At 64.1% G+C, this 46,402-nt stretch carries 45 protein-coding genes, 1 tRNA gene and 1 other RNA gene; 27 read left to right on the top strand and 20 right to left on the bottom strand.

Annotated features, from left to right (window positions below; translation table 11 throughout):
* Nucleotides 1-706 (top strand): glycosyltransferase family 4 protein (locus tag AC3AYF_RS00235; RefSeq protein ID WP_487779264.1); only part of this gene is annotated, 706 nt, incomplete at its 5' end.
* 3 nt (nucleotides 707-709) lie between these two features.
* Here AC3AYF_RS00235 and AC3AYF_RS00230 read toward each other — a convergent pair.
* Complete coding sequence (locus tag AC3AYF_RS00230) at nucleotides 710-1,918, bottom strand: glycosyltransferase family 4 protein (protein ID WP_295035477.1); 1,209 nt, start codon at nucleotides 1,916-1,918, stop codon at nucleotides 710-712.
* Nucleotides 1,919-2,055: 137 nt separating this feature from the next.
* Between AC3AYF_RS00230 and AC3AYF_RS00225 the strand changes: the two genes are divergently transcribed.
* The 4 genes from AC3AYF_RS00225 (at nucleotide 2,056) to AC3AYF_RS00210 (ending at nucleotide 7,006) form a co-directional block, all read left to right on the top strand.
* Nucleotides 2,056-3,165 (top strand): glycosyltransferase family 9 protein, encoded by a 1,110-nt coding sequence (locus tag AC3AYF_RS00225; protein ID WP_487779263.1) that lies wholly within the window; start codon nucleotides 2,056-2,058, stop codon nucleotides 3,163-3,165.
* Nucleotides 3,155-4,585, top strand: coding sequence for a bifunctional D-glycero-beta-D-manno-heptose-7-phosphate kinase/D-glycero-beta-D-manno-heptose 1-phosphate adenylyltransferase HldE (gene hldE / locus AC3AYF_RS00220; protein WP_487779262.1), 1,431 nt, complete (start codon nucleotides 3,155-3,157; stop codon nucleotides 4,583-4,585). The genes AC3AYF_RS00225 and hldE overlap by 11 nt, the downstream gene beginning before the upstream one ends.
* 6 nt (nucleotides 4,586-4,591) lie before the next feature.
* The gene (gene waaA / locus AC3AYF_RS00215; RefSeq protein WP_295035473.1) at nucleotides 4,592-5,878 is read left to right on the top strand and encodes a lipid IV(A) 3-deoxy-D-manno-octulosonic acid transferase; all 1,287 of its coding nucleotides are present in this window, start codon (nucleotides 4,592-4,594) and stop codon (nucleotides 5,876-5,878) included.
* 132 nt (nucleotides 5,879-6,010) lie between these two features.
* Nucleotides 6,011-7,006 (top strand): glycosyl transferase family 90, encoded by a 996-nt coding sequence (locus AC3AYF_RS00210; RefSeq protein WP_295035472.1) that lies wholly within the window; start codon nucleotides 6,011-6,013, stop codon nucleotides 7,004-7,006.
* Here AC3AYF_RS00210 and AC3AYF_RS00205 read toward each other — a convergent pair.
* Nucleotides 6,961-7,872 (bottom strand): histone deacetylase family protein, encoded by a 912-nt coding sequence (locus tag AC3AYF_RS00205; RefSeq protein ID WP_295035471.1) that lies wholly within the window; start codon nucleotides 7,870-7,872, stop codon nucleotides 6,961-6,963. The two genes, AC3AYF_RS00210 and AC3AYF_RS00205, sit on opposite strands and share 46 nt — an antisense overlap.
* Before the next feature lie 127 nt (nucleotides 7,873-7,999).
* Here AC3AYF_RS00205 and AC3AYF_RS00200 point away from each other — a divergent pair, with 127 nt between their 5' ends.
* On the top strand, nucleotides 8,000-8,995 hold the full coding sequence (locus AC3AYF_RS00200; RefSeq protein ID WP_487779261.1) for a 2-hydroxyacid dehydrogenase: 996 nt from the start codon (nucleotides 8,000-8,002) through the stop codon (nucleotides 8,993-8,995).
* A gap of 9 nt (nucleotides 8,996-9,004) precedes the next feature.
* On the opposite strand, the gene rpiA is transcribed toward AC3AYF_RS00200, so the two are convergent.
* A complete protein-coding gene (gene rpiA, locus AC3AYF_RS00195) occupies nucleotides 9,005-9,676 on the bottom strand; it encodes a ribose-5-phosphate isomerase RpiA (RefSeq protein ID WP_295035470.1) in 672 nt (223 codons plus the stop codon).
* A gap of 215 nt (nucleotides 9,677-9,891) precedes the next feature.
* Between rpiA and ilvA the strand changes: the two genes are divergently transcribed.
* Nucleotides 9,892-11,409: a threonine ammonia-lyase, biosynthetic gene (gene ilvA / locus AC3AYF_RS00190; RefSeq protein ID WP_295035469.1), complete on the top strand. Its 1,518-nt coding sequence runs from the start codon at nucleotides 9,892-9,894 to the stop codon at nucleotides 11,407-11,409.
* A 459-nt stretch (nucleotides 11,410-11,868) separates the two neighbouring features.
* Here ilvA and AC3AYF_RS00185 read toward each other — a convergent pair whose 3' ends face one another.
* From AC3AYF_RS00185 to AC3AYF_RS00175, 3 genes are all read right to left on the bottom strand, one after another.
* Nucleotides 11,869-12,513 carry a 5-formyltetrahydrofolate cyclo-ligase gene (locus tag AC3AYF_RS00185; protein ID WP_295035494.1) on the bottom strand — a complete coding sequence of 215 codons (645 nt, stop codon included), beginning with the start codon at nucleotides 12,511-12,513 and terminating at the stop codon, nucleotides 11,869-11,871.
* Between the two features lie 29 nt (nucleotides 12,514-12,542).
* Nucleotides 12,543-12,727, bottom strand: a non-coding RNA gene (ssrS, locus tag AC3AYF_RS00180) — 6S RNA.
* 66 nt (nucleotides 12,728-12,793) lie between these two features.
* The gene (locus tag AC3AYF_RS00175; protein ID WP_295035468.1) at nucleotides 12,794-13,108 is read right to left on the bottom strand and encodes a cell division protein ZapA; all 315 of its coding nucleotides are present in this window, start codon (nucleotides 13,106-13,108) and stop codon (nucleotides 12,794-12,796) included.
* Nucleotides 13,109-13,357: 249 nt separating this feature from the next.
* On the opposite strand from AC3AYF_RS00175, the gene AC3AYF_RS00170 reads away from it, so the two are divergent.
* The 5 genes from AC3AYF_RS00170 to AC3AYF_RS00150 all read left to right on the top strand — a co-directional run bounded on the left by AC3AYF_RS00170 (nucleotide 13,358) and on the right by AC3AYF_RS00150 (nucleotide 18,490).
* A complete protein-coding gene (locus tag AC3AYF_RS00170; protein WP_295035467.1) occupies nucleotides 13,358-13,975 on the top strand; it encodes a UPF0149 family protein in 618 nt (205 codons plus the stop codon).
* Nucleotides 13,976-14,059: 84 nt separating this feature from the next.
* Nucleotides 14,060-15,397, top strand: a complete 1,338-nt coding sequence (gene pepP, locus AC3AYF_RS00165; protein ID WP_295035466.1) for a Xaa-Pro aminopeptidase — start codon at nucleotides 14,060-14,062, stop codon at nucleotides 15,395-15,397.
* 117 nt (nucleotides 15,398-15,514) lie between these two features.
* On the top strand, nucleotides 15,515-16,756 hold the full coding sequence (gene ubiH / locus AC3AYF_RS00160) for a 2-octaprenyl-6-methoxyphenyl hydroxylase (protein WP_487779272.1): 1,242 nt from the start codon (nucleotides 15,515-15,517) through the stop codon (nucleotides 16,754-16,756).
* Between the two features lie 76 nt (nucleotides 16,757-16,832).
* Nucleotides 16,833-18,107 (top strand): UbiH/UbiF/VisC/COQ6 family ubiquinone biosynthesis hydroxylase, encoded by a 1,275-nt coding sequence (locus AC3AYF_RS00155; RefSeq protein ID WP_295035465.1) that lies wholly within the window; start codon nucleotides 16,833-16,835, stop codon nucleotides 18,105-18,107.
* Nucleotides 18,104-18,490, top strand: coding sequence for a nuclear transport factor 2 family protein (locus AC3AYF_RS00150; RefSeq protein WP_365676810.1), 387 nt, complete (start codon nucleotides 18,104-18,106; stop codon nucleotides 18,488-18,490). The genes AC3AYF_RS00155 and AC3AYF_RS00150 overlap by 4 nt, the downstream gene beginning before the upstream one ends.
* A 74-nt stretch (nucleotides 18,491-18,564) precedes the next feature.
* Here AC3AYF_RS00150 and AC3AYF_RS00145 read toward each other — a convergent pair whose 3' ends face one another.
* The 3 genes from AC3AYF_RS00145 to gpmI form a co-directional block, all read right to left on the bottom strand.
* Nucleotides 18,565-19,980, bottom strand: coding sequence for a S41 family peptidase (locus tag AC3AYF_RS00145; protein ID WP_295035464.1), 1,416 nt, complete (start codon nucleotides 19,978-19,980; stop codon nucleotides 18,565-18,567).
* Between the two features lie 163 nt (nucleotides 19,981-20,143).
* Entirely contained in the window at nucleotides 20,144-21,322 is a 1,179-nt protein-coding gene (locus tag AC3AYF_RS00140; protein WP_295035463.1) for a murein hydrolase activator EnvC family protein, read from the bottom strand.
* Nucleotides 21,323-21,367: 45 nt separating this feature from the next.
* Entirely contained in the window at nucleotides 21,368-22,942 is a 1,575-nt protein-coding gene (gpmI, locus tag AC3AYF_RS00135) for a 2,3-bisphosphoglycerate-independent phosphoglycerate mutase (protein WP_295035462.1), read from the bottom strand.
* Between the two features lie 530 nt (nucleotides 22,943-23,472).
* Between gpmI and AC3AYF_RS00130 the strand changes: the two genes are divergently transcribed.
* The 3 genes from AC3AYF_RS00130 (at nucleotide 23,473) to AC3AYF_RS00120 (ending at nucleotide 25,211) form a co-directional block, all read left to right on the top strand.
* Nucleotides 23,473-23,895 carry a rhodanese-like domain-containing protein gene (locus tag AC3AYF_RS00130; RefSeq protein WP_295035461.1) on the top strand — a complete coding sequence of 141 codons (423 nt, stop codon included), beginning with the start codon at nucleotides 23,473-23,475 and terminating at the stop codon, nucleotides 23,893-23,895.
* 95 nt (nucleotides 23,896-23,990) lie between these two features.
* Nucleotides 23,991-24,476, top strand: coding sequence for a protein-export chaperone SecB (secB, locus tag AC3AYF_RS00125; protein ID WP_295035460.1), 486 nt, complete (start codon nucleotides 23,991-23,993; stop codon nucleotides 24,474-24,476).
* A 9-nt stretch (nucleotides 24,477-24,485) separates the two neighbouring features.
* Nucleotides 24,486-25,211, top strand: coding sequence for a 16S rRNA (uracil(1498)-N(3))-methyltransferase (locus tag AC3AYF_RS00120; protein WP_295035459.1), 726 nt, complete (start codon nucleotides 24,486-24,488; stop codon nucleotides 25,209-25,211).
* 139 nt (nucleotides 25,212-25,350) lie between these two features.
* Here the strand turns inward: AC3AYF_RS00120 and AC3AYF_RS00115 are convergent, their stop codons facing one another.
* Entirely contained in the window at nucleotides 25,351-26,121 is a 771-nt protein-coding gene (locus AC3AYF_RS00115) for an exodeoxyribonuclease III (RefSeq protein WP_110601541.1), read from the bottom strand.
* Nucleotides 26,122-26,258: 137 nt separating this feature from the next.
* Here AC3AYF_RS00115 and pyrE point away from each other — a divergent pair, with 137 nt between their 5' ends.
* The 3 genes from pyrE to trmL all read left to right on the top strand — a co-directional run bounded on the left by pyrE (nucleotide 26,259) and on the right by trmL (nucleotide 28,328).
* Nucleotides 26,259-26,960 (top strand): orotate phosphoribosyltransferase, encoded by a 702-nt coding sequence (gene pyrE, locus AC3AYF_RS00110; protein WP_295035457.1) that lies wholly within the window; start codon nucleotides 26,259-26,261, stop codon nucleotides 26,958-26,960.
* A 170-nt stretch (nucleotides 26,961-27,130) separates the two neighbouring features.
* Nucleotides 27,131-27,700, top strand: a complete 570-nt coding sequence (locus AC3AYF_RS00105; RefSeq protein WP_295035455.1) for a YfaZ family outer membrane protein — start codon at nucleotides 27,131-27,133, stop codon at nucleotides 27,698-27,700.
* 157 nt (nucleotides 27,701-27,857) lie between these two features.
* Nucleotides 27,858-28,328 (top strand): tRNA (uridine(34)/cytosine(34)/5-carboxymethylaminomethyluridine(34)-2'-O)-methyltransferase TrmL, encoded by a 471-nt coding sequence (gene trmL, locus AC3AYF_RS00100; RefSeq protein WP_295035490.1) that lies wholly within the window; start codon nucleotides 27,858-27,860, stop codon nucleotides 28,326-28,328.
* On the opposite strand, the gene AC3AYF_RS00095 is transcribed toward trmL, so the two are convergent.
* A complete protein-coding gene (locus AC3AYF_RS00095) occupies nucleotides 28,329-29,153 on the bottom strand; it encodes an IclR family transcriptional regulator (RefSeq protein WP_487779260.1) in 825 nt (274 codons plus the stop codon).
* 253 nt (nucleotides 29,154-29,406) lie between these two features.
* Between AC3AYF_RS00095 and AC3AYF_RS00090 the strand changes: the two genes are divergently transcribed.
* From AC3AYF_RS00090 to uxuA, 4 genes are all read left to right on the top strand, one after another.
* On the top strand, nucleotides 29,407-30,381 hold the full coding sequence (locus AC3AYF_RS00090; RefSeq protein WP_487779259.1) for a TRAP transporter substrate-binding protein: 975 nt from the start codon (nucleotides 29,407-29,409) through the stop codon (nucleotides 30,379-30,381).
* Between the two features lie 38 nt (nucleotides 30,382-30,419).
* Entirely contained in the window at nucleotides 30,420-30,938 is a 519-nt protein-coding gene (locus tag AC3AYF_RS00085) for a TRAP transporter small permease (protein ID WP_295035451.1), read from the top strand.
* On the top strand, nucleotides 30,938-32,218 hold the full coding sequence (locus AC3AYF_RS00080; protein WP_295035449.1) for a TRAP transporter large permease: 1,281 nt from the start codon (nucleotides 30,938-30,940) through the stop codon (nucleotides 32,216-32,218). The genes AC3AYF_RS00085 and AC3AYF_RS00080 overlap by 1 nt, the downstream gene beginning before the upstream one ends.
* A gap of 85 nt (nucleotides 32,219-32,303) precedes the next feature.
* The gene (gene uxuA, locus AC3AYF_RS00075) at nucleotides 32,304-33,503 is read left to right on the top strand and encodes a mannonate dehydratase (protein WP_295035447.1); all 1,200 of its coding nucleotides are present in this window, start codon (nucleotides 32,304-32,306) and stop codon (nucleotides 33,501-33,503) included.
* 122 nt (nucleotides 33,504-33,625) lie between these two features.
* Here uxuA and AC3AYF_RS00070 read toward each other — a convergent pair whose 3' ends face one another.
* Nucleotides 33,626-34,081: a GNAT family N-acetyltransferase gene (locus AC3AYF_RS00070; RefSeq protein WP_295035445.1), complete on the bottom strand. Its 456-nt coding sequence runs from the start codon at nucleotides 34,079-34,081 to the stop codon at nucleotides 33,626-33,628.
* Nucleotides 34,082-34,146: 65 nt separating this feature from the next.
* Here AC3AYF_RS00070 and rep point away from each other — a divergent pair, with 65 nt between their 5' ends.
* Together rep and cysE are read left to right on the top strand one after the other, a co-directional pair.
* Nucleotides 34,147-36,195 (top strand): DNA helicase Rep, encoded by a 2,049-nt coding sequence (rep, locus tag AC3AYF_RS00065; protein WP_487779258.1) that lies wholly within the window; start codon nucleotides 34,147-34,149, stop codon nucleotides 36,193-36,195.
* Between the two features lie 56 nt (nucleotides 36,196-36,251).
* Nucleotides 36,252-37,094 (top strand): serine O-acetyltransferase, encoded by an 843-nt coding sequence (cysE, locus tag AC3AYF_RS00060; protein WP_295035441.1) that lies wholly within the window; start codon nucleotides 36,252-36,254, stop codon nucleotides 37,092-37,094.
* A gap of 7 nt (nucleotides 37,095-37,101) precedes the next feature.
* On the opposite strand, the gene thiM is transcribed toward cysE, so the two are convergent.
* A complete protein-coding gene (thiM, locus tag AC3AYF_RS00055; protein ID WP_295035439.1) occupies nucleotides 37,102-37,938 on the bottom strand; it encodes a hydroxyethylthiazole kinase in 837 nt (278 codons plus the stop codon).
* A gap of 292 nt (nucleotides 37,939-38,230) precedes the next feature.
* Between thiM and AC3AYF_RS00050 the strand changes: the two genes are divergently transcribed.
* Nucleotides 38,231-38,307 (top strand) — tRNA-Arg (locus tag AC3AYF_RS00050).
* 966 nt (nucleotides 38,308-39,273) lie between these two features.
* Here the strand turns inward: AC3AYF_RS00050 and AC3AYF_RS00045 are convergent.
* The 4 genes from AC3AYF_RS00045 to AC3AYF_RS00030 all read right to left on the bottom strand — a co-directional run bounded on the left by AC3AYF_RS00045 (nucleotide 39,274) and on the right by AC3AYF_RS00030 (nucleotide 43,077).
* Nucleotides 39,274-39,873, bottom strand: coding sequence for a YajG family lipoprotein (locus AC3AYF_RS00045; RefSeq protein WP_295035437.1), 600 nt, complete (start codon nucleotides 39,871-39,873; stop codon nucleotides 39,274-39,276).
* Nucleotides 39,874-41,034: 1,161 nt separating this feature from the next.
* Entirely contained in the window at nucleotides 41,035-41,781 is a 747-nt protein-coding gene (locus AC3AYF_RS00040) for a hypothetical protein (RefSeq protein ID WP_295035435.1), read from the bottom strand.
* Nucleotides 41,778-42,293, bottom strand: coding sequence for a hypothetical protein (locus AC3AYF_RS00035; protein WP_487779257.1), 516 nt, complete (start codon nucleotides 42,291-42,293; stop codon nucleotides 41,778-41,780). Before AC3AYF_RS00035 ends, AC3AYF_RS00040 begins: the two co-directional genes overlap by 4 nt.
* Before the next feature lie 184 nt (nucleotides 42,294-42,477).
* Nucleotides 42,478-43,077 (bottom strand): LysR substrate-binding domain-containing protein, encoded by a 600-nt coding sequence (locus AC3AYF_RS00030; RefSeq protein WP_295035431.1) that lies wholly within the window; start codon nucleotides 43,075-43,077, stop codon nucleotides 42,478-42,480.
* Between AC3AYF_RS00030 and AC3AYF_RS00025 the strand changes: the two genes are divergently transcribed.
* The gene (locus tag AC3AYF_RS00025; RefSeq protein WP_295035429.1) at nucleotides 42,979-43,602 is read left to right on the top strand and encodes a LysE family translocator; all 624 of its coding nucleotides are present in this window, start codon (nucleotides 42,979-42,981) and stop codon (nucleotides 43,600-43,602) included. The two genes, AC3AYF_RS00030 and AC3AYF_RS00025, sit on opposite strands and share 99 nt — an antisense overlap.
* 100 nt (nucleotides 43,603-43,702) lie before the next feature.
* On the opposite strand, the gene AC3AYF_RS00020 is transcribed toward AC3AYF_RS00025, so the two are convergent.
* The gene (locus AC3AYF_RS00020; protein WP_295035427.1) at nucleotides 43,703-44,080 is read right to left on the bottom strand and encodes a hypothetical protein; all 378 of its coding nucleotides are present in this window, start codon (nucleotides 44,078-44,080) and stop codon (nucleotides 43,703-43,705) included.
* Nucleotides 44,081-44,200: 120 nt separating this feature from the next.
* Nucleotides 44,201-44,719 carry a hypothetical protein gene (locus AC3AYF_RS00015; protein WP_295035425.1) on the bottom strand — a complete coding sequence of 173 codons (519 nt, stop codon included), beginning with the start codon at nucleotides 44,717-44,719 and terminating at the stop codon, nucleotides 44,201-44,203.
* A gap of 80 nt (nucleotides 44,720-44,799) precedes the next feature.
* Between AC3AYF_RS00015 and AC3AYF_RS00010 the strand changes: the two genes are divergently transcribed.
* Nucleotides 44,800-45,132 (top strand): helix-turn-helix domain-containing protein, encoded by a 333-nt coding sequence (locus AC3AYF_RS00010; protein ID WP_295035423.1) that lies wholly within the window; start codon nucleotides 44,800-44,802, stop codon nucleotides 45,130-45,132.
* A 266-nt stretch (nucleotides 45,133-45,398) separates the two neighbouring features.
* Here the strand turns inward: AC3AYF_RS00010 and AC3AYF_RS00005 are convergent.
* A partial coding sequence (locus AC3AYF_RS00005) for a GGDEF domain-containing protein (protein WP_487779256.1) occupies nucleotides 45,399-46,402 on the bottom strand: 1,004 nt, incomplete at its 5' end.

Here is a 46,402-nt window from a genome sequence, read left to right as displayed (position 1 = left end):
GTTTCGTCGCCTGGCGGTCAACTCGCGAATGATGGCGGAGGATTTTCGCGATCGCTACGGCATCGACGACTCGCGCATCGAGATCAGCTACCCCGGCTACGATCCCGAGATATTCAACCGCGAACGGGCCACGGCAGGCCGCGCGGCGCGGCGGCGCGAACTGGGCATCGAGGACGATACCCGGCTGATCGGGTTGATCACCTCCGGCAACTTCACCAAGCGCAACGTGGCCGGCTTCGTCGAGATGGCAGCCGGACTGGAGCAACGCCTGCCGGGCCGGTGCCGTTTCCTCGTCGTCGGCAAGGACGACTTCGCCCCCTACCAGCGCCAGGCCGAACAGGCCGGCATCGCCGAGCGCTTTCTCTGGCGCAGTACGGTCAGCGACGTCGAGACGCTCTACGGCGCGCTCGACCTGTTCGTGCTGCCGGCGCACATCGAGGAGTTCGGGCGCGTGTCGCTCGAGGCCATGGCCTGCGGCACGCCGGTGTTGCTCTCGTCCACCACCGGTGCCGCCGAACTGCTCGAGGCCGACCATGCCGAGCTGATGCTGGATAGCCGCGACACCCAGGGCTGGGTCGACCGTCTCGAGGAGCTGATGACGACATCGGACCTCGAGTCGCTGGGTGCCGAGCTTGCCGAGTTGGTGGGCGATTACTCCTACCGTCGCCAGACCGAGAAGCTGCGGGACTCCTTCGCCTCACTGTGAACCCTAGGTACGGATCACGCTGTCGACGAAATCCACCAGCGTCTCCCCATAGCGGTCGAGATCGAAATCGCGCGCGACCTGCTCGCGGGCGGCCTGCGCCATGCGTCGCCGCAGCGATGGATCCCGGGCCCAGCCCTCGAGGACCGTGGCGGCTTCCGTCGGCTCGAGTACGCCGGCCTCGACGAGGCTGTCGGTGGTGGGATCGTAGACCTCGTCGGGCCCCTTGGCGCAGCGGGGGTCGTAGCGCGCCAGGCTGTAACGCGAACGGCCGGGGTTCAGGACGGCGCCATTGACGCCATGACGCACGAGCTCCGGCAGGCCATCGGCATTGCCGACCAGCGTGGGCAGGCCATGAGCCAGGGCTTCCTGGACCACGTTGCCGAAGGGTTCGCGCCAGGAGGGGCAGATGAAGGCGTCCAGCGAGGCGTAGAAGCCCGACATGTCGTCGACCAGGCCCTTGAAGTGAACGCTGTCGTTCAATCCCCACCGCGCTGTCCACTGCTTCAACACCGGCTCCAGCGGCCCGCTGCCCGCGATCCACAGTTCCGCCTCGGGGCAGCGCTGCTTGAGTTCGGCGAAGGTTTCCAGGGCGACCATCGGCGCCTTCAGGCCCGTCATCCGGCCCGCGAAACCGAGCCTGAAGCGGTCGCCGGGGTGGCTGGCGGCCTGTTCCGGGAGACGGATGGCGTTCTGCAGCACGCGATAGGGGATGTCGGGATCCAGCTGCCACTTGAGCTGGAGAATCCGCAGGCCGGCGTAGGAGTTGCAGAGCACGCCGTCCAGCCGCGAGAGATAACGCCTCAGGCCGGGTGCATCCGCTGCCAGCCACGCACTCCCGCGTTCGAAGTGGATCAGCGGGATGCCGTCGTCGAACGCCAGCGGATGATTGACGATCTTGTTCCAGACCACCACGGCATCGAGTTCCAGACGCTGCATCATGGCGAGCTGATAACGCTGGCGCACGCTCGGCAGGAACTTGGGAATCCGCCAGCGCCCACCCTTGATACTGTGCATCCGTGCCGCACGGTGAGGGGCGTAAGCTGGCTCGAGCAGTGAATGGACCTCGTCGGTCTGCAACAGCACATGGTGGTCGTGCTGCGGGGTATGGCGGGTATAGAAGCGGGTGAAGTAGCGTTCGACGCCGCCCAGGTTTCTGAGGCTGACCAGGTGGCCGATGCGGCTGGTGGTGCCGCGAGTGGATTCTTCGATCATGAATGTCTTGTCTGGATGGTTTTCTGGATGATTCGGTCGAAGCGCCATGATTGACGCGCGTTGGCCGGGGTGCGAGTCATGCCCGGTCAACTTCCGTTAGAATGGGCGTTTTACCCAATGGGAATTCATTCAAGCCCATGAAGCAATCTCTGCCAGAGCGCCCGCGACATATCGGCATCCTGCGCCTCTCCGCGCTGGGCGACGTCTGCAACCTGGTGCCCACGGTGCGCGCGCTGCAGCGCCAGTGGCCCGAGGCGCGGATTACCTGGATCGTCGGCAAGGCCGAACATGGCCTGCTGGACGGTCTCGATGGCGTCGATCTGGTGGTCTACGACAAGTCCACCGGTTTCCAGGGCATGCGTGCGATTTGGCGTCAACTCGAGGACGTCCGCTTCGACGTCCTGCTGCACATGCAGCAGGCGCTGCGCGCCAGCGTACTGTCGTTGGGGCTGAAATGCGACGTGCGGGTGGGTTACGACAAGGCCCGGGCCAAGGATTGGCAGCACTGGTTCACCCATCGCCAGCTGGCCCCCCATCCACGGGCACACGTGCTCGAATCCTTCATGGATTTCGCCCGCCTGCTGGGGGTCGAGGATACCCGGCTCGACTGGTCGCTGCCGGTGCCGGACGCCGCCTACCAGGAAGCGCGCCAGTTGACCGGCGACCGGCCCTATCTGGTGATCAGCCCCTGCGCCAACCCGCGGCTGCGCAACTTCCGCAACTGGTCGGCCGAGGGCTATGCCGCCGTGATCGAACACGACTGGCAGCGCTACGGGCTGAGAACCGTCATGAGTGGCGGCGGCAGTCCCCAGGAACGCGACATGGGCGAGCAGATCCGCCGGCTGGTGCCCGATGTCGAGATCATCGACGCCATCGGTCGAACGTCGCTCAAGGGCCTGCTGGCCCTGCTGGATCGGGCGCGCGTGGTGATCGCACCCGACTCCGGGCCGGTGCACATGGCCAATGCGCTGGGCACGCCGACGCTGGGGCTCTACGCCACCACCAATCCGGATCGCGCGGCCCCGTACTGCTGGCGCAGCCATGTGGTCAATCGCTACCCTGACGCCGTGCGCCGCTATCTGAAGAAGTCCGTCGAGAGCGTCAATTGGGGCACGCGGGTGCGCCACGCCGACGCCATGGCACTGATCACGCTGGACGACGTGGTCGAGCATCTGGACGGACTGATGACCGCGACACGCGATACCGCCAACGCCGACGACGTAACGGAGCCGCCGCATGAAGGTTGATCTTTCGCAGTTGGAGCACGCCCGTCTGCTGGTGGTGGGCGATGTCATGCTCGACCGCTATTGGCATGGCGCGACATCGCGGATCTCGCCCGAAGCGCCGGTGCCGGTGGTGAAGGTGGAAGATGCCGACGATCGTCCGGGCGGGGCGGCCAACGTGGCCCTCAACATCGCCTCGCTGGGAGGCCACGCCAGTCTGGCGGGCGTGGTGGGGCGCGACGACAACGCCGACCATCTCGAACGTGCGCTGGAAGCTGCCAATGTGAGCGCTCACTTTCAACGCAGCCCGGAAGTGCCGACGATCACCACGCTGCGCGTCATGAGTCGCAACCAGCAGTTGATCCGCCTCGACTTCGAATCGCCGCTGTGGAACGTTGACACCGCGCCGCTGGTCGCCAAGGTCGAGGCGGCGCTGGGCGATGCGGAAGTGGTGATTCTCTCCGACTACGGCAAGGGTAGCCTGAACCGGGTCGAGACGCTGATCGCCGCGGCCCGAGCGGCCGGCAAGCGGGTGCTGGTCGATCCCAAGGGCAGCGATTTCAGCCGCTATCGCGGTGCCAGCGTGATCACGCCCAACCTGGCCGAGTTCGAAGCGATCGTCGGCCCCTGTGCCGACGATGCCGAACTGGCGGAGAAGGGCGAGGCGCTGCGGGCGGCGCTGGCGCTCGAGGCGCTGCTGGTCACCCGCAGCGAACGCGGCATGACCCTGATCCGTGAGGGGCACGCCCCGCTGCACCTGCCGACCCACGCGCGGGAGGTCTTCGACGTCACCGGCGCCGGCGACACCGTGATCGGGGTGTTGGGGCTGGCGCTGGCCGCCGGCCACGGCTTCGGCGAGGCGGTGATGCTGGCCAATCTCGCCGCCGGACTGGTGGTGGCCAAGCCCGGCACCGCGGTGCTGTCGGTGGCGGAGCTCTACACGGCACTGCACGGCGACAGCCTGGCCGAATACGGCGTCATCGGGGAAGGCCCGCTCGTCGGGGCGGTGCGTGCCGCGCAGGCTCGCGGCGAGCGCGTGGTGATGACCAACGGCTGCTTCGACATCCTGCACGCCGGCCACGTGGCGTATCTGGAGCAGGCCAAGCGCCTCGGCGACCGCCTGATCGTGGCGGTCAACGACGACGCCTCGGTGGCCCGGCTCAAGGGGCCCAAGCGGCCCATCAACACGCTGGCGCGCCGGGCCCAGGTGCTGGCGGGGCTGGCCGCGGTGGACTGGGTCGTCCCCTTCGGCGAAGACACGCCGGCGCGGCTGATCGAGGCGATCCTGCCGGATCGGCTGGTCAAGGGCGGCGACTACCGGCCGGAGGATATCGCCGGTGGCGAGGCGGTCATCGCCAATGGCGGCGAAGTCCTGGTGCTGGGCTTCGAGGATGGCGTCTCGACCACCACCATGATCGATACCATTCTCGACCGCGAGCGCTGAGCCGCGGTGCGCGCTCGACACGGCCTCTCGTCGCGACTCGCGCGCTGGCTCTACTCGCTGGCCGTCTGTCTGTTGTCGCCGCTGATCTGGTGGCGAGTGTGGCGTGAGTGGTTGCCCACTCACCCCCGTCGCGAGCGGCTTGGCTTCATCGCCGTGGAGGGCGATCGCCCGCGGCTGTGGCTGCACGCGGCATCGGTGGGTGAAGTCGTCACGGCGGCGCCCCTCATCCGCTCGCTGCTGGATGATCACCCGGATCACGACCTGGTCGTCACCACCATGACCGCCACCGGCGCCGAGCGCGTTCGCCAGATGTTCGGCGAACGGGTCTCCCACCATTTCCTGCCGCTGGATTTCCCGATCAGCGCGCGACGTTTCATCGCCCGACTGAAACCCCGCCTGGCGGTCATCGCCGAAACCGAGCTCTGGCCCAACCTGCTGGCGGCGTGCCGACGCCGGGGCGTGCCGGTGGTGGTCGCCAATGGCCGCTTGAGTGCCGGTGCCTTCCGGCTCTACCAGCGCTTCGGGGCCCTCAGCCGGGGCATGCTCGAGACGGTGGCCTGGATCGGTGCCAAGTCGCCACTGGACGCCGAGCGGTTCGTCTCGCTGGGCGCACCGGCGACGCGGGTGACGGTGACCGGGGCGTTGAAGTTCGATCTCGACGTGGACGATTCCACGCGCCACGCCAGCCAGCGACTGCGGGCGAGCTGGGGAGCGCGACCGGTCTGGATCGCAGGCTCCACCCATCCGGGGGAAGACGAGCAGGCGCTGATCGCCCATGCCGCGCTCAAACGCCGTTGTCCCGACGCGCTGCTGATTCTGGTGCCGCGCCATCCCCAGCGCTTCGATGCCGTCGACGCGATCTGCCGCGAGCGGGGGGAGCAGGTCGTGCGATTGAGCGCGCGAATGCCGGTCACCCCGGAAACCACGGTACTGCTGGGCGATACCATGGGCGATCTGATGCGGCTCTACGGCTGCGCCGATGTCGCCTTCGTCGGTGGCTCGCTCGAGCCGGTCGGCGGCCACAATCTGCTCGAGCCGGCGGCGCTTGGCGTGGCGGTGGTAAGCGGTCCCCATCTCGACAACCTGCGTGAGATCGCCGATACGCTGGCGGCCGGCGAGGCCAGGCTCGAGGTCGCCGATGCCGATGAGCTCGGCGCCACGCTGATCTCGCTGTTCGAGGACGACGATCGCCGTCACCGGCTTGGCGCGGCCGGGCGGGCCGTGGTCGAGGCCAATCGGGGGGCGCTGGCGAGGACCCGTAAGAGAATCGCAGCGCTGCTGAACGATTCGTAACGTCATCGACGGGAATGATTGAAAGTTCGGTCTGTCAGAAGCGTGTCAGAAATGCCTGCGACACTCTTCGATGGCTCGAACCTCTTGGCTGCTGGATATTCCCGTATGGACTTTCGATTCAAGAGTCGCAAGTTGCGATTTTATACTGGCGGTATCGCCAGCCTGCTCGTTCCCGACAGTCTCTATCGCCAACGTCTGCATCGATTGATGGCGACGCTCTCCGACGAGGAGATGCGTGCCGTCATGAAACGAGTCGATTACTACAACCGTCTGGCGAGCCCTTTCGACCCTGGCGACGGGGCGGTGCGTATCGGCGATTTTCGCTACGAGAAGCGCGGCGCCTATTACCTGGATGCCAGACGGGTGGTTCGTCATTTCGATCCCGAGCTGCGTTTCAACTACCGCTTCGGCGACGTGACCTGGGTGGCCGAGACGCCGACGATCGTCAAGAGCCGCCCGATCTGTCGCGAGACCCCGCCGGGCAACGCCAACAACCTGCTGTTGAAGCTCAACAGCGTGCGCCACTTCCATTTCGCCAACGACCGGTTGCGGTACGCCGACAAGAAGACCGGCGTCGTCTGGCGGGGGAAGTGCTTCCATGAGCACCGGGCCGCGGTGCTGCGCCGGTTCTGCCGGCACCCGCGGATGGATATCGGCCAGAGCCATGCCAAGCGGCGCCATCAGCCGGATTATCGACCCTATCTGTCGATCGAGGCGCAACTGCAGTACAAGTTCGTGCTGAGCCTCGAGGGCAAGGACGTTGCCACCAATCTGAAGTGGATCCTGTCGTCGAACTCGCTCTGCCTGATGCCGCCTCCGCGTTACGAGACCTGGTTCATGGAAGGCGCGCTGGAGCCTTATGTCCACTATGTGCCGCTGGCCGAGGATTGCCACGATCTCGAGGAGAAGATGGACTACTACTCGACGCGTCCGGAAGAAGCCGAAGCGATCATCCGCAACGCCAACGCCCATGTGGATCGATTTCGCGATACGCGCCTCGAGCACCTGATCTCGCTGCTGGTGATGCACCGGTATTTCGCGCTTTCCGGACAGCTGTCGTCCCGGTCCGACCCGCTACCCGCTCACCCGGCGGTCAACGCCAGCGCGGCGAGAAACAACTGGGCGTGACGCCCGGCCAGCGCCTCGAGATCGCGGTCATAGCCCCCGCCGATGACGCCCGCGACGGGAATGCCCAGTCTTCGGCACTTCGCCAGCACCCGATAATCACGGCGATAGAGGCCGTGGTCGCTCAACGACAGATGCCCCAGCCGGTCGTCGGCGTGCACGTCGGCGCCGGCATCGAACAGCACGAACTGCGGCTGGAAGTCGCGCAGGATCGAGTCCAGCGCCGTCTCGAGGCGCTCCAGATAGGCATCGTTCCCGGTGCCGCGGGGTAGCGCCACGTCGCGATCGCTCCGGCGCTTCTCGAACGGGAAGTTGGCCTCGCCGTGGAGCGACAGCGTGAAGACCCGTAGCTCGTCGCGGAAGATCCAGGCCGTTCCATCTCCCTGATGCACGTCGCAGTCGACGATCAGGACCCGCTCGAGGCGATACTCGGCCAGCAGGTGATGGGCGGCTACCGCGAGATCGTTGAGCAGGCAGTAGCCGCTGGCACGATCGGCATAGGCGTGGTGGGTGCCGCCGGCGGTGTTGAGTGCCAGCCCGGTCTGCATGGCGCTGCCCACCGCGGCGAGTGTCCCGCCGACTTCCAGCAGGGTGCGTTCGACCAGCGCCGGCGACCAGGGGAAGCCGCTCGGCGTACGCCGCGTGGCCGCGATCTCGCCCAGGTAGAAACGCTGCAGGTAGTCGGCGGTGTGTCCACGCAGCAGCGCTTGGCTCGTGGCCGGGGCAGGGGTGATCCAGCAAACGTCGTCACGGTCGTCGAAGCCCAGCGTCGACAGGCGCTTGCGCAGGATTCGGAATTTCGCCATCGGGAACGGATGGCGCTCGGGCCAGTCGATGCTGTAGCCCGGGTGATGAACGATGGGTAGCACGCTCGAGTGACCTCCGCTTGGGTCGATGGAAGCGCCGTTGCTGCCGGGCCGCGGCAATTGGTCCCTGGCGGCGGTGCCAGGGGGCACTACGCTGGGAGATGTCTCCCGATGCCGCGAGTTTTTCGCCATGCGAGTTACCGTTTTCAGTGCCCAGCCCTATGATCGCCGCTTTTTCGACGAACTCGCTGTCGTGCAAGATGCCGATGACGACATCGAGTGGCACTATCAGGAGGCCAGTCTCGATGCCGGCACCGTAGCGCTGGCGGCGGGCAGTGATGCAGTCTGCGTATTCGTCAACGACTGCCTCGACGCCGCAGTGCTCGACATGCTGGCCGCCCTCGGAATCCGCGCGATCGTGTTGCGCTGCGCCGGTTTCAACAACATCGACCTCGCGGCTGCCCACCGACTCGGGTTGTTCGTGGCGCGGGTGCCGGCCTACTCGCCGGAGGCGGTGGCCGAACACGCGCTGGCGATGATCATGACCCTGAACCGCAAGACTCACCGGGCCTTCAACCGCGTGCGCGAGGGCAACTTCGCACTCGATGGGCTGCTGGGGGTCACGCTGCATGGCAAGACGGCAGGCGTGATCGGGACGGGGCGGATAGGACTGTGCATGGCACGTATCCTGAAGGGACTCGGCTGCGATGTGCTGGGCTTCGATCCCTTTCCTGCCGACGCGTTCCAGGCCTACGGGGAAGCGGTCCCGCTCGAGGCGCTGCTGGCACGCTCCGATATCGTCTCGCTGCACTGTCCGCTGACCGAGCAGACCCATCACCTGATCGATGACGGGACCCTGGCGGCGATGAAGCCGGGCGCCATGCTGGTCAATACCTCGCGAGGGGCGCTGATCGATACCCCCGCGGTCATCGGTGCGCTGAAATCACGTCAGCTGGGGGCGCTGGCCATCGACGTCTACGAGCAGGAGAGCGAACTGTTCTTCCGCGACCACTCGGCGGAGATCATCGACGATGACGTGTTCGCGCGCCTGGCGAGTTTCCCCAATGTGCTGATCACCGGGCACCAGGGTTTCTTCACCGTCGAGGCGCTGCGCGAGATCGCCCAGGTGACCCGGGCCAACCTGATGGCCTTCGCCGAAGGCATCGAGTGCCCCAATCGGCTGTAGCGGGTCGGGTCAGCGGGTCATGCGCTCCACGCCACCGCCGGTACCCAGCATCAGCACGTCGGCCGGGCGCTTGGCGAACAGGCCGTTGGTGACCACGCCGACCACGGCATCCAGCGCCGCTTCCATCGCCTCGGGCTGGTCGAACAGCTTGTCGTAACCGTCGAGGATACGGTTGCCGTTGTCGGTCAGCACGCCGTCCCGATAGACCGGCGTGATGCCGAGCTTGACCATCTCGCGGGCGACGTAGGAGCGCGCCATCGGAATCACCTCGACCGGCAGCGGGAAGCCGCCCAGCACCTCGACCCGCTTGCTGGCATCGGCGATGCAGATGAAGCGCTCGGCGCAGGCGGCCACGATCTTCTCCCGGGTCAGCGCCGCACCGCCGCCCTTGATCATGCGCAGTTTCCCATCGATCTCGTCGGCGCCGTCGACATAGACCGGAACGGTGCCGACATGGTTGAGTTCCAGTACGTCGATACCGTGGGACTTCAGCCGCGCTGCCGTCGCTTCCGAACTCGCTACCGCGCCGCGGAAGTCGTGCCGGCGAGCGGCCAGCAGATCGATGAAGTGGTTGGCCGTGGAGCCCGTGCCCACGCCGATCACGGCATCCGGGGTCAGCAGGTTGTCGATGTCTTCGAGGGCTGCGGCGGCGACGGCGCGCTTGAGATCGTCCTGGGTCATGTCGGTTCCGGCAGGCTGAGAGGGAAGGGTTCGATACGGGTACGCTCGGAGCGCGGCCAGTATAAAGCAAGCGGCACACGCTGCCGATGTCGCTGGACGCTCGGGGCCGGGGTCTGCTAACAATACGGGTCCACTATTGTTACCCACCGTTCCCGTGCCCGCCGACCCCGAGGCGGGAGCGCTGCACCCCCAGCTGTTCGCCAGGACATACCCGAATGCAACTCGAAGACATCGTCAAGAAGATCCTCCAGGCCCGCGTCTACGAGGCGGCCCGGGAGACCCCGATCTCCCCGCTGCCCGCGCTCTCCCGCCGCTTTTCCAACCGCATTCTGATCAAGCGCGAAGACCTGCAGCCGGTGTTCTCGTTCAAGATCCGCGGTGCCTACAACAAGATGGCGCAGTTGAGCGACGAGCAGAAGGCCAAGGGCGTGATTGCGGCGTCCGCGGGCAACCATGCCCAGGGTCTGGCGATGGCGGCCAAACAGATGGGGGTCAAGGCGGTGATCGTGATGCCGCGGGTCACGCCGGACATCAAGGTGTCGGCGGTCCGGGGCTGGGGCGCCAGGGTGGTACTCAAGGGCGACGCCTTCGGAGAAGCGCTGAGCCACGCCCGGGAGCTGATCGCCGAGCATGGCTATACCTACATTCCGCCCTATGACGATTTCGACGTGATCGCCGGCCAGGGCACGGTGGCGATGGAGATCCTGCGCCAGCACACCGGCCCGCTTGATGCGATCTTCGTCCCCGTCGGCGGCGGGGGCCTGCTGGCGGGTATCGCGGCCTATATCAAGTACCTGCGACCGGAGATCAAGGTGTTCGGTGTCGAGGCCGAGGACTCCGCCTGCCTCAAGGCGGCCATGGAGGCCGGCGAGCGGGTGACGCTGGATCAGGTCGGGGTGTTTGCCGAAGGCGTCGCGGTGGCGCAGATCGGCGAAGCGCCGTTCGAGATCCTGCGTCATCACGTCGACGGCGTGATCACCGTCAACACCGACGAGATGTGCGCGGCGGTGAAGGATACCTTCGACGACACGCGGGCGGTGGCGGAGACTTCCGGGGCGCTGTCGCTGGCGGGGTTGAAGAAATACGTGCAGCAGACGCAGGTCAAGGATCAGACGCTGCTGTGCATCAACTCTGGTGCCAACATCAATTTCGACCGGCTGCAGCACGTCGCCGAGCGCACCGAGCTGGGCGAGCAGCGCGAGGCGATCCTGGCGGTGGAGATTCCCGAGCGGCCGGGCAGCTTCAAGCAGTTCTGCCGGGTGATCGGGCGGCGCATGGTGACCGAATTCAACTATCGCTACGCCGATCCGGAGGGCGCGCACATCTTCGTCGGTGTCCAGGTCAAGCCGGGTGGCGAGGATCGCGAAGAGGTGATCCGCCGGCTGCGCGAGGCCGACTATCCGGTCGAGGATCTCACCGACAACGAACTGGCCAAGCTTCACATTCGCCATCTGGGCGGCGGTCGGCCCAGGGAGCGTTTCGAGGAGGAGGTCTATCGCTTCGAGTTTCCCGAACGCCCCGGCGCCTTGATGAACTTCCTCACCCACCTGCCGGCGGACTGGAACATCTCGCTGTTCCACTACCGCAATCACGGCGCCGCCTACGGCCGGGTGCTGGTGGGATTGCAGATGCCCAACGGCGACCGCGCCCATGCCGAGGAGCACTTCGATCGCATCGGCTATCGCTACTGGAAGGAGACCGACAACACGGCCTACCGGCTGTTCATGGCCTAACATTCGTGGGAAGCCGTCGTAAAAGGATGAAATAGGCGCTAAAAGTCTCTGAATCCGATCTCAACCTTTTTGTATGAATGCCGATACTATTGGGTAACGAAAAAAGGTGTCATCCGGGCCGGAAACACTCTTGTCAAGATTTTGGCCTGACCCTATAGTCGTGCGCGTCGCTGCGGGGGGCAGCGACCGAACCCAACGCAGCGGAGTCGACATGAGACGCAAGCCCGACTTGGTAATGGCATTGGTACTGATCTTCGGCGTCGGCGTGGTGGCGACGGGCTACGCGCAGACGCTGCTGGGCGCCTGAGGCCCGGTGGTGAACACGCCGGATCGCTCGACTGGCGACGGTCGTCGAATCGCGGTGTGGTGAAGAGAATCAGCCAGTGGGGTGTGGCTCGAAACGGCCGGTAGCGGAAACGCTGCCGGCCGTTTTCGTTTCCGGCCGTTTCGAGCCACCGATCAGCTGCGGGGTCGGACGATTCGCCGGTCGCTGACGATGGCGTCCAGCGGCACGTCCCAGCGCTCGACGGGCAGCGAGTCGACGCGTTGACAGTCGTGGGCGAGCCCGATCAGCCGGGGCCTGGGGCGCTGGCGTCGGGCGAAGGCAAAGGTGCGATCGTAGAAGCCGCCGCCCATGCCGATCCGCTGGCCTTCGTCGTCGAATCCCACCAATGGCAGCAGCACGGTATCCAGCGCCCAGGCGGGCAACCGATTGGCGCGATGGGCCCCGAAGCGGGTGTCCGGCTCGGCGATACCGAAGCGATTGCGGGTCATCCGGGTACCGGCGTGATAGCGCACGAACCACAGCCGATTCTCGACCAGCGGGCGCAATACCGGGAGATAGACGTGGACGCGGCGGGCGGTGAACCAGTCGATCAGCGGGCGCGGGTCGATCTCGCCATCGTTGGGCAGGTAGAGCGCCACGCGGCGGGCGCGCTGCAGTTCAGGCAGGCACCTCAGGCGGCGGCAGAGCTCGCGGGAGGCCAGGCGTCGTTGATGCGGGGTCAGCGCGCGACGGCGGCGACGCAGTTCGCGTCGAAGCTCGCGTCGATCGAGACACCCGTCGACGGCCGGCGATAAAGCCGTGGCAGCGTCATGGGTGATCGTTGCGGTGGTCTCGTTGAACGACAAGAGAGTTCCCCAGAGTGCCGCTGTCATTCTGGCCCTGAACCTATTGGTTCAAGGTGGGTGGCCGCAGGCAGGCCTTCAGGCTTTCCGACGCGCGGACATGCACACGGGCCTGCCTAGCAATTGGCCCCCTGGGTACTGCGCATAGGCTCGAGGGACTTGTAATGACTGGCGCACACTCCAGGAAACCCCACTATCGTAGCAGAGCGGCCCCCGTTGCCCAATGGCGGATTGCGATGCCGACGGCCTTTCGGCATCACGGTGTCTGCCGGCCGGGTTCGCCCGCCTTGGCCAGCGCACGTTCCAGCCTCTCGCTCAGATCACTCAGGCTCTGCTCGCCGGCGCGATGCGAATCCAGCGCCGTCAGCAGCTCGTGGGTAATATTGAGGGCGGCCATGATCGCGATCTTTTCGGCACCCAGCACCTTGCCCCGCGAATGGATGCCGTGCATGGCGCGATCCAGGTAGCGGGCGGAGCGCTTCAGTTGATCCTGCTCCTCGGGCGGGCAGGCGATCACGTAGGGTTTGCCCAGCAGGGTGACTTCGGTCGTCGGGCGAGACGTGTCGCTCATGTTGTCGCTCCGGGGTGGGCGGTGAAGATCGATGCGGTAAGATGGCAGGCATTCGCGCCGAGCGCGTCCGGATTCGTTACCCTGCCTGCGGTCGGTGACCGGCTTTGCCAGGCGGGGTCGAGGACCCGGGCAGCGTGCCGCCGCGATTGATGAATCACTATAGAGAGCCGGTTATTGGCGGTCAACGAGCCGCCTCGCCGGCGCTGCGCGCCCGCCGGCTCTTGCGATCACCCAATCATGGATGCCGACATGTCGATCATCAACGACCAGCTCGATTTTTCCACCGTCGCCAATGTCTTTCTGGCGCATGGCAGCATGCAGTCGCCGGCGTTTCTCGACGGCCGACTGTGCGCCGAGCTCGGTTTGCACGATTTGAGTACCGAGGGGTGGCTGGAGGAGGTCTGCCTGTCGCTCAACGTGGAACAGCCGGAAAGCCGTGAGGACGCGGACGTGCTGTTGGGCTGGCGCCGCCAGCCGCTGGACGCGCTCTCAGCCGCCGAGCTCAATTTCGAGCCGCTGTTGCCGGACGAGCTGTTTTCGCTCTCCGAGCGCGCCCAGGGGCTCAAGGAGTGGACCCAGGGCTTTCTCGAAGTCGTCAACGAAGTGGATGGCGAAACCTACGAGAACTGGTCCTCGCCGCTGAAAGAGGCGCTGGAGGATCTCGGCCAGCTGTCGGCGATCGATGTCGACATCGCCGATGACCCCGAGAACGAGAACGATCTCTTCGCGCTGAGCGAACATGCCCGAATGGCAGCGATGCTGCTCTACACCGAACAGCACCCTGGAGAACCCCAGGTGGAGCAGGTCGAGAACGAGCGTGTCGATACTGCCGGCGACGAGGGCGAGACACCGTCATCGTTGCATTGAGTTCGCCCGCGCACCGCGTCGCGTGAGCGACGATATTCCCGGCGTCCCGGCGAGTCCCGAGACGCTCCGCTCAAGGAGAGAGACATGCGACCCGAGCCGCTACCGCGCCCCGCCCCCATCTCGCCAGAGGAGTTCGCGGCCCGTCGCGAGCGCCTGATGGCCGAACTGCCGGAACACAGTGCCGTGCTGTTGCCGGGTGCCGCGCTCAAGACGCGTAATCACGACAGCGAATACGCGTTCCGCCAGAACAGCGATTTCCACTATCTGTGCGGATTCCCCGAACCCGACGCGCTGCTGGTGCTGCTGCCCGGCCGGGAAGCCGGTGAGGCGATCCTCTACTGCCAGGAGAAGGATCCCGAGAAGGAGGCCTGGACCGGCATTCGCATCGGCCCCGAAGGGGCCGTGAGCGACTACGGCATGGATGAGGCGTTCGATAACACCCAGCGTCACAATCTGACCGAACTGCTGGACGGTCGCCAGACCGTCTTCCTGCCGCTGGCCGACACTACCGCCATGGGCATTGCCGAGGGCGTGCGCGCACAGCTGAGCGCCCGGGCGCGACGGGGGGCTGTCGCGCCCACCCGGTTTGCCGATGTCAGTGCCTTGATCCACGAGTTCCGCCTGACCAAGAGCGAGGCCGAGCTGGCGCTGATGCGACACGCCGCGCAGATCAGTGCGCTGGCGCACCGGCGGGCCATGCAGGCGAGTCGCCCCGGCCGCTTCGAATATCAGCTGCAGGCCGAAATCGAGCACGAGTTCGTCTGGCACGGTGCCCGGGCGCCTGCCTACGGCACCATCGTCGGCGGCGGGGACAATGCCTGTGTGCTGCACTACGTCGAGAACGCCGCGTCGCTGGAAGATGGCGACCTGGTGTTGATCGACGCCGGTGGCGAGTTCGACCTCTACGCCGGCGACATTACCCGGACGTTCCCGGTCAACGGCCGTTTCAGCGACGCTCAGCGGGCGTTGTACGACATCGTGCTGGCGGCGGAAGAGCGTGCCGTGGCCGCGGTCGAGCCCGGCGTCACGCTGGAGGCCATTCACCAGGGCGTGGTGCGCGATCTGACCGCGGGCCTGACCGAGCTCGGTTTGCTGGAGGGCGAGCTGGAGGAGAACATCGAGTCCCAGCGCTTCCGGCGTTTCTATCTGCACTCGACCTCGCACTGGCTCGGCCTCGACGTCCACGATGTCGGCAGTTATCGGGTCGACGGCGAATCCCGCCGGCTGGAGCCGGGCATGGTGTTGACGATCGAGCCCGGACTCTACATTCCGAATGCCGAAGACATCCCGTCCGCCTATCGCGGCATCGGTATCCGTATCGAGGATGACGTGGTGGTCACCGAGTCCGGCCGCGAGGTACTGACCTCGCAGGTACCTAAGGCGGCGGAGGATATCGAGACGCTGATGCAGGCGCGGAGCTGATCGTTTTTTGATCGATGCCGAATGGCGCCTGAAAATTACGTAACCGATGTAAAGCCAGTGTAGGGTGCGTGGATACTGGCGTCTGAATTTTCAATCGTAAGGGAGCGGCTGGTGCAGATGTCTCAGACACGGCAATCCACCACGGTCGACGTGGCCATCATCGGCGGTGGCCTGGTGGGCGCCAGCCTCGCCTGCGCCCGGGGCGGGGCCATGGCAGCGGAGCGCGAGCTGGCCGACGAGCGGGCGCCTCTGCGCGTCGCCATCATCGAGCCTCAGCCGCTGCCCAGCAGCGCCGAGGCCAACGCTTACCAACCCAGCTTCGACGCCCGGGCCAGCGCCATCGCCTACGGTTCGCGACGGCACTTCGAGCGGCTCGGCGTGTGGTCGGCGATGGCAACGGAGGCGTCCGCGATCCGCCACATCCACGTCAGCGAGCGTGGCCGATTGGGCACGACCCGGCTGCACGCCTCGGAGCTTGGCGTCGAGGCGCTGGGCTACGTCATCCCCAACGCCTGGATGGGGCGAGCGCTGCATGCCCGCCTCGAGTCGCTGCCCATCGACTGGCGCTGTCCGGCCCGGGTCGAATCGCTGGAGACCGAGAGCGGTGGCTATCGGCTCGTGCTGGACAGCGGCGAGGTCATTCACGCCGGCCTGACCGTGCTGGCCGACGGCGGGCGTTCCGGCTTCAAGGAGCGGCTCGGCATCGAGAGCGATCACCATTCCTACGAGCAGACCGCGTTGATCGCCAACGTCGAGGTCAGCCGTGCTCACGGTGGCTGGGCCTTCGAACGCTTCACCCGCGAAGGGCCGATGGCCCTGCTGCCTCTCGGCGGGCGGCGGATGGAGCTGGTCTGGACCCACCGGCAGGGCGCGTTCGACGAGACCCTGGCGCTCTCCGACGGCGCCTTTCTCGAGCGCCTGCAGCGAGCCTTCGGCGATCGTGCGGGCCGCTTTCGACAGGTGGGGCAGCGGCACACCTATCCGCTGTCGTTGATCACGGCGCGGGAGACGATTCGCCCGCATCTGGCCATACTGGGCAATGCGGCGCATGCGCTGCATCCGGTCGCCGGGCAGGGTTTCAATCTGGCCCTGCGTGGCGTGATGGACCTGGCCGGTGCCATCGACGCGGCGCGAGCGGACGGCGTTGCCGCCGGCGACCCCCGAACGCTGGCGAGCTTCGAGGCGAGACGCACGGCGGACACGCACCGGATCGTGCGCTTCAGCGATGGGCTGATCCGGCTGTTCGGCATCGATCACGCGGCATTGGGGCCGGCTCGTGCCGCCGGCTTGGTCGGCCTCAACGCGCTGGGGCCGTTGCGCCGGACCTTGGCGAGGCACGCGATGGGCATCGAGCGCTAGCGCTGCCGGTGGACGAGCCTGGACGTGAACGGGCCAGAGGATGGCGCGGCATGCGACGAGAGAAGGAGAACGCGTAATGGACCCGAGTGAGAGTGATGTCATCATCGCCGGCGGCGGGATCGTCGGCTCGACACTGGCCCTGCTGCTGGGCGAGGCCGGCTGGCAGGTGACCGTGGTCGATGCGGCCCCGGCGCCGGGAAGCGATGCGCGCCTGGGGCAGGGCAAACCGGCGCTGCGCGTCAGTGCGTTGACGGCGGCCTCGCAGCGTCTGCTGATGGCGCTGGACGTCTGGCCCTGGATCGCCTCCTGCCGGGTGTCCGCCTACCGTGGCATGCAGGTCTGGGACGCCGAAGGTAGCGGCGAGGTCGACTTCGGTGCCGACGAGGTGGGTGTCGATGCGCTCGGACATATCGTCGAGAACGACCTGCTGCTGGCCGGACTGGCCCGACGCCTGCAGTCGCTACCCAACGTCGAGTGGCTGCACGAGGCTCGAGTGACCGGCTACGAACGCCGACAGAGCGTGGCTCGCGACGGTATTCGCCATGACAGCGACGCCGTGATAACCCTGGATGACGGGTCGCAGCGACGGGCACCGCTGATCGTCGGTGCCGACGGCGCCAACTCCCCGCTGCGGGCGATGGCCGGTATCCCGGTCAGCGAGCGCGAGACCGGCCAGGCTGCCGTGGTGACCACCGTACGCACTGCCGTCGGCCATGGCTTTGTCGCGCGCCAGGCTTTCCTCGCCTCCGGCCCGTTGGCCTTCCTGCCGCTGACCATCGACGGTCGGGACGACCACTGTTCGATCGTCTGGTCCACCACCCCCGGCGAGGCACGACGATTGACGGCGCTGGCCGATACCGACGAGGGGCGAGCGCAACTGGGCATCGAGCTCGCCCGCGGATTGGGGGAGCGGCTGGGCGACGTCGAGGTCATCGACGCCGCGCCGCACTTCCCGATCACCCAGCGTCATGCACAGCGTTACGTCGACGACGGCCTGGCGCTGGTCGGCGATGCCGCCCACAGCCTGCATCCGCTGGCAGGACAGGGCGTCAATCTCGGATTGATGGATGCCGCGGTCCTGGCCGAGGAGTGGGTACGCGCCAGACGGCGCGGTGCGCCGCCGGGAGACCGACGCATCCTGGTTCGCTACGAGCGCCGCCGACGCAACGAGAACGCGGCCATGCTCGCCGCCATGCAGGGCTTCCAGCGGTTGTTCGGCAGCCGGCAACCGGCGCTTCGGCTCGCCCGCAACTGGGGGCTCTCCGGCGTGAATCGCCTCATGCCGGTGAAGCGGCTGCTGATCCGCCAGGCGCTGGGGGAGTACGGCGATCTGCCCGAGCGGTGTCGATGAAGGACTGGTCCGAAGATTCGACACTTCTGACAGTTCTCGCTGAGCGAGAGAGGAGGTTGCATCAGCCAATCGTCAGACGCTCGCCGATGGCCATTTGCCAGTATTTGCACCCTGATTTCTATGAAGTGGGTCGCTCCGGGCAGCATTACACGCGTGACGACGTGCTCAAATCAGCGTACGAGGACCAGGCGAGCTTGGATATCAGAATCCATGCAGAAGGAGATTATTGTCTGCGTCTTTCGGCAGAATCCGCGCTGCTTTTCTATCGTTCCGCAAATCTTCGTTCCGATGGGTCGTGCGAGCGTTGGGCCAGACGCTGCTCCCTCTGGTGGTTAACGTCAGGAAGTTGGCAATTGCGCTTTCACCAGGGAGCGCCCATCTAGCCCCTGTCGTGAAACGGCTGCCTTTTGGGCAGCCGTTGCATCGTTATCTTCCGATCACGCTGGCTCGCGGCTCGTCAGGGAGCGGGCTTGGCGCTCTCCTGGGTGGCAGGGGCTGACGCCGCCCGGGGCCGCTGCACCACGTTGAGCGCCTTGAGCAGGTTCAGCGCCTCTCCCAACTGGTAGTCGTTGGCCGCGACCGGGGTGTCGGGATTGTCCGCCGCCTGGTCGGGATTGCCGTTCAGCAGGTGCCCGCGCAGGTTGGACTCGCGAAGCTGGAAGCCGCTGTTCTCCTCGACCTCCAGGCGCCCGCTGACCACGCGAACGTCGGGTGCGATGCCCTCGGCCTGGATCGAACGCCCGCTGGGGGTGTAGTAGCGCGCGGTGGTGAGCTTGAGCCCATCGCCGTTGCCCAGCGGCATCACCTGCTGCACCGAACCCTTGCCGAAGCTGCGCGTGCCCATCAGTACGCCACGACCCTGATCCTGCAGCGCGCCGGCGACGATCTCGGCGGCGGAGGCGCTGCCCCCGTTGATCAGCACCACCAGTGGCACGTCGGGAGCCGTCGTGTCGGCGTGGGCGGTGAAGCGCATGTCGTCATCGGTCAGCCGGCCCTTGGTGTAGACCACCAGTCCGCTGGAGAGGAACTGATCGGCCACGTCGACCGCGCTCGAGAGCACGCCACCGGGATTGTTGCGCAGGTCGAGCACCAGCCCCTTCAGCGGCCCAGGCTTCATCAACGATCCCAGCGCATCATGCGTCTGCTGGCCGGTCCGGCTCTGGAACTGGCTGATCCGCAGATAGCCGTAGCCGGGCTCCAGCAGGCGGCTGGAGACGCTCTCGGACTGGATCGATTCGCGGGTCAGCGTCAGGTCGCGGGGCTCCTGTTCGCCATCCCGCAGCAGCAACAGCTCGATATCGGTACCGGCCTTGCCGCGCATCAGGTCCACGGCTTCCTGCAGGCTCAGATTGCTGGTCGGCGTGCCGTCGATGGCCACGATGCGGTCGCCCGGCTGAATGCCGGCACGGGCGGCCGGGGTGTCGTCGATGGGCGCGATGACGGTGAGCTGGTCGTCACGCAGGCCGACCTCGATACCGACGCCGCTGAACTCGCCCTCGGTGCTCTCTCGCAGGTTCTGGAAGGCATCGGCGTCGAGATACTCGGAGTGGGGGTCGAGCTGGCTGAGCATGCCGCGCATGGCGTTGCGCAGCAGGGTCTTGTCGTCGACCTGCTCCACATAGGTACGCTTGATGCGCTCGAAGACCTCGGCGAAAGTCTGGACATCCTCCACCGGCAGACCGTTGGCGGCATCCTGCTCGGCCTGAGTGGGCGCAGCGGCGGCGCTGTCGTCCTGGGCCTGGGCGACCGGGACCAGGCCCACGATCAGTACCAGTGCAGATAGCAGCGCAGCGCCCAGCGTGTGGACGAAGTCGGCTCGCCGGGCGAGAAGATCCGCGCGGGCAGGCCCTTGCTTCAGGCGGCTTGAATTCATGCGGTCTCCGCGACTCGAGCTGGATGGACTCGCCAGCGCCGGTGATCTCGGCAGTCTGGCTCATGCCGGTACCCGAGGCGTCTAGCGATACCGATACCCGTGAAGGAACGGCGTTTGATAACCCAGCATAGCGTTTTGCCGGGTCGATGATCCAGCTTGCCGATCAGCGTTTGGCAATCCAGCTGCCGGGATTGATCGGGTTCCCGTTCTGACGTACCTCGAAATAGAGTGCCGAACGCGACTGACCGCCGGTATTGCCGACCGCCCCCACCGTCTGCCGGTTGGAGACCTGCTGCCCGGGATCGACGTCGATCTGCTGGAGATGGGCGTAGAGCGTGAGAATGCCGTCGCCGTGGTCGAGTATCAGCAGGTTGCCGAAGCCACGCATCCAGTTGGCGAAGACCACCCGGCCGGCATGAACGGCCTTGATCGCCGTCCCCGCCGGCGCCCCGATCAGGATGCCGTTGCGATTGATGCCCTCGCCGCTGCCGTAACTCGACAGCATCGTCCCCTGCACGGGCCACGGCAGGCCGCCTTTGGTCTGACGAATGTCGGTCGAGGGGGGCGGTTTCTTCAGGTTGGCGAGCTCTTTCTGCATGCGGTCCAGCAGGCGTTCGACGTGGGCGCGGTCCTGATTGAGATCCTCGAGACGGGACTGCTCGCTGTCGTAGCGGCCGTTCAGCTTGGCCACCAGGGCCTGGCGCTCCTTCAGGCTCGATGCCAGGCGCTGCTGCTGCTGCTCGAGATCGGCCTGGACCTCGTCCAGACGCGAGCGCCGCCGATCGATCTCCGCCAGGTTGTCGTCGAGCTGGCGGTTGATCTCCCTGAGCTGGTCGAGGCGCTCCCGGCGCGCCGACGACAGCGCGTTGAGATAGTGCTGGAGTCGATCGACCTCGGCGGGGTCGTCCTGATTGAGCAGCAGCTTGAGCTGCGGCGTGGTACCGAGGCGGTAGAGCGCATCGAACTGCCGCGCCAACGCCTCGCGCTGCCGCTGGCGATCTTCGGCGAGGCCCTGGCGTCGCTGCTGGAGGTCGGCGACCTCGTCGTCCAGCTGCCGGCGCTCCGCCTGCAGCGAGTCCAGGCGTTTATGGGTCTGGCCGATCGCCGTCTCCACCTGCTCCAGGTCATCCTGGGCGTCGCCGCGAGCGGCCTGGGTATCTTCCAGCTTGCCCTGCAGCGCCTGGATGTCGGTGGCCAGGCTGTCCAGCCGCGCGCGGGCCTCCTGCGGGTTGGCCTGGCCAAAGACAGGGCCGGCCAGCAGCAAGCTGCCGGCCAGCAGGAGAGAGAGCCCGTTTCTGCGTTGCCCGCGCCGACATGAGAGGCTGTCCTTGCTGGGTGTCACGTCGGGCGGATCCTGTCGTGGGGAGTGGCCTGGGACGAGCCTGCGTTACGCATCATCGATCAGCACGTTACCCGTCATCTCCTCGGGGGCTGGCTTACGCAGCATGTGCAGCAGCGTGGGTGCCAGGTCGCACAGCCGCCCATCCGACTTGAGCCGGGCCGCCTTGTCGCGACAAACGTAGACCAGCGGCACCATGAAGGTGGTGTGAGAGGTGTGGGGGTTGCCGGTCTCGGGATCGACCATCATTTCGGCGTTACCGTGATCGGCGGTGACCAGGCATTCGCCGCCCGCCTTCTCGATCGCTTCGACGACGCGGCCCAGGCAGGTGTCGACGGCCTCGATCGCCTTGGTGGCGGCGCTCAGGTCGCCGGTATGACCCACCATGTCGCCATTGGCGTAGTTGCAGATGATCAGGTCGTACTTGCCACCCTCGATCGCCTCGACCAGCGTGTCGGTGAGCTCGAAGGCGCTCATCTCCGGCTTCTCGTCGTAGGTCTTGACGTCCTTGGGCGACTGGATCAGGGCGCGATCCTCGCCGTCGAACTTCGCCTCGCGACCGCCGGAGAAGAAGAAGGTGACGTGGGCGTACTTCTCCGTTTCGGCGATGCGCAACTGGGTCAGGCCGTGGCTCTCCGCCACCTCGCCCAGGGTGTTGACCAGATCCCGCGGCGGGAAGGCGACCGGCGCGTTGATGTCGTCGGCGTACTGGGTCAGCATCACCAGTCCCTCGCCGGCCAGCTTGACCCTTTCACCCCGGTCGAAGCCGTCGAAGTCCGGATTGACGAAAGCGCGGGTCAGTTCGCGGGCGCGATCGGCGCGGAAGTTGAGGAACAGCGCCGCGTCGCAATCGGCCATGACGATCTTGTCGCCGGTCGGCCGCACGGCAGTGGCGGCGACGAATTCGTCGGTCTCGCCGCGTTCGTAGGCCGCCGCCAGGCCGGCTTCGGCACTGTCGGCGACCTGCTCGCCCTCGCCGAAACGCACCACCCGGTAGGCTTTCTCGACACGGTCCCAGCGATTGTCCCGATCCATCGCGAAGTAGCGGCCGACGATCGAGGCGACGAAGCCGTTGTCGGCACCGACCAGTTCGGCCAGTCGGGCGTTGGCGCGCTCGAGCGAGGCGCCGGCGCTCTTCGGCGCGGTGTCACGACCGTCGGTGAAGGCGTGGAGATAGATCCGCCTGGCACCGCGTTCGGCGGCCAGGGCGGCCACGGCCAGCAGATGGTCTTCGTGGCTATGGACGCCACCGGGAGAGAGCAGGCCCATCAGGTGGACGGCCTTGCCGTTGGCGACCGCGTCGTCGATCGGTGCGGTGAGCGATTCGATGGTTTTCAGTTCGTCGTCCGCGATCGCCTTGGTGATACGGGTGAAATCCTGATAGACGATCCGGCCGGCACCGATGTTCATGTGGCCGACTTCGGAATTGCCCATCTGGCCTTCGGGCAGGCCCACGTAGTTGCCATCGGTGTGAATCAAGGTGTTGGGGTAATCGCGCTTGAGGCGATCCATCACCGGGGTGTCGGCGGCGGCGACGGCGTTGTTGGCGCTGTCGTCGTTCTGGCCGTAGCCATCGAGAATCAACAGTGCGACGGGACGCGGAGTGCTGGAAGTATCTGCCATGACAAGCCTCGAAAAATCGGATGGGCGGCGTGAGTCGTGTCGAAACCTAGCGTTCGGCACCGGAGATGCTGGAACCTGCCGTTGTGGAATTCGTCGTTTTGAAACGAAGGCTCCAAAGGATAGCGCACCGGGCGAGTCGGGTCAGCCGTCCGCCTCGCGCTTGCCTCGTTTCACCGACGCCCTCGTGTATAATGGCCGGCGCCCGCCAGGAGTCTGCCGGGCTTGGCCATCGTCGCGAGAAAAACGGATCTTGAGCCAGGTTCATCGATCGGATAAGGCGAATAGCCCCGCTATTTAACGCACTCGGTCGAATGAAATTGGCCAAAAGCCCGGAGTTCGCAGCAGATCAGTGCCAAGTCAGACAGGATCCTAACGGGCCAGGATTTTCAGCCGTTCGCGTCCCGAGCCACGAAGGCTTCCATGCCGAGGTGCAAGACGCGTTTTGACGCAGACGCGCCAAGGGCGGAGTCGCACGCCATGAAGGCGTTTCGCGATCCCATTGGCCCCAGATTTAGAGTGTCGGCAGACCCATGATCGATCAGTTGTTCGAATTCGTCGAAAACCACCCGCTGCTGGTCAGCGCCTTCCTGGTCGTGCTGCTCGCGTGGTTGGCGTTCGAGGCCAAGCGTGGCGGTGCCTCCGGTGTTTCCACCACCGAGACCACCTCTCTGATCAACCGTGAAGACGGCGTGGTGATCGATATCCGCGAGAGCAGCGAGTTCAAGGCCGGGCATATCGCCGGGGCCAAGAACATCCCGCAGTCCCGGCTCAAGGAGCGACTGCCGCAGATCGAGAAGTACAAGGACACGCCGATCATCGTGGTCTGCAAGCAGGGGCAGTCTGCCGGTGCCGCCGTCACCGAACTCAGTCAGGCCGGCTTCACCCGGGTCTACAAGCTCAAGGGCGGCATGGCACAGTGGCAGGCCGACAGCCTGCCGGTCGTGCGCCGCTGAGCAGGACGCCGCTCGCCGAATCGCCATCGCCATTCTGTCCGGCACTCCGGCCGGTCATCATGGCCAGTCATTCAGGAACGTAAAGGAAACGCATCATGGCGGAAGACAACAATCAGCAGGGCTCCCAGGAAAAGCCGCAGCTGCAATTCTCCCTGCAGCGCATCTACGTCAAGGACATCTCGTTCGAGTCGCCCAATGCGCCGAGCGTCTTTCAGCAGCCGTTCAAGCCCAAGGTCGGTCTGGATCTCGATACCACCAGTCAGTCGGTGGGTGAGGATCTCTACGAGGTCGTGGTCAAGGTGACCGCCCAGGTCTCGAACAACGAAGATGGCGCCACGGCGTTTCTGGTCGAGGTCGAGCAGGCGGGCCTGTTCCGCATTTCCGGCCTGGCCGGCGACCAGTTGGATCACACGCTGGGCGCCTTCTGCCCCAATGTCCTGTTCCCCTATGCGCGAGAGTGCATCGACAGCCTGGTCAGCCGTGGCAGTTTCCCTCCGCTGATGCTGGCACCGGTGAACTTCGAGGCGATGTACGCCCAGAAGAAGCAGCGCACCGCCCAGGCCAGCGAAACCACCCAGTAAGCCCGGGTCATGGCCAAGCCACGCATCCATGTCGCCGCCAGCCTGATCGCTGGCGGCGACGTCGTTCTGCCCGAGGGGCCGGCGCGTCACGTCGCGCTGGTGTTGCGGCTGCGCCAGGACGCGCCGTTGATCCTGTTCGACGGCGAGGGCCGCGAGGCGCAGGCTCGGCTGGTCGAGGTGGGCCGCAAGCGGGTCGTCGCCCGGATCGACACGGTGGCCGCGGGCGGCGGTGAATCGCCGCTGTCGGTACATCTGGGGCAGGCGATCTCCAAGGGGGATCGCATGGACTACGCGATCCAGAAGTCCGTCGAGCTCGGTGTCGCAGCGATCACGCCGCTCTATGTCGAGCACGGTGATGTACGCCTCAAGGGCGATCGCGAGGCGAAGAAACTGGCCCATTGGCAGGGGGTGGCAGTCAGCGCCTGCGAGCAGTGCGGGCGGGCGACGGTGCCGACGATCCATCCGCCACGGCCGCTGGCGGAGTGGCTCGGCGAGCGCGACGAGGCGCTGCGCCTGGTGCTGCATCCCGCCACCGACGACAGCTGGCAGCAGGCGGATTCGGTCGAATCCGCCGCGCTGCTGATCGGCCCCGAAGGCGGACTCAGCAGTGCCGAAGTCGATACCGCCCGCCGTGCCGGCTTCCAGCCGCTCACCCTCGGGCCGCGCATTCTGCGTACCGAGACCGCGCCGGTGGTCGCGCTGGCGCTGCTGCAGCATCACTTCGGGGATCTCTAGTCGCAGGTCAGGCGCATCGCGTCAGGCGGTCCGTCGCCGAATGCCGGCCAATAAAAACACCCCGCCAGCCGAGGATCCGGTTGGCGGGGTGTTTTACGTTGACTCGCTGACGGCTGCTGGCGTGTGCGGTGCCGAGCGATTACAGCTCGAGATCGTACTCGACGATCAGCGGGGCGAACTCGCTGAAGGTCGCATCGGTATCGATCCAGGCGTCCTTCACGTTACGCCGGAAGTTGGGGCCGACGATCTGGTAATCGAGGCGCCACCCTTCCTGACGAGTCCGCGACACTTCCTGGTCGAGCTTGGGCCACCAGGTGTACTGGTCGGCATCCCGGTTGACCTCGCGGAAGGTGTCGATGAAGCCGGTCGGGCCGAACACCTGATCCATCCAGGCGCGCTCCTCGGGCTTGAAGCCGGGGGTCGTCTGGTTGTCGGTCCAGTTGGCGAGATCGAGCGTCTTGTGCGCGATGTGCCACGTTCCGCAGATGATGTACTCGCGACGCTTGCGAGCCATCTTGTTCAAGTACTCCAGATACTGGGTCATGAACGTCTGCTTGGCCGCCGGGTCGTCGTCGCCGCTGGGCATCAGGAAGGTCGCGATGCTGAAGCGGTCGTAGTCGGCCTGCAGGAAGCGACCTTCGTTGTCGCACTGCTCGAAGCCCAGCCCGTACATGATGGCCTTGGGAATCTTGCGGCAGTAGAGCCCGACCCCGGAGAATCCATCCTTCTCGGCATCCAGGAAATAACCTTCGTAACCTTCCGGATAGAGGATGCTGTCATCGAGCTCGAAGCTTTTGGCCTTCAGGTTCTGCACGCAGACGACGTCAGCATCCTGTTCGGCCAGCCAGTCGAGGAAGCCCCGCTCGACGGCCTCTCGGATCCCGTTCACATTGATGCTGGCGATTTTCATACAGTGTTCCTTCTTTGTCGCGCGTGTATGATACCCGAGCTTGAAAGGTTTAGGTAAATGACTGCTTCGTTTGGCCAAAACGGCAGCGGCCCGTCAAGAACCATGAGGCCATACATAAGGACACAGGGAGACCCGGGGTGAGCGTCGAGATTCAGCCGTATCAGCAGGAGTTCATCGAGTTTGCGATCGCCGAAGGGGTGTTGCGCTTCGGTGAATTCACGCTCAAGTCCGGTCGTGTCAGTCCCTATTTCTTCAATGCCGGCTTGTTCCGCTCCGGCCGTGCCCTGGCTCGCCTGGGGCGTTTCTACGCCAGTGCCATCGCCGACAGCGGTATCGAGGCCGATGTACTATTTGGTCCAGCTTACAAGGGTATACCGCTGGCGGCGAGTACAGCCGTTGCTCTGGCCGATCATCATCAGCGCGACCTGCCCTTTGCCTTCAACCGCAAGGAAGCCAAGACCCACGGTGAGGGCGGCAACATCGTCGGCGCCGAGCTGCGCGGCAACATCCTGATCATCGACGATGTCATCACCGCCGGAACGGCAATCCGCGAGGTCATGCAGATCATCCGGGATGCCGGTGCCCAGGCCGCTGGCGTCGTGATCGCGCTCGACCGTCAGGAGCGCGGCCAGGATGACGATGGCTTGAAGCCGCACAGCGCCATCCAGGAAGTCGAGGCGACGTATCATATGCCGGTTGTCAGCATCGTCAACCTCGATCAACTCCTTGCCTATCTCGAAACCCGACCAGGCCGCGGCGACGACGGCGCTTCCCTCGCCCAGCATGCCGAAGCCATCCGCGCCTACCGCGACCGCTACGGTGTCACCAGCGCCCACTGAGCCGAGACCCGACGGCGAAAACCGCCTCCCCGGCTGCTACGATTTGCCGCAGGCATCTTGCGCCAGGGCGTTACAAAAGGTTTAAAAACACCGTTTGATAATTTCCCGAATTATGTCACGCTTAAGCGCGTGGTCCAACGCGTTTCGACGCGAATCTCGGGAGACGTATCATGATCAAGCGCAACAGGATGAAACACTGGGGCTTTGCCCTTGCCACAGCGACCTTTGTTTTCGCCAGTCAACAGACGATGGCGTTGAGCGTATCCGCCAACGGTGGCGACGAGTCCTTCGGTGTCGAAGCCAGCCAGTCCATCCTGCCCTCCGTGCGAGCCGGTGTCGGTTACCTGAACACCGACGACAGCGGCCACAACGCCAAGGCCTACTCGGGCTCGCTGATGTTCACGCCATGGCTGCCGGGCATCGATCTCGCCGTTGGCGGGCGTTACCAGTATCAGGACACCCACTACGGCAATGGCGGCGGTCTGGGGCTCGGCGGTTCGGCCTTCGTCGACACGCCCATCCCGTTGACCTCGATCGGTGCCTACGGCTTCTATACGCCGGACGGCCTGACCAGCGGCGACGTGGAAAAGAGCTACGAGTACGGCGCCCAGGCGCGGGTCAACATCATCTCGCAGACCTACGTCTACGGCGGCTATCGCTATATGCGTACCGACTTCGACAATGACGATGGCCGCACGCTGGACAGCGGACCGGTGCTGGGCGTCAGCGTCGGCTTCTAGACTGTACTGAGCTACCACCGCGCCGGGGTCGGGGCGCGGTGGAAAACGGCGCCGCCTCCCAGCTTTTACAGTGGAGGCGGCGTCGGGTTTGGGGCGCTGTAGAAAGCTGCGCCGATTGCGTATGATGCAAGAGTCACCCGCCTCCGAGCTGGCCGCCATGCTTGATATCGTGCTGTTCGAGCCCGAAATCCCGCCCAACACCGGCAATATCATCCGGTTGTGCGCCAATACCGGATTTCGCCTGCATATCATCGAACCGATGGCCTTCGAACTCGACGACAAGCGCTTGCGCCGCGCCGGGCTCGACTATCACGAGTGGGCCCGCGTCCAGGTCCACGCCAACTGGGCCGCGTTTCTCGAAACCGTCGGGCCGGAGCGCGTATTCGGTGTCTCGACCCGGGGTCGCCACGGTTATCATCACATCCACTTCCGCGAAGGCGATGCCCTGGTCTTCGGTCCGGAAACCCGCGGCCTGCCCCAGTCGATGCTCGAAGCGCTGCCTCCCGCGCAGCGGCTGCGCATCCCGATGCTGGCCGACAGCCGCAGCCTCAACCTCTCCAACGCCTGCGCCATCATCGTCTTCGAGGCGTGGCGACAGATGGATTTCGCCGGCGCAGTGGATGTCTGATCAGGGCCCCCTTGGCGTATCTTCGGGCCGGGAGAGCCAGTAGGGCGACGGTACGACATCGGCGAGCGCACTTCTGAGCGAGGGTTCGTAGGCGAGTAGCGCCTCGCGCGTGATTTCGTTGGCGAGGGTGGCAACGCTGACCGCCGCCACCGGCCCCGAGTGATCCAGTACGGCGATGCTGATGGCAACCACGCCGGGCACGTTCTCTTCCATGTCCAGCCCGTAGCCCGCTTGCCTGGCCTCGCGCACCCGCTCCCAGACCCCCTCGATGGACGCCGGCGCGTTCGCGCAGGGCTGACGGTAACCCTCCCCGAACTTCGCCTCGAACTCCGGGAACGCCCGATACCGATGCGCCAGCATGATCCGCCCCATGGCGGTATTGGTGGCCGGTATCCGCATCCCCACGCTGGTGCCGGCCTGAATCGGCTTGCGGGATTCGATCCGCTCCAGATAAAGGATCTCCTTATCGTCCAGAATCGAGATATGACAGACCTCGTTCAATGCCACCGAGAGCTGACGTACGGCAGGTCTCAATATCCCAATGATGTCCAAGTTGTTGATATAGCTCTGATATAGCGTATGGATCGAGCTGCCTAGCCCATAGAATCCCGTATCGCTTCGCTGGGTGATGAACCCCCGGAACTTCAGGGCTGAAAGCGTGACGTGCAGGCTGCTCTTGTTGAGATTGAGCGCGCTCGACAGCGCGTTCAGGGAGAGTCCAGCCGGTCCCGCGTCCGCCAGGGTCAGCAGGGCCCTGAGCGCCTTGTCGACGCTGGGCATGGCCGAGCCCTGTGTCGGCCCGGCCGGTTCCTTGGGTGCCTTCACGTCATTCTCCCTTTCCGTTCCGTTTCATCGATTGAGGGACCATGTCGACCGCGACGTGACGTGCTTTCGGTATGCCCGGTCAACATCTCACTTTTCATCTTCCCGCCCGACTTAGCCCTTCGTCTATTTGCCTAACGGCGCATTGATCGAAAATTGCCCAGGCTCAAAACTATGTTTGCCATTAAAGAATATAGTTTGTCATTAACAAACGAAAGCCATTGAGAGTTTGATGACACGGGTCGAAGGGGGTTCCATGAAGATCGTTCTTGCCGGATGGATTGCCGCGGCGTCGTTCGCCGCCCTGCCGATGTCGGCGAACGCCGCGGACTACACGCTGAAGTTCGGGCATCTCGCCAACGAGAATCACATCTACAACCAGGCGGCGCTCGCTTTCGAAGAAGAGGTGGAGGCGCGTTCCGATGGTCGGATCGACGTGCAGATCTTCCCCAACGAACAGTTGGGCAGCGAGAGCGAGATGGTCAGCAGTATCCAGTTGGGTACGGCGGACATGACGATCACCGGCGAGCCGCTCCAGAACTGGGGAGCCCCCAAGGCGGCGCTGCTCGGCGTACCCTACGCCATCGACAGTTCGGAGATGCTGAAGCGCGTCGCCGGCGGCGAGATCGGCCAGGAGATCGAGTCGCAGATCGAGAACCAGGTGGGACTCGTGCCGCTGACCTGGTTCGAACGCGGCCCGCGAGAGCTCACCTCCAACCGGCCGATCAAGACGCCCGACGATCTCGACGGCATCATCCTGCGGCTTCCGGACGTGCCGCTCCACATCAAGGTGTGGCAGGCGCTGGGGGCCAAGCCGACCCCGATGGCCTTTGGCGAGATGTTCTCCGCGCTGCAGCAGGGCACGATCGAAGGGCAGGAAAACCCGCTGAGCCTGATCGAGAGCGCCAGCCTCTATGAGGTGCAGGACTACGTCAACGTGACCGACCACGTCCGCAGCTGGATCTACGTGGTGATCGGCAAGCGCAAGCTCGAGAGCATGCCCGACAACCTCCAGGCCGTGGTGCGAGAGGCCGCCGACAATATGCACGAAACCTATCAGGAACTCTTCGTGGAAGACCAGAAACGGTTACGGGAGAGCCTGCAGGAGCGTGGCATGGAGTTCGTCGAGGTGGACCAGAAGGCATTCAGCGAGCGTGCCCGCGAGGCGGTCGAGGCGAACCTGAGCGGCGACACGCTGGCGCTCTACCACAAGATGCTCGAGCTCGAGTGAATCGCGGAGTCCGTACGCGGATGAGGATGGGTCAAGCCATGAGGGTTTCGGACGACAACCGCTGGGTGGACGCTGCCCGGCGGGTACTGTCACTGATCGATGGCGTGTTGAAAGTAGTCAGCATCGCCTGTTTCGTCGCCATCGCGGCGGCCGTCTTTCTGCAGGTCTTCTCCCGTTTCCTGCTGCCGACGACCCCTTCCTGGACGGAAGAGGTCTCCCGGTACTGCTTCATTTATCTGGTCGCCTCCGCCATCGGACTCGCCTGGCGAGACGGCGACATCATCTCGCTGGATCTCTACCAGCACCGGCTGGGGCCGCGGGGGCAGGCGATCCATCGCTTGATCATGTCGGCGCTGACGGGCGTGGCGTCGCTCGCCACCCTGGTGACCGTGCCGGCGCTGATGCAGATCGGCAGCTTCCAGCGCTCGGCTGCGCTGGGCATGCCGATGAAATACGTCTACTTCGCCCTATTCGTACTGCTCGGCAGTCTCGCCTTTCACACGCTTCGGCAAGCGGTTCGTGAGGGATGGCTGCTGCTCGACTCGGAGAACCGCTGATGGAAACGCTCGGCCTGTTCGCCATCTTCTTCGGGCTGCTGGTACTTGGCGCCCCCATCATCGTCTGCCTCGGCCTCTCGTCGGCCTTCTATATCTTCATGGCGGGCGTGCCGATGGCCGTCGTGCCCCAGAAGGTGTTTTCCGGAATGGATTCGTTCGTGCTGCTGACGCTACCGGGGTTCATTCTCGCCGGCGGGCTGATGAACGGTGGCGACATCACCCGGCGTATCATCGACTTCAGCAACTCCCTGTTCGGCAACATCCGTGGCGGACTGGGGTTTGCCAACGTTGGCGGCTCGCTCATCTTCGGGGGCATTTCGGGCACGGCCGTCGCCGACACGGCCAGCATCGGCTCGGTGATGATTCCCGGCATGGCGCGCAACGGCTACGACAAGCCGTTCGCCGCCGCGGTCACGGCTGCCTCCTCCACCATCGGGCCGATCATTCCGCCCAGCCTGCCGATGATCATCGCCGGCTCGCTGACGGGGATCTCCATCGGCCGGATGTTCCTGGCCGGTGCCATTCCCGGGCTGCTGCTGGCCGCCGGAATGATGCTCACCTGCTACCTGATCGCGCTCAAGAAGGGGTACCCGCGCCACGGCTGGGTCGGCTTTCCCAAGCTGTTTCACGACTTCAAGAGCGCGCTGTGGGCGATTCTGCTGACCTTCATCATTCTCTTCGGGATCACCGGCGGGGTCTTCACACCGACCGAGGCGTCGATGGTGGCTGTGCTCTATGCGCTGGTAGTGGGGCTTTTCGTCTACAAGGGGCTCACGCCTCGAAGCATCGTCGAACTCATCTTCGATGCGGCCAAGCTCTCGGCGTCGCTGATGCTGCTGATCGGTGTCTCCAACCTGTTCGGCTGGGTGCTGACCAGTGAGCGAATTCCGCAAGCGATCGCGAGCTACATCCTGTCGATCACCGAGAACAAGTTCCTGATCCTGCTGATCCTGAACGTGCTGCTGCTGATCGTCGGCACGTTCATGGAGACCATCGCTGCGCTTGTGATCCTCTTTCCCACGCTGCTCGCCATTGCCGTGGGGGTCGACGTCGATCCGGTGCACTTCGGCATCATCGCCGTGCTCAACCTGATGATCGGGCTAACCACGCCGCCGATGGGAATCTGCCTGTTCGTTGCCTCCAGCATCAGCAAGGTGCCGGTCATGGAGGTGGTGCGGGCGATCATCCCGTTCCTCATCTGCAATCTCTGCGTCCTGCTGCTGGTGACCTACCTGCCGTTCCTGTCGCTCTGGCTGCCCAACCTGATAATGGGCGAATGAGCGAGCGAAGACGCGGGTCCGGAGAGCAATCGTCACGACAACAATCGTTCTGAAGACCATCACCGACAATCACATGGAGTACTCGATGGAACATACCTGGCGCTGGTTCGGCCCGAATGACCCGATCTCTCTCGACGACGTGCGGCAGACGGGGGCCACGGGGATCGTGAGCGCGCTGCACGAGATGCCCATCGGCGAGGTATGGCCGATAGCGGCGATCGAGGAGCGCAAGGCGCTGATCGAATCCCACGGCCTGACCTGGTCGGTGGTGGAGAGCATCTCGGTGCACGAGGACATCAAGCTCAACGAGGGCGACGCGGCCAAGTACATCGACAACTTCGCCCAGACGATTCGCAATCTCGCCGCCTGCGGTATCGATACCGTCTGCTACAACTTCATGCCGGTGCTCAACTGGACGCGAACAGAGCTCGAATACGAGCGGCCCAGCGGCAGCAAGGCGCTGCTGTTCGACTTCGTCGACTACTGCGCCTTCGACCTGTTCATCGTCGAGCGCCCCGATGCCGCCGACGACTACACCGACGAGCAGCGCAAGCGGGCGGAGCAGCGCTACCGGGGGATGAGCGACGCGCAGGTCGCGCACCTGGTCCACAACCTGGTCGCCGGCATGCCCGCCAACGAAGGCAGCTACTCGCTCGAGGAATTCAAGCGCCATATCCAGCGTTACGCCCGGATGAGCCGCGAAACCTTCCGCCAGCACTTTCTGCACCTACTGGAGCGGATCGTGCCCGTCGCCGAGGAGTGCGGCGTGCGCCTGGCGATCCATCCCGACGACCCGCCGTTCTCGCTCTGCGGTTTGCCGCGCATCGTCTCCACCGAGGAGGATGCCGCGTGGATACTCGCCGCGGTGGATAGCCCGGCCAATGGGCTCACCTTCTGCACCGGCAGCTACGGCTCGCGGCTCGACAACGATCTGCCGCGGATGATCGAACGCTTCGCCGAACGGATCTACTTCACCCACCTGCGCGCGACCAAGACCCTGGAAGACGGCATCAGCTTCTTCGAAGACGACCATCTCGCCGGCAACATCGACATGGTCGGCATCGTCGATCAATTGCTCACCATCGAGAGCCGCCGGCGCCAGGCGGGCGATCACCGCGCGCTGCCCATGCGGCCCGATCACGGCCAGAAGGTGCTCGACGACAACCACAAGGCGTCGACGCCGGGCTACCCCGCGATCGGCCGGCTCAAGGGGCTGGCGGAGCTTCGCGGGGTGGAGCAGGCGCTGCGCTACGCCAAGGACTACCGACCGTCTCGAGCCGTCTGAACGCAACGGACCTGGCTTGTGTCTCGAGCCCAATGTCGAACGCCGTCCATCGCCACGATGGGCGGCGTTCGTTCGAGCGGTGGTGCGTAGGTTAGCGAGCGTAGGCGGTTTTCGTACAAAGCTTAGAGCGTGCGGGTCATGAACACGCTGTAGGGATCTTCGCGGTAACTGCCGAACGGCTCGCAGTAGGTGAATCCGAACGCCTCGTAGAGTTTTCTCGCCGGTAAGAACACTTCCATCGAGCCCGTCTCCAGACTCAGCCGCTGCAGGCCGGCGGCACGCGCCTCCTCGATCAGGTGCGCCAGAATCGCCCGCGCCACGCCTTTGCGTAGATGGTTCGGATCGGTGCGCATCGACTTGATCTCGGCGTGCGTATCGTCGAGGCGCTTGAACGCACCGCAGCCGAGCAGCTCGTTATTTTCCCAGGCGGTATAGAAGTGAACCTCCGGGCGTCGCAGCCCGTCGAGATCCAGCGCGTGGCGGCTCTCTGGCGGGGAGTGGGGCTCGAAGTCCTTGAGATGCGCTTCCAGCATGGCGGCGATTTCAGGGCCGCGGAGATCGTCTCTTTTGATCTGCATGAGGTGTATCATTCCCGTCCGTTGTTCTTTTCCGATACTGTCTTCGTCTCTGCGATTCTGCCTCCATGTCCGATATTCGCCAACGCCTCGCCAAGCTCAACCCGCGTCAGCAGGAAGCCGTTCGCTTTATCGATGGCCCGTGTCTGGTGCTGGCGGGCGCCGGTTCCGGCAAGACCAGCGTGATCACCACCAAGATCGCCTATCTGGTTCAGGAGTGCGGCATGAGCGCGCGCAAGATCGCCGCGGTCACCTTCACCAACAAGGCGGCCCGCGAGATGAAGGAGCGCGTCGGGCAGATGCTCAAGGGGCGTGAGGGTCACGGGCTCACCGTCTCGACCTTCCACAACCTGGGGCTCAACATCATCCGCCGCGAGCTCAAGGCGCTGGGCTTCCGCCCCGGCTTCTCGCTGTTCGATCCGGAAGACGCCAAGGCGCTGCTGCGGGATCTGATGCAGAAGGAAGCCGACACCGACGCCGAACAGATCAACGGCGTGCAGAACCAGATATCCCAGTGGAAGAACGACCTGGTGCTGCCCGGGCCGGCGATTTCCCATGCCGAAGACGAAGACCAGCAGTATGCCGCGCGGATCTACGAGGCCTACAACCGTCATCTCAAGGCCTACAATGCGGTCGACTTCGACGACCTGATCATGCTGCCGGTGGTGCTGCTCAAGACCGATCCCGAGGCGCTGGCGCGCTGGCGCAAGCGCATCCACTACATGCTGGTGGACGAGTACCAGGACACCAACGTCAGCCAGTACCAACTGGTCAAGATGCTGATGGACGAGCGCGCGACGTTCACCGTGGTGGGGGACGACGACCAGTCGATCTACGCCTGGCGTGGCGCCCGGCCGGAGAACCTGGTGACGCTGGGCGAGGATTTTCCGCGCCTCAACGTGATCAAGCTGGAGCAGAACTACCGCTCCACCGCCACCATCCTGCGCGCCGCCAACACCCTGATCGCCAACAACCCCCACGTCTACGAGAAGACGCTGTGGTCCGACATGGGCCAGGGCGATCCGATCCGGGTGGTGGTCAACCGCCACGAGGAAGCCGAGGCCGAGCGGGTGGCCGGCGAGATCCTCACCCGCCGGATCAAGGAGCGTGCCGAATGGCGCGACTTCGCCGTGCTCTACCGCGGCAACTTCCAGGCGCGGCTGCTGGAGCTCAAGCTGCAGCATCACCAGATCCCCTACAAGCTCTCCGGCGGCACCTCATTCTTCTCGCGCAACGAGATCAAGGATGCGATGGCCTACCTGCGGCTGTTGATCAACCCTGACGACGACAACGCCTTCCTGCGCATCGTCAACGTGCCGCGCCGGGAGATCGGCCCCGGCACGCTGGAAAAGCTCGCCAACTACGCCAGCGAGCGTGGTGGCTCGATGTTCTCCGCCTGCCATGAGATGGGGCTGGAGCAGGTGCTGCCGACCCGTGCCGTCGAGCGTCTCGGCCGCTTCGCTCACTTCATTGATGGCGTGCGCAAGCGCATGGACCAGGGGGACGCCATCGCCGCGATCCGCGAGATGATCCGCGACATGGACTACGAAGCCTGGCTCTACCAGAACGCCAGCGCGCCGACCATCGCCGAGCGCCGCATGGCCAACGTCTGGACGCTGATCGCCCAGCTCGAGAAATCGATGCATCGCGACGACGAGGATGGCGAGGCCAGCGAGGAGACCGACGACGTGCAGTCGGCGATCTCGCGGCTGGTGCTGCGCGACATCCTCGAGCAGCAGGCCGAGGAGGATGACTCCGACCGGGTCCAACTGCTCACCATGCACGCCTCCAAGGGGCTCGAGTTTCTCCATGTCTACCTGATGGGGCTCGAGGAAGAGCTGCTGCCGCACCGCAATGCCATCGAGTCCGGCACCATCGAGGAGGAGCGCCGCCTGGCCTATGTCGGCATCACCCGCGCCCGGCGCACGCTGACGCTGACCCTCGCGCGCCAGCGCAAGGCCTACGGTGAGCTGCTCGACTGCACCCCGAGCCGCTTCCTCGACGAACTGCCGGCGGACGATCTGGAGTGGGAAGGCCGCGCCGACAAGGAAAACCCCGAGAAGAAGCAGGAGCGCGGCCAGAGCGCCATCGCCGGGTTGCGTTCGCTGCTAGGCTAGAGATTCCACTTGGCGCCGGTGGCGACAGTCGCGGGTAGGCACTTCGAGGAGAGACGATGAACACGATCGAGCTATGGCAACAGGCCCGCGACGAGGCGATGACGATCTCGCGGCAGGAGCCGCTGTTGACCCCCTTGATGCTGGGCGCGGTGCTCAATCGCTCGTCACTGGGCGCGGGGTTGGCCTATCGCCTGGGCCAACGCCTGGCGCATCCCGATCTGGCGGCCAATCAGTTGATCAAGCTGTTCGACGAGCTGCTGGCCGGCGACCCCTCGGTCGGCGAAGGCATCGGCCAGGATCTGACCGCAGTGATCGAACGCGATCCGGCGATTCGCCAGGTCACCGAAGTGCTGCTCTATCTCAAGGGGTTCCACGCCTTGACCGTGCATCGCTTCGCCCACGTGCTGTGGCAGAGCGGCCGCCGGCAGATGGCGCGCTATCTGCAGAGTCGCAGCTCGGAAGTGTTCCAGACCGATATCCACCCCGCGGCACGGGTCGGCAACGGTGTGTTCATCGACCACGCCACCGGCGTGGTGATCGGCGAGACCACGGTCATCGAGGACGACGTCTCGCTGCTGCAGGGCGTGACCCTGGGCGGCACCGGCAAGGAAGCGGGGGATCGCCACCCCAAGGTGCGCCGTGGCGTGCTGATCGGTGCCGGCGCCAAGGTGCTCGGCAATATCGAGATCGGCGAAGGGGCCCGTATCGGCGCCGGATCGGTGGTGCTGAAGACGGTGCCGCCTCACACCACGGCGGTTGGCGTCCCGGCGCGTATCGTCGGCGATGCCGGCTGCGCGGCACCTTCACGGGAAATGCAGCATTGTCTCGACAAGCCAGTGGAGCCGGAAATCCCGGCACGGACCGCGCCCGCCAACGGCAAGCTCTGCTGCGGGCGCTAGGACGATCTCAATCCAGCGTCAGGCGATCCGCGAGAAAATCGGTCAGGTCGACGCTATCCAGTGCATCCAGCCAGGTTACCGCGAAGCTGCCGGGGCCACGTGCCGCCCGTTCGGCTCTTTCGGCCGCGGCGGCGGCGTGTGCATGGGCACAGATCATCGCATCCAGCGGCGTGTCGGCGACGGCGAGATAGGCGGCGATCAGCGCCCCCAGCGCGCAGCCGGTTCCGGTCACCCGGGGTTGCCAGGCGCTTCCGCCATGGACACCCAGTGTCACGGTATCGGCCGTGGCGACTGAACGGCCCAGCAGGCGATCGGTCCGGCCCGAGATCGCCACGCCGTCGGCCTGCGCCAGTAGCTGACGGGCGGCCACCAGCGCATCCTCCGAGTCGTGCTGGGTGTCGACGCCGCGCCCGCGGGTGCCGTTCTCCGCCAGGGCCATGATCTCCGACGCGTTGCCGCGAATCACCGCCGGCCGATGGGCCATCAGGGTCAGACTCAGCTCTCGCCGCAATGGCAGCGCCGCCGCGCCGACGGGGTCGAGCACCCAGGGCGTCCCCGACCGGCTGGCGGATTGGCTGGCCCGTTGCATTGCGGCCACGCTATCGGCACTAGGGGTACCCAGATTGATCAGCAAGGCATCCGCAGCCGCTGCCAGGTCTTCGACTTCATCGGGATGATCGGTCATCGCCGGAGACGCCCCGGCGGCCAGGAGCACATTGGCGACGAAATTGACGGTGACTTGGTTGGTCAGGCAGTGCACCAGCGGCGCACGCTGGCGCAGGCGGCCGTGTGTCGCCAGCAGGCGGCTCTGCCATTCGGTCGTGTGAAGCGGCGTTTCGGTCATGTCGTCATCGGTTTTTTTCGGCTATCCGGTCGACGAGCGCCAACCAGGTCGTCAAACACCGGGCCGGCAGACGCGCCGGAGTCGCCAAGGAGAGTATCGAGCGCGTGTCACTCTCATCACCGGTCGTTGATCGGCGATGCGTCCGTTTCAGTATAATCACGACTCGGCATCGCGAAAGCCGTCGCGACGCCGCGCCGTGGCTGGACAGCCAATGGCCGAGCGGGTAGGATGGCCGCGCTGTTGGCGGGCCACTCGGCTATCCACGCCATTCGGCACGACGTCACGTCATTGCGCGCCCATAGCTCAGCTGGATAGAGTACTGCCCTCCGAAGGCAGGGGTCGCAGGTTCGAATCCTGCTGGGCGCGCCATTTAAAATTAGTCACTTACAGATATTCGTCGATACTCTCTCCAGACTGATTCTCGCGCCTGTAACCACTCTGGTAATCACACCGCGCAATTCCAAAGCTATTTTGGCCCGGTTTCGGCCGTGCTTGGCTGCCCGATGTTTTGGCGCACAGATTCCCTTATCAGATACCGCTCAAGACTGCCGAGCCGGTCACGGTTTTCAGCATTAACCATGAAGCCGGAATCATGGCCTTTTGGTGGATACCAGAGTGGATACCTTCGCTGATCGGACGATCCGCCAGCACTGCTCGATGCAATCCTCGTTGCAACGATGCTCGATGCTACGGAAATAGCATCGCCGGGCTGACGGCTAGGCCCGACTTCACGCAGTGCTTCACGCACGGATCTCACGCACTGCGCGCGCGTAACGATGTCAGAAAAATCTTCGTAGCCAGTCCAAGCCCGGGCCTGACGCCAATCGCGTTTGAAGCGCGGAATTAATGCTGGTGGCCAGGTGCGTTTTCAAAGCACAGATGGATACCACGAAACTTTCGTCGTTCGACTGACGGCATTTCAAATGTAGGCAGTGATAAAGACGACCAGCCGGGTTCTAGGCCGGTTGCTCCATTTCAAATGGCGAAACCGATGCGAAGATCGTCGCATCGCCGACCGGCTCAGCTTTGAGCCCAGCGAGCGATGTGCAGATTTGCATCTCGAGAGTATCTCGCCGATCAGCAGGGGTGTGCGACCGTCTCGTAAAACCTGTCTCCGAGACAGAATATTCCGGTTCGGAACCGGTAAAAGATGGGGATTCCCACCTTTTGCTGGCGGACCGGCCATCGGTGAAGCTCCGCCAGCACCGATCAGGCACTTTTAGCGGAGCTCTCTATTTATCGACGGAACACTCAGTAACCATGCGGCCTAGAGGTGTTCCGTCGGGGTGGGGAGTGACGGAACAGGACGGAACAGATGGCAGTGCCTTGACCTGATCAGTCGCCTCCACATCCAAGCCTGACTATATCGCTATCAATGCTTCCTGGTTCACCAGGGAATACCACACCGTTTCCCGGTAGGTACATGAACGGTTTTGCCCCGGTATACCCACCGAAGCTGTTTTTGGCGTTAACCATCCCACAGATTGACCACTTGGAGTGGTCGCTTTTCAGGCGGCTACCGTACAGCTCCTCGAATCGGGCAGATTCGGGATCTTTCAGGCGCTGGGAGACTGCAGTCTTGGCTTCGGATTCTTGTGTTGCGGTGAGCTCGAATTGCTCACGCAAGCTCGCGGGCTGCTGGGCAGTGGGCGATGAGTAGTATTTCTGAGCCACACGAAGACAAAGATCTCGTGGAGCGAACGTTACTCCGTTCATGGTCTGCATGGCATCAGCCGCGTATTGCTCAATGCACTGGTCTGCAGTCATCGGTGTGAGCCCGTTTTTCCGGATGTTGGCTATCGCCATGTCCACGCCGGCATTCATTCCTGCTTCTAGTTCCGCTTCGGAAGGCGCGGTGCTTTGAGTTTGGGGAGATGTGCTGCAGCCAGCCAAGAGCGCTGCTACGACTGTTAATACTAAAGCTTGCTTGTTCATTTCTTGGTGTCTCTATTCTGAATGGCCTTATTGAGACGGCTCCGAATTCTATGCGCTCTCGGACTTGCAGAGAGATTTATCGATGGAAGGCCTGTGGCGCTGGAACAAGCCATGAAGTCTTCCTCCATCGCTATCCATCTCTCGCAGATTGCTACTTCTCCAGAGTAGTCCTTGGCTTTTTTGCAAAGGATCGCTACTCGCTCAAAGTAGAAGGGTGCGGGGGCGATTTTGCGCCCTTGCTGCGCCCAGTAAACGTTCTCCTCGGACTGGCAACATTTGAGCATCATGTCGAGATCATGCTTGTGGATCTCGGCTAGGTGGTAATTGGAGACTCCATCGACCTCTGGATTAAGGCCCTGAGCACGCCGGATCTCTTCAAATGTGACTCGGTACCCGTCATTCGGCGTTGACTGTTGATCCTTAGATTCAGGCTTGGGGGCGCGGCGAAACAGTCTTCGAAGCATTTTCCCTCTCAAGTCTAAAATGCCACTCTCTGGCGGCTGGAACTTGAGCGTAACGCAACGTTACCGGTGAGAGTAGCTGTGCCATGGGCGCAGATGCCCAGGCTGGCGGAATTCGTACCTTTGGCTCGTACCGGGTGCGTACCAATCGTGCGCACCGGAGTGCACACCAAGCCTGCGGACCAAAGTGCGAACCGGCGCTGAAGTTGGTCGAGAGGTGGAAACCTGCCTGGAAACCAGCGGATGGAAACCGCTAGCAAGGGCGGTGGCCGCTCGACTAGCGTCTATCCCTGGCGCTGCATCGCCTCATGCATCCGATCGCGCTTCCAGGTCTCTAGATACGACTGTAGGTAGCCAGTCTTGCTCCTACTGAATCGCGCGGGAGGGGCGATCATTCCGTCCTTGGCATACATCCGCCAGAGCGTCGTCCGGCTGATGCCCAGATACTCGGCTGACTCTCCAAGATTCAGTACTGGGTCGAAACCCTCAGACTTCATAGTTGCCTCCACATTGTTGGCCAAGCGGCCACCGTATCAGTGATACGGCACGGCATGACGGCAAGACCGCAACTGTCCGTGCGCGCGTACTGGCCCGAAAATCATCACTTCTCTCACGCGCGTCAATGCGTCGGGAATTCATCAAGGCGTGCGCAAAATAAAAAACCCGCCGGATGGCGGGTCTTTGGAAATGAGGCTCTGCTCTAGGCCGTTAGGGCCTCGAGAGAATCCTCGTCTCGGTAGACAATCACGCTCGCCTGCTCGACCAGGGCCGACTTGGCCTGATCGATCGTCTCCTGAGGTCCGCCTTCAATGATGACGAAAAGCGAGGAATCGGGAGAGAGCCGCGACACGTCAACCAAGGCACCGAGCGCCTGGGTGACCGAGCTCCACCGCAGGCTTTGGGTGCTTCCGGATACCGTTTGAATCAGCCGTTGCTCGGGGGTTCCGGCATCCAGGGCAAAGGGAAACTGATATTGATGCCCGCTGGCGCCGACCACGCTGAAGGCTCGCTTCACCCGCTTCGGAAAGCGGCGTTTCAGCGCCTCGCCCAAGCGCTCGTCGAAGGTGGAAGGGGGCGCCGGGTAGGCGCTCTGCAGTTCGTGCCCCACGCCCAGACATCCCTCGAAGAAATCGGCAAGTCGTGTGCGAACCGAGGTAGCTTTGCAGCTGGTGTGGAAGTCGCCCGCTTGGCCGAGCTCAATACCCATGGGGCGCACACGCTCGGAGAGCCGCGCCAGTAGGCTGTTGCGAATCTTGATGCCATGGGTGTGAGCGGTGAACAGGATCTGGCCATCGTCGGTAATCAGCGCGTTGCCGTCAGGCATGGTTTGCACGAAGGCGCCAAGATGCTCACCGTCGAAGCCCAGCGAATAGGGCGACTCGATGAAGAAGACATCCCCGCGCAGAGCGCGGCATGCATATTCAGGCAGTAGTTCGACACAGTTCATAGCAGTTCACCTTGCTCCCCTGGAGGCATCTGGAAGTCGGGAGCTCCTTCAATATTGGCACGCTCGAGGAACAGCCGCCACAGCTCTGCGCGGGTCAACGAAGGGTCGAGTGGTTCGACATAGCCTTCGCTGGCATCGGGCACTGGCCGGTGCCAGTGGGGATGATCAACACGCTTCTGGTAGTAGGGTTCGCCAACGCCGACCTTGTTGCGGTGGCCGCTTGGCTTGCCGGAATCAAAGGCGAGCACCCGGGCATTATCTATCAGCAGGCGGGCGCCGAAGTTGTCTGGGTGAAAGCCCCTGGGAGAACGTTGATAGCTGACTCGCACGCGCCATCCCTTTCGGGCCACGCCGTTCGTCTCAAGTGCCACGTTGATCTCGAACAGGGAGGGTACTCTGCCGCCGGCTACCGGTTTCCACAGGCCTCCCATGGGCGTGTGGCTGGCCCACTGTTTGAGCTCAGCAATCGCGCGCATGGCATAGGCATATTCCAGTAATGGCTTTTCGGCCATCAATCCTCCCCGCTGAGCCCAGCCCCGCCACACGATTAGCTTGTGATCATCTTGACGTCGATCGTGAGGCAGCGACCTTAATGAGTCTGAAGTCGATCCTTATCCTAGCGACCGCTTGAGATCGCCTTATCGTCGGCCAGTGCTTTAGATAACTTTGATGACTGCCGTGTATCGATGGTCGAGGTTAGCATTCCTTGCCGTTCCATGGGGTTTGCATGTTTACTTTTATCAGCCTCTCATGGGGTTTAGCGCCTATTGATGCCCGCGCGCCGTAGTTGAGCCTCAAACATGGCCATGAATTCGGGGTCTTGCTCGCCCTACGGTAATCGAACGTTCTGGCGTCACTGGTGGACGTCTCGCTGGCGGCGTAGCCGACCAGACGATGGGCCTGCGTCAGGAGCTGATCGAGTGTCTGGGGCACGCCATGGCGGGCGAGATATTCGCGGCTGGCACAGTTGACGACGTTCACCTGTCCAAGCCGCTGGACCACCAGTGCGCTGTCTTGCAGAGGGCCGAAGCGGACGGCGCAATCGATGCCTTCGGCGATCAGATCCACTGGGCGGTCGGTCGCTCGCCACTCCAACTGGAGGTTGGCATTCTGTGCCAACCAGCCGGGGAGGGCCGGCGTCAGCAGGAGACGACGGTACCGCCCAGGCCTCGAAAGTCCGTCAACAAGGAGGGCAACATGAATTGGGATTTCCTGCCGGTGTTCTTGCCGGCCTGTTTTGCCTTGAACATGGTCTTCGGGCCGAACAACCTGCTGGCGACGACCAACGCCGCCCACGTGGGGCCGCTCAAGGCGGTCATCGCGTCGCTTGGGCGAATCGTCGCCTTCATTCCCATGATCGCGATCGCCGGTATCGGGCTCGGCACGCTGTTGACGACCTCGATGTGGTTCTTCGTCGTGGTCAAATGGGTGGGGGCGGCCTACCTGGCGTGGCTGGGGCTGAAACTGCTGTTCGGCAAGCCACGAGCCGTGGCATTCGAGGATGCCGCGCCCCGTTCCATCTGGCATCTGGTGAGGCAGGAGTTCCTGGTCGCCGCCGGCAATCCCAAGGCGATCCTGATTTTCACGGCCTTTCTTCCGCAGTTCGTCGCACCCGATCACTATGCCCTGAGCTTCACGATCCTGGGGGCGCTGTTTCTGGCAATGGAAGTGTTGGCGATCGCGATCTATGCCGTCCTGGGCAGCAGGATCGGCAAGTACTTGCGCAGCGGAACTGCCATGCAGTGGTTCAACCGTGCCAGTGGCAGCCTGATGCTGGTCTTCAGCCTGGGGCTGCTGGCGATGAAGCGACCGGGTGGTTGAAGGCTGAACGACGGTCGCGTTCAGCGTCGATCCTCCCGCTCCCTACGAGGGGCGTGGCCGTGAAGGTCCGAGCGACGCTCGTGGATTTTTCAGAGAGTGCCTAGCACCGTCGACGGTATCTGGCCGGCGGCAGGCGCTGGCAGCGCCGGCTGAGGATGAGCTGGCGTATGCGGTCGGCCATCCAGGCCTTGGCGAGGTTCTCCTCGCCGAACCGGCAATCGGTGATGACCACGGTGTGGTTCTTGCCAGGCACATGGAACGAGGGGTGATAGGCCGCCAATCGCTCGCCCTCGTGGCGGGGGCAGGCGCCGTAGCTGGTTTCCACGTCGGGCACGCCCGCTTCGCAGATGTGGACATCGTAGGCGATGGCGATCTGATGACTGGCGTAGTAGAACCGCTGCAGGGCCGTGGTGTGGCGACGCAGGGTGCTATCACCGTTTTCCGGTAGAGGCGGGCCATCGGGACTGGAGCGACGCATTTCATCCTCGATACGTGAACGCTGCAGATAACTTGTGTACCAAATGTACATAAAAGGTGCCTCGAGTACAAACTTCGTACCGGATGCGAAACCTGATGAGGGGCACCGCTATCTGCGGGTTCAATTCTCGCTGCCGGATGGGGGTGTGGCGTCCGGCGTCGTACGGTAGTCCGCCCTGGCGTCCTCGCTGCGATGTCGCTGGTGCTCGCCGCGACTGGAGAGGCGTCTGGCGATCTGCTCGAGCAGCAGCAGATCCGCTTCATCCATGTCGCCGGACAGTACGGCCTGCTCGATCTGGCGCAGCGCCTCGGCGGACCTTTCGGAAGGCTGCTGCGAGCGGATGGGGGAGGGTTCGCCGATATGCCGGGCGTCGTCGGCGGGCGTCGGAGCATCGTCTCTCAGCATCTCCCCCCGGCCGTAGTCCAGCCACTCTTCGCGGATACCGAGCCAGCGGGCCAGCGCCACTTTCCTGTCGTGGCCCGGGCGCGCTTCGCCGTTGAGCCACTTGCTGGCGGCCTTGGGCGTGACACGCATGGCCCGGGCCAGGCGCGCGCCCATCCCATAGCCGTCCTTGCCCGCGCGACGGAGCGCCTTGTGAAGTCGGGAGCTGAACTCATCCCGGTTACCGGTGTGAACCATGGGTTCAATGTTCCCACCGGTTGAATGTACTTTCAGTACCTGATAATCATGTACTCGAAGTACAGGTACAAGGGGGTGTCATGAGCGCGATCCGTCTTGCGGTGGAGCAACTCGGTGGCGTATCACGCTGTGCCCGGGTCTGCGGGGTCTCGCCGTCGGCTGTCTGCAAGTGGCTGCGCCGGGAGCGGCTACCCCGCACGGAGTACACCGGTGAAACCTGCCATGCATTGAGAATGGCCGCGGCAAGCGAGGGTGCCTTCACTGCCGCCTGGTTGCTGGCGAATGCCGGTCCCGCCACGCCCCTGGCGGCCGACGGCGGCACGTCATCCGTCGGAGACCCGCCTGGCGCGGAAGATCCCGTCGAACAGACCGATGCTCGTCAGGCAAGGCCCGGCACATCAATGACACCATAACGCAACATATTCATTGATTTAATGGATGCTTCGAGAAAGACAATAGCGAGGGAAATGAGGCATGAAAAAAGCCCAGCCGAAGCTGGGCAAAAATCAGACCATGAGGGTGAAGAATAACAAGAAGCGTTCTGGGTAAGCGATTGTAATTTACCGATCGCAAACAAGTAATCAAAAGATTTTGGCTATTATTGCTGGCCGAAATCGTCTCGATTTTACTCCATCTCTTTGGGTTCCGCTTATATAGTATTAACCTGATTAGAGACCGATTAATTATTGTTCTCTTCTCTAGAAGGTTTGAGAACGACGCGGTTTCGGCCACCATTTTTCGCCTCGTAGAGCGCATCGTCGGCTCTTTTCAGCCATCGCTTGACGTCGTCCGAAGGGTGCAGCCCGGTGACACCCAGAGACGTGGTGATCGGACAGGAAGAATCGCCAAGCTGGCTGGCGATAATCCCTCGTAGATCCTCCGCCACGTCGGCGGCATCGATCTCTTCGACATCCGCCAGCAGCAGCACGAATTCCTCACCGCCGAAACGGAACAGGCAGTCGTCGAACCTCACGCTCCGGCGGATGAGATTGGCGCATTTCGCCAGCACCTCATCGCCATGGGTGTGTCCGAACCGGTCGTTTATGCCTTTGAAATTGTCCAGGTCCAGGACTATGAGAGAGCTGGGGCGACCCTCGTTCAGCAGCCGGTCCCGGGTGAGTGCCAGCGAGTCCTCGAGCGACCGGCGGTTGCGGGCTCCGGTCAGGGCGTCATGGGTGGCGAGTCGCTCCAGGGATTTTTGCTGCAAGTCGCTTCTTCTGGCGTAGAGATAGGCACAGCTATTTGCCGTGATGCTGGAAGCGATAAAGGAGAAGAGGCTTTCGGGCGGCGAAAACTGCATCAGTATCGGAATCATCACGAGGCACATGACGATATTGATCATGAGGGCGCGCTTGGCATCCGTCAGAAAGAAATTCGTCAGCATCATGGGGAAAAACCAGAATACACCCACGATACCGAGCACATTGGTGGTGATGCTGGCGAAAACGGTGCTGGTCACTGCCAGGATGAGACCGCTTCGCCGGCTGTCATCGGCCCACCAGGAGTAGCCGACGATACAGAGGATCAGGAGGAGGGTGACGCCATCGAAAAGCGCCTTGTCGAAGCTGCCTTGAACGAATCGATAAAGGCTGAACGGTAGCAGGGGCAGTGTCTCGCAGGCGCCCAGAAGTAGGATTACCCGAAGGACGAAGTCCTGTCTTAAACGATGACTGATGGACCTTG

This window comes from Salinicola sp., from assembly GCF_982684285.1.
This window is presented reverse-complemented; position numbering and strand designations above follow the sequence as displayed.

What these genes read in the sequence shown, in the direction of transcription:
- AC3AYF_RS00230 (WP_295035477.1), bottom strand. Translation starts at nt 1,918, where the DNA reads ATGATCGAAGAATCCACTCGCGGCACCACCAGCCGCATCGGCCACCTG.
- AC3AYF_RS00225 (WP_487779263.1), top strand. Translation starts at nt 2,056, where the DNA reads ATGAAGCAATCTCTGCCAGAGCGCCCGCGACATATCGGCATCCTGCGC.
- hldE (WP_487779262.1), top strand. Translation starts at nt 3,155, where the DNA reads ATGAAGGTTGATCTTTCGCAGTTGGAGCACGCCCGTCTGCTGGTGGTG.
- AC3AYF_RS00200 (WP_487779261.1), top strand. Translation starts at nt 8,000, where the DNA reads ATGCGAGTTACCGTTTTCAGTGCCCAGCCCTATGATCGCCGCTTTTTC.
- rpiA (WP_295035470.1), bottom strand. Translation starts at nt 9,676, where the DNA reads ATGACCCAGGACGATCTCAAGCGCGCCGTCGCCGCCGCAGCCCTCGAA.
- ilvA (WP_295035469.1), top strand. Translation starts at nt 9,892, where the DNA reads ATGCAACTCGAAGACATCGTCAAGAAGATCCTCCAGGCCCGCGTCTAC.
- AC3AYF_RS00175 (WP_295035468.1), bottom strand. Translation starts at nt 13,108, where the DNA reads ATGAGCGACACGTCTCGCCCGACGACCGAAGTCACCCTGCTGGGCAAA.
- AC3AYF_RS00170 (WP_295035467.1), top strand. Translation starts at nt 13,358, where the DNA reads ATGTCGATCATCAACGACCAGCTCGATTTTTCCACCGTCGCCAATGTC.
- pepP (WP_295035466.1), top strand. Translation starts at nt 14,060, where the DNA reads ATGCGACCCGAGCCGCTACCGCGCCCCGCCCCCATCTCGCCAGAGGAG.
- ubiH (WP_487779272.1), top strand. Translation starts at nt 15,515, where the DNA reads ATGTCTCAGACACGGCAATCCACCACGGTCGACGTGGCCATCATCGGC.
- AC3AYF_RS00155 (WP_295035465.1), top strand. Translation starts at nt 16,833, where the DNA reads ATGGACCCGAGTGAGAGTGATGTCATCATCGCCGGCGGCGGGATCGTC.
- AC3AYF_RS00150 (WP_365676810.1), top strand. Translation starts at nt 18,104, where the DNA reads ATGAAGGACTGGTCCGAAGATTCGACACTTCTGACAGTTCTCGCTGAG.
- AC3AYF_RS00145 (WP_295035464.1), bottom strand. Translation starts at nt 19,980, where the DNA reads ATGAATTCAAGCCGCCTGAAGCAAGGGCCTGCCCGCGCGGATCTTCTC.
- gpmI (WP_295035462.1), bottom strand. Translation starts at nt 22,942, where the DNA reads ATGGCAGATACTTCCAGCACTCCGCGTCCCGTCGCACTGTTGATTCTC.
- AC3AYF_RS00130 (WP_295035461.1), top strand. Translation starts at nt 23,473, where the DNA reads ATGATCGATCAGTTGTTCGAATTCGTCGAAAACCACCCGCTGCTGGTC.
- secB (WP_295035460.1), top strand. Translation starts at nt 23,991, where the DNA reads ATGGCGGAAGACAACAATCAGCAGGGCTCCCAGGAAAAGCCGCAGCTG.
- AC3AYF_RS00120 (WP_295035459.1), top strand. Translation starts at nt 24,486, where the DNA reads ATGGCCAAGCCACGCATCCATGTCGCCGCCAGCCTGATCGCTGGCGGC.
- AC3AYF_RS00115 (WP_110601541.1), bottom strand. Translation starts at nt 26,121, where the DNA reads ATGAAAATCGCCAGCATCAATGTGAACGGGATCCGAGAGGCCGTCGAG.
- AC3AYF_RS00105 (WP_295035455.1), top strand. Translation starts at nt 27,131, where the DNA reads ATGATCAAGCGCAACAGGATGAAACACTGGGGCTTTGCCCTTGCCACA.
- trmL (WP_295035490.1), top strand. Translation starts at nt 27,858, where the DNA reads ATGCTTGATATCGTGCTGTTCGAGCCCGAAATCCCGCCCAACACCGGC.
- AC3AYF_RS00090 (WP_487779259.1), top strand. Translation starts at nt 29,407, where the DNA reads ATGAAGATCGTTCTTGCCGGATGGATTGCCGCGGCGTCGTTCGCCGCC.
- AC3AYF_RS00085 (WP_295035451.1), top strand. Translation starts at nt 30,420, where the DNA reads ATGAGGGTTTCGGACGACAACCGCTGGGTGGACGCTGCCCGGCGGGTA.
- AC3AYF_RS00080 (WP_295035449.1), top strand. Translation starts at nt 30,938, where the DNA reads ATGGAAACGCTCGGCCTGTTCGCCATCTTCTTCGGGCTGCTGGTACTT.
- uxuA (WP_295035447.1), top strand. Translation starts at nt 32,304, where the DNA reads ATGGAACATACCTGGCGCTGGTTCGGCCCGAATGACCCGATCTCTCTC.
- AC3AYF_RS00070 (WP_295035445.1), bottom strand. Translation starts at nt 34,081, where the DNA reads ATGCAGATCAAAAGAGACGATCTCCGCGGCCCTGAAATCGCCGCCATG.
- rep (WP_487779258.1), top strand. Translation starts at nt 34,147, where the DNA reads ATGTCCGATATTCGCCAACGCCTCGCCAAGCTCAACCCGCGTCAGCAG.
- cysE (WP_295035441.1), top strand. Translation starts at nt 36,252, where the DNA reads ATGAACACGATCGAGCTATGGCAACAGGCCCGCGACGAGGCGATGACG.
- thiM (WP_295035439.1), bottom strand. Translation starts at nt 37,938, where the DNA reads ATGACCGAAACGCCGCTTCACACGACCGAATGGCAGAGCCGCCTGCTG.
- AC3AYF_RS00045 (WP_295035437.1), bottom strand. Translation starts at nt 39,873, where the DNA reads ATGAACAAGCAAGCTTTAGTATTAACAGTCGTAGCAGCGCTCTTGGCT.
- AC3AYF_RS00040 (WP_295035435.1), bottom strand. Translation starts at nt 41,781, where the DNA reads ATGAACTGTGTCGAACTACTGCCTGAATATGCATGCCGCGCTCTGCGC.
- AC3AYF_RS00035 (WP_487779257.1), bottom strand. Translation starts at nt 42,293, where the DNA reads ATGGCCGAAAAGCCATTACTGGAATATGCCTATGCCATGCGCGCGATT.
- AC3AYF_RS00025 (WP_295035429.1), top strand. Translation starts at nt 42,979, where the DNA reads ATGAATTGGGATTTCCTGCCGGTGTTCTTGCCGGCCTGTTTTGCCTTG.
- AC3AYF_RS00020 (WP_295035427.1), bottom strand. Translation starts at nt 44,080, where the DNA reads ATGCGTCGCTCCAGTCCCGATGGCCCGCCTCTACCGGAAAACGGTGAT.
- AC3AYF_RS00015 (WP_295035425.1), bottom strand. Translation starts at nt 44,719, where the DNA reads ATGGTTCACACCGGTAACCGGGATGAGTTCAGCTCCCGACTTCACAAG.
- AC3AYF_RS00010 (WP_295035423.1), top strand. Translation starts at nt 44,800, where the DNA reads ATGAGCGCGATCCGTCTTGCGGTGGAGCAACTCGGTGGCGTATCACGC.